This is a genomic window from Vibrio sp. CDRSL-10 TSBA (assembly GCA_039696685.1).
In the GTDB taxonomy this organism is placed as follows: domain Bacteria; phylum Pseudomonadota; class Gammaproteobacteria; order Enterobacterales; family Vibrionaceae; genus Vibrio.
Genome location: CP155566.1, coordinates 1,326,446 through 1,384,116 on the forward strand (window position 1 = coordinate 1,326,446; position 57,671 = coordinate 1,384,116).

Below are 57,671 nucleotides of genomic sequence, written 5' to 3' on the forward strand. Positions count from 1 at the left end.
ACGCGTTGCGGTTCGTTCATGAACTGCGGGTATCCGGATGTAGAACAAGGGCCCGTTTGAGGGCCCTTGTTCTTTAATCGACAGTTACGTTGATCAAACGTCGCTGCTCACTTCGACTTCGTACGACGTGAATTTTCGGATGTTAATCACGCCGGTATCCAGGATCAGGTATTGCCCTTTGATGCCTTGCAGCACACCGCTGACTAAAGGCTCTTTGTCAAAGTTGTGCGAAGTGATCTTGGTCGGGTGCGCTTCAACCGGATAAGCCAATTCTGTTGGCGTATCACTCACTTCGACAATCGCATCGTCACCAAATCGCTGTTTCAGCTCGGCAATTTTATCTGTCAGCAAAGGTTTCAGCTCGGCGGCACGCTCTTCCAGCGGCAGTGGTTCACCATCGCCTTTCAGCAGGGTACGCCAGTTGGTTTTATCGGCGATATGCTGTGCCAGTTCGACCTCTAACAGACCTGAAATCTGACGGGTTTTGACTTTATACAGCGGCAGGCCCTGAGTAGCACCCTGGTCAATCCAACGGGTTGGGATCTGGGTGTGACGGGTAATGCCGACTTTCAGACTTGAGGTGTTGGACAGATAAACATAGTGGTCAACCATGCAGTGGCTCAGTGCCCAGTCCGGCTCGCGGCAGGTGCCCTGGTCAAAGTGGCAGGTTTCAGGCTTCATGATACACATGTCGCAGCTGGCCAGTTTTTTCATACACACAAAGCAGTGACCCTGCGAGTAACTCTTTTTAGTTTTCTTCCCGCATGAGCAGCAGTAGATATTGCCGGTGTGTTGCAAAGTGATGGTGTGGCCGATCAAAGGGTTAAGATCGACTTCGGCATCACCGACTGGCAGTCGGTACGAGACAACTCCATCTAAATCGGCGCGCATTTTATCCAGTACGCCGGTTGCGATTAGTGACATGACATTACTCTTGGTTGATGTATTTATTATTGGCCAAGCGCTCGCACAGGCCGGTATCGGCCTGCGGCGCTTAGCTCTTAGGATAGTTTACCAGAAAACAGCGGCCCGGCGGCAGTGTGTCTGCTATCGCGCGCTGTCCATAGCGGATGAGGGAAACGGTATCCGTCGCTGACTGAGCTGCACCGTCAGCGGCTGAGACCGCGCTGCTCTTTGCCGCTGACACTGCACTGCTCTCTGCAGTTGAGACTGCGGCTTGCGGTTGCTGCGCAGGATCCTGTATCTCAATAGGCTCTTTCGGGCCGAGGAATTTTGGCTGGGTATCAAAGATATACAGATCAAAAAATGCTTTTGTACGGGCAAACACTTCGCGCAAACGCACCTGAAAGCCAGAGTGATTAGACGGTCCGGCAACGGCCAGACACTTGGCATGAATATCATGGTGCTCGGCAATAAACAGCGCTCGTTCGCAGTGGAAACGCTGAGTAATGATCAGAAAGTCATCGGTATCGAAAATCCGTTTGGCCCGTACAATCGAGTCCAGGGTACGAAACCCGGCGTAATCGAGATAAATCTGCTGATCCGGCACGCCGGCTTTGAGCAGGTCGCGCTTCATGGTCCACGGCTCATTATAGGAGCGATGGGCATTATCACCGCTGAGCAGAAAGCCGTTTACTTTACCTTGCTGATAAAGTTCGATCGCGGCGTTAATGCGGTGAGTATAGTAATCGTTAAGTGTGCGTCCCAGGTACTTGCTGGTGCCCAGCACCACTGCAACCTGAAATTTAGGAACCTGGGTAATATCGTTAATGATGCTATCGCTGGCTTGCCAACTGACCCAACGGTCAATGGAAAAAATCACCACAACACCAGCCAGCAGGCTGAGCAGGGCGCGGCGCAGCCATAAGCGCCACCGCATGCGACGCAGCAGGGTTGTGCAGCGAGTCAGGACGACTCTGGGGGTTAAATTTGACGGTTTCTTTGTGCCCATAGGCCAATTACAACAAAGCTGATGACAATAATGCCAAACATCATGCCTTGCTCTAAATCAGAGAGTGTCCGAGTCAGGTAAGGGCTTGCTTTAATTATGATTAATCCATAACCAAACGCGTTAATCATAATAAAAATAACGGTGCGCACAATAAAGTGCTGGTTGCGCAGTACGCGGCGCAGCAGGGCGTTAATTTCACCGCCACACATCACCAGCAAGCAGGCGATCAGTGCGGTTGAAATTTCACTGAGGTAGGGCGCAATGTAATGCCCGGCCGGGGCGAAAAAACTCATCATATCCGTATCTGTCTTCAATGATCCCTGTGACGGAACAAAGTCGCGGCACTATGTAATGCAAATGAATGCAATCCACAGTGCCGCGACTTAACCATGCTCAGTCAGCATGAGAGATTAGGTAGCTGACAGCGTTCTGATTAGAACGATGTACGCTTATAGCGACGGTAAACAGGCTGCCAGAAGTGCTGATCGATTGCTACTTCCAGTGCTTCATCTGTGATTTCCAGCGCAACACCTTGCTCAATCGCTTTCTTCGCAACCGCAAAAGCAATCTTCTTCGATACCGAATGAATAGATTCCAGCGGTGGCAGCAGCGGGCCGTGACCATTAATCGCCAGCGGAGAACACAGTGCCAGTGCACGGCTTGATTCCATCAGCATTTCGTCGGTAACACGCTTCGCGCCAACCGCCAGTACGCCCAGGCCGATACCCGGGAAGATGTAGCTGTTGTTACATTGCGCGATAGGGTAAGTCTTACCTTCGTTGATCACAGGGTCGAACGGGCTGCCGGTCGCAACCAGAGCTTCACCGTTGGTCCAGCGAATGATGTCACTTGGCGTCGCTTCAACACGGCTGGTCGGGTTAGACAGCGGGAAGATAATCGGGCGCGGGCAGTGCTGATGCATCTCTTTAATCACATCTTCACTGAACAGGCCAGGCGCGCCGGATACACCAATCAGAACCGTTGGTTTTGCTTGACGTACAACGTCCAGCAGTGAGTAGCCGCTGCCTTCTGTAGTCCAGTCGGCGATGTTGGCTTTCTTCTGAACCAGACGTTGTTGGAAGTCCAGCAGGTTAATCATGCCTTCTTCCAGCAGACCCCAGCGGTCAACCATGTAAACCTGAGAAACGTGCCTGATCGTCTGAAATACCTTCAGAGACCATCTGGGCGATAATCGCTTCAGCGATACCACAACCGGCAGAACCTGCGCCCAGGAAAGTGATACGTTGCTCAGACAGTTTGCTGCCTGCTGCGCGACAAGCGGCCAGCAGAGAACCTACGGTAACGGCCGCTGTGCCCTGAATGTCATCGTTGAAACAGCAGATACGGTTTTTGTAGCGCTCCAGCAGCGGCATCGCGTTTTTCTGTGCGAAGTCTTCGAACTGGATCAGAGCTTCCGGCCAGCGGTGTTGTACTGCCTGGATGAAATCTTCCACGAACGCATCGTATTCAGCGCCGGTAATACGCGGATGACGCCAGCCCATGTACATAGGGTCAGCCAGACGCTGCGGGTTGTTAGTACCCACATCCAGAACGATAGGCAGAGTGTAAGCCGGGCTGATACCGCCACACGCGGTGTACAGCGACAGTTTACCGATTGGAATACCCATACCGCCGATACCCTGGTCACCCAGACCAAGGATACGCTCGCCGTCGGTCACAACGATCACTTTTACGTTGTGGTTGGCTGCGTTGTTCAGCAGATCATCGATACGGTCACGGTTGGCGTAAGAGATGAAGAGGCCACGGCCACGACGGTAGATGTTAGAGAAGTTTTCACATGCAGCACCAACGGTCGGTGTGTAGATGATTGGCATCATCTCTGTGATGTGGTTTTGTACCAAACGGTAGAATAAGGTTTCGTTTGTATCCTGGATGTTGCGTAAGTAGATGTGCTTGTCCATATCGCTTTCAAAGCTGCGATATTGCTGGTAGGCACGAACGACTTGTTCCTGTATTGTTTCCGTGGCTTCAGGCAGAAGCCCTTCAAGGTTAAATGAGGCACGCTCTTCAGCGGAAAATGCGCTGCCTTTGTTTAAAAGAGGGGTACCCATAAGAGCTGGGCCAGCATAAGGGATATATAGCGGACGTTTGTCGTTATTCATTTTCGACCTTTGTAGGGATGAACGGGAAACTTAAAAATGATAACGGCTTAGCCAGCACCTTGTAAATAGACAACCGGCCTTCATCAGGCGATTATTCTGCTAAAAATACGCAATATTTTCATTACAGGCCCGAAATAGCCATTTAACACCGCTTTGATGTGGTGCAGACCATATTCAACCTGATAATTATCCTTATTCAACCACGTTTTTTGTTTAACTATGCACTCACTTCCAATAGATACGCTAAAGGCCACTTTTCTGACCCGGCTCACCGACCACGACTTGGTGGTCGAAGCGGAAACTGGTTCCGGTAAATCAACCCGTTTGCCTGTGTGGGCGGCGGAACAAGGCCGGGTACTGGTCATTGAGCCGCGTCGCATCGCCTGTACTTCTCTGGCTGAGTACCTGGCCGGGCAACGCAATGAAAAAGTCGGTGTTTCGGTCGGTTATGCCATCAAACTGGAAAATCGCTTCAGTGACGCGTCCTCCATCGTATTTGTGACCCCTGGTGTCGCACTGCGCTGGTTTGCTGAAGACGGGCTGGCCCGCTTTGAGACCATTATGGTGGATGAATTTCACGAACGGCGCTGGGACACAGATTTACTGGTCGCGCTGCTCAGGCAGGCCGCCACGCACCGGTTGGTGGTGACGTCGGCCACGCTGCAAGCGCAGCGTCTGGCCTCTTATCTTTCCGCCGAGCGTTTGCAGGCCAGCGGGCGAGTGTATGAGGTCGATATTGAATACCGCGCCGCAGAGAGTCGTCAGCTGCCGGACAGTCGTCATTTAGCCGAGCGGATTAAACAGGAAGTGTTAAATGCCCTGCAACAGACCGAGGCTGATATTCTGGTGTTTCTGCCGGGGCGTAAAGAGATTCAGCAGTGCCAGCAGATGCTCGGCAGCCAGCATGATCTGCTGGTGGTACCTCTGCATGCGTCTGTCAGTGACAGTGAGCGTACCCTGGCGCTCAACCCGCAACCGTGCCAGAAAGTGGTGCTGGCCACCAACGTGGCAGAAACCTCGCTTACCATCCCCAATATTGCCTGTGTGATTGACTCTGGTCTGGAGCGGCGCAATGAACAGCGTAATGGCCGCACCGCGCTGATCCTGAAGTCTATTTCCCAGGCCAGCGCCAAGCAGCGCGCCGGTCGGGCCGGACGGGTGATGCAGGGACGGGCGATTCGCTTATATGGCCAGCACGCGGTGCTGGATGCGGTCACGCCGCCACAGCTGCAGCGCGAAGATCTGACCGAAGCCATGCTGGCGGCTGCCAGTTGCGGCGTGCAGCTGGACCAGATTGAGTTTCTCGAAACTCTGCCGGATAAAACCGTAAGCCAGGCGCGCGCGATGCTGACCGGCATTGGGGCGCTGGATGATGAAGGTAATATTACCGAACATGGCCGCCAGTTGGCGCCGTTGCCGGTCGATGCCTTATATGCCGACCTGGTGGCGCGTATTACGCCCAAGGCACTCAAAGAGGCCATGGTGGACCTGACGGCTGCCTTAGCGGTGCCTGCCAGCTTATATACGCTGTCAGGCAGTGAAGAGCAGCAAGAACAACTGGCGCGGGATGAACCTCTGGGCTGCGATGCTCAGTTACTGATCCAACTGGTGCGTGGCGCGTCATTTCCCGGCGTCAATCCGGATGCCGAAGCGCTGCGTGAAGCGCGCGGGCTTGCGCAGCAGATGCGCGATATCTATCAGCTACCGGATTTAGACGTTGCCTCCCGCTACCAACAGCCCGATCTGGCACGAGCGATTGCTGCCTTGCATCCTGAGCTGTTGTTTGTGCGCCGCGAAACGCCGTACTGAGGCGCTGGCGAATGGTCAGATGGAAGTGATGTGCGGGCGTCATAGTCGCATGCCTGAAAGCGCGCAGGCGGCGCTGGTGCTGGATCAGCACAGCCTGCCCGGGCGAGGGGTGAAACAAACCCTGACTCTTGCCACCGTGATGATGCCGGTTTCTGTTGCGCTTATTGAAGAGCTTGAGCTGGGAGAATGGCAACAGGCGGATACCGTGCAAGAACAAGCTCAGCTCATGACGGTGCTTAATTTGGTGTATGCCGGACGTGTGGTTGCCAGCCGCACGGTCGAAGCGAGCGGCGAGCTGGCGCTCAAACCTCTGGTTGATGCGGTAATGGCCGGCGAGTGTCTGCCAGGTTTCGCCACGCTGCGTCAGCAGCAGATTGCCTGGTGGAAGCTGTATGTTGAACTTGGTTTGGATGACAATACCAATCAGCACCATGATCTGACCTTCGAGCAGTGGTTTGAACAGCAGTTGCAAACCCTGGGCGTTGAAAGCCTGGATGATTTACAACTGTTTGACGCGGAGGATCTACCGTTTGAGGGCATACCGTACTGGGAGCTGGATGAGTTCGCACAATCACACCCGTTTGAGCTCAGTCTGGGTGACCTGAATCTCACGGTGGAGTACTACATCAAACGCAAGCTTATCCATGTGGTATATAAAAGCGGGTTACGCAAAACCGTGCCGAAACGCTGGGAGCTGCCGCGCTGGCCCGGTTATAAGGTGCAGTTTAAGAAAGCGAGCCGCATTGTCGATATTCATTAGCTTGCGTTTAGTTCGTAAGTGTATCGCGCGGGTTAACACTCGGCGAGTAGGCTAATTTGTTAGCGGCCTGAAATATTAATCAAGCAGAGTGAGAGTTTATTGTCTTTGATCAAATATTGTTACCATTTTGATTTTTATATAGCACTAAGTGTTGAAGACGATGCATAAAAGAACGTTTTTATATATCGCATTGCTATATAAGAAATCCGGCATATGATGATGTTAAGCGAAACCAAAGATGTCGGAGGACAGAATGGCGAACACAAATCGAATCTCTGTCGTGTTTGATTACACCAGTTTTCTGGGCACATCTTGCACGAAAAAATGGACATTTTCCGATGCGCTGGTTTCATTCGCACCTGTATTCGGTACCGTATGGCACGACACGGTCAGAGATGGCAAGAGCCATGAAGAGCGATTATGGGAAATGGCACTGCAGCGCTTATCGAGCCGTCGCAGTGATGAATCGAACCTGGTGACTCTGGTCAAACTGGCCAAGCTGGAAGGGATTCAGGAACTGAAACTGGTCATGCCGTATTCGCTTGAACCGGAACAGATCAATGCGATCCAGGCGCGCGGCGAGGCTGAGATCAAAGCCACCGCACCGGAAGAGTTTATTATCACGCTTTAAGTTATTACGCTTTAGGTGATAACGCTTTAAGTGATAACGATCGCTTACCGTAACGACGCTTAAGTGACAGAGAAAAATTGCGCACAGAGCTAAACGCTCGTTGCACAATACGAGAGAAATGAAACGGGGCCGATTGTTCGGCCCCGTTTTTTATCTTTGGTATCTGATGCCAGGCAGCACCTGGCATATTACCGCAGCTTGGTTAGTCGATCAGACCGTACTCTTTTTTCAGCACGTCGATGATTTCCTGCTTCGGATTGCTACTCAGCTCAATCTTGTGACCGACAATCTTCTCGGCAATGCCTAAGTAAGTGCGTGAGATATCCATCAGCGCTTCCAGCGGCAGGGCGTTATCACGCGCCAGTGCTTCACGCTCAGGCATACGCTCTTTGTTAAGCAGAATGTCTGGATCAGGGAAGTAGTTAAGCAGGAACTGACGGAAACCTTCTTTCGAGTTTTCAACGATGTTACCTGCCTGGTACTCTTTCGCATCCCAGATACGTGATGAATCAGGCGTGCCCACTTCATCCATGTAGATAAGTTTTTCAACGCCGTTGGCATCGTTAACGTAACCAAATTCAAATTTGGTATCGACAAAAATCTGGTCAATCGCCTGCAGCGCGTTACTGATCACACCGAAACCTTCTTTCAGTAGTTTCTCGTACAGTGCGATGTCAGAAGCTTTGCTGAAGTTGAATGCCGCAAAGTTGTCTTCAATGTTCTTACGGGTGATGTTGACATCGTCCGCTTCCGGTACGCCCGGAATACCTTTCAGAATGCCTTTGGTCGATGGTGTCATCAGCAGTTCTGGCAGGGCTTTGTCTTTCTCCAGACCTTCCGGCAGCTCAATACCACAGAATTCACGTTCGCCTTTTGAGTAAGCGCGCCACATGGAACCTGTGATGTACTGGCGGCAAATCGCTTCAATCTTGATAGGTTTGGCTTTTTGTACGATCCAGACAAACGGATGAGGAATATCAAGAATGTGGCTGTCAGCCAGGCCGTTGTCTTTAAACAGTTTAAACCAGTGGTTAGAGATCGCGTTCAGTGCCGCGCCTTTACCCGGAACACCCTGTACGCCACCTTCGGCATGCCAGATACAGTCAAACGCAGAGATACGGTCACTGATGACCATGATCGCCAGCGGCGCATCTTCAGCCACGTTGTAGCCTTTCTCTTTAATCAGGCGACGGCTGTCTTGTTCGGTTAACCAGTAAACAGAGCGGACTTTACCACTGTGTACCGGCTGGTTGGTGCGGATCGGGAGGTCGTCATTGACGGCAAGAACTTGGTCAGCAAGGCTCATTTAGACATTCCTATCTTGTTTCAAACGTCGTTGAGAGAAGATATCCGTAGCGTAAAAACGGGATGAGATATCGAATACTGAGCGCATCATACCAGAACTATTTTCTGTCGCCAGAGAAAAAGCAAACGTTTGCCTGATTTGCTTGGGATAGTGTGCTGCATAGTGTCGTTGTGCTGCATGTTCCGCTTAAAAAGGGTGGCTGACTCTATAGGATGAGTGGCACAAGCTCAATACCAGAAACTGGCCGGTATTGAGGTTGGGCTTGTGCAAGATGGAATAATCTTAAGTAGCTGGTGTGAGCATGAAATTTACTGGGTTGCCGTTTCTGCTAACTCTTTGCTTTGGGCATTTGGGGCCAAAGCGTTTTTATAGCGCAGCATGTAGTCGATTTTGCCGCCTTTTTTGAACAGTTTATCGAAGCCTTTTTGGCTGAATTGGTCAAACTGACCCATCTCTTTTACGGTTCGGTTCGAGCCACCCACGTTGTTGCTTTGCATTGCCAGGATGTATTCGCTCACGGTTTTTACTGCTTTCGCGTAACCGTCCGTCGAGTTTAAATCGAAAGTAGCGGTATTGATTTCTTTGCGCAGTTTCTTTAGACCAGTAAAACTCCAGAAATGGCACAGGCTGTTTTGGCTTATCCCAGCTTATATCACGGGTAAAGTACATCAGCGAACGATACTGATCGTTGGCAAAATTGCTCAGGCCAAGGGCGGCAGGAAGTTGCTGATAACTGATGGCCTGACCGTTTTGGTCAAATAACCAGGTATTACCATCCTTTGCCATCGCCTTCCAGAAGTCATCCATGCTTTTTAAATCACGGTAATCTTTATCTACCGCGACATGGATATTGAAGTCTGGGCCGCCCTGGGGCATCTGGTAAAAGACGTTGAAGGTATGATGGCCGTCCGTTAAAAAGTATTCACCGTTTGGCGCTATGACGACGGTTTTCATATCTTGTTTACGAGTCCCGACATCAGACTCACATTTGAATGTAGATGGTTCATTCGGCTGGGCATTGTCTTGAATGCTTTCTACGCCTTTCTGGCCATTGGCTTCACAGATCTCATCAAACATTTTCTCCCGGTCGAACTGGTAGCGGCCCAGTTTATACATGATTTGATCGTACCCGACAGAAGGTTGCGTTGGTTGCAATTGGTGTAAAGCTACGTTGATGATATCACCCTCATTCACATCGCTGGCGTGTGCCGATAGGGTGAAAAGGCTCAGGGCACCAAGGGCCGTAATAATAACTTTATGATTCATGGGGTTCTCAGCTTTGCGGGAAAATAAACTAGCAAGGTAATGAGAGTTTATTGCAGGAAAGTTTCTGTATTGTTTCATTGAGTGCTGAGAGTGTATCAAGGTGTGAGTATGAGTTTGAGCATAGCCGGCAGCGGGCTGCTGAGTGGTTCAGCAACCCGTTAGCGCAGTAAAACGGCCGATCAGAGGCCAAATGCTGTTGCTGCCTTGTTGTAGTCATACTCTATCTGAGCTCTCAGCACCTCGTGAACCAAACCAGCCGGGATCTTTTGTGCCAGCAGGGAAGTGTCGTAGTGAATATTGGCTATTCGTTCGTTTTTCCAGTCGGTTAACAGGGTTGTAATTTGGTCTTTAGTCATGGTGTGTTTGATGGTTTCGATACTCAGACTTTCAATGACATTCGATGCCAGGGCCGGTGCTGACAGTGCCAGCAATGAAACAGCAATGAGTTTGGTCACAAATTTCATGATGTGTTCTTTATGGTTAAGCGGCGCAACGCTTTTTTCTCGATCATGCATCGCGACTGACACCTTGTTCATTCGGTCGTCGCCGATGCGATTTCATGCCCTTGCGCAGCGTAAACAGTTCCGGATAAGTTTCAGGCCAGCTGAGGTTGATCGGCGGCAGGACATGTGACGCGCTTAACAAAATAATAGTTCACCATGTTCTCTGTGTGTACTTGCTCTGAGGCATATACGTGGGCGATAACTGGCAGGTTATAAGCGCTGAAACCGGAAGGCTGTATCCGGTTTACAAAGTGGCCCGCATCCGGATTTAGCATGGTCTTTGTTCAGGATACGGGCTGATAAGGATATCTAATCCTGTGGTATCTCCTGGTATGAAATCATTTTTGCGGTATCAAAAAACTCTTTGATATAAGGATGCGGCTTTTTTGAATCGTGCAGACGAATCAGAATAATTTCGAGCGCTTCACTGTATTCTGGCCAAATGTGAACAAGATGCCCTTTGCTAATATGCTCCCTGGCAACAGAGCTCGGCACACAAGCGACGCCATTACCATGAATCGCCATCGGCAGCAACGACTCAGAAATGGTCGACTGGAACACAACAGACAGCTTTTTCGCTTGCGGCGTTCTACTGAACAACGGAAGAGAAAGTTCGTGCAACTGTGAGGAAGGCGCATAAGTGAGGTGAGGAATGAGGCTGTCCTCGAGCCGCTCGGCAGGAAATGAGGCACCGCATACCCAGATAAGCGCATCATCTGCTAACTTAACCACTTCAAATTCATCCGATTCGAAATACTTGGTATCACCTGAGCCTCGGTAGAACAGCAGACAATCCGCTCGTTGAGACTGCAAAGCAGCCTGATAACCGGTGACGGAGCGAACACCTGAATCGATACTGGTGACCATTGGGCTTTCCATCTGGCTTAACACCTGGGTAAACCATTGAGGGAAAAAGTTACAGGCGAGAGTATGCAAAGATGCAATCGTCATTGGATTGGGTTTATTGGCGACCATTTCCTCGCATCGCTCTGCCATTTGCACCATTTCAGCTGCCACCGGATAGAGCCTTTTTCCTTCTGGCGTCAGCCGGACTGGTGTTTGGCTTCGGTCGAATAGCTCTACATTAAGGTGTTGTTCTAATTGCTGAATTCTCCTGCTAAATGCCGCCTGGGACGAGGCGTTAAGCTGGGCCGCCAACGAAAATTTCTGGCAGTCTGCAAGTGTGATGAAATCCTTTAACCAGCGAATGTTCATTGCCTGTCTCCATTTGAATCTATTATCGAATTTTTGCATAACCTATGCAAAATACGAGACATTAAATCCTTTCAATTGACCCATGTAAACGCCTATGTTGTCACTATGTGAACACGGAATCTGATTCGAACTGTCAGCGTAAGCTGAGTAATAAAAGGACTTAATATGAAACTGAATACGTTAGCCATGATTGTTTCCGGGCTGCTGGCCAGCACCGTTGCGACGCACAGCTATGCCAATCTTAAAGACGACATCATTGAACGAGGCAGCCTGAAATGTGGCATTTCCAGCGACAAAATGGGCTTCTCCTACATTAATGACCAGGGCAAGTGGACTGGGATGGACGTGGATTACTGCCGTGCAGTCGCGGCTGCTGTACTGGGTTCGCCGGACAAAGTCGAGTTCATTACCACGACGTCGAAGAACCGCTTTACCTCGCTGGCATCCGGCGAAATTGACATCCTTTCCCGCTCGACGACCTGGACTGTATCGCGTGACGCAAAACTTGGTGCAGACTTCACCACAATCTGGTTCTATGACGGCCAGGGCTTTATGGTGCGTAAATCTCTGGGAGTAAAATCGGCCACGGAACTGGACGGCGCAACCTTCTGCTTATCTCCTGGCACCACTTCTGAACACAATCTGGCGGATTACTTTGGCTCAAAAGGGCTGACTTACCGCTCAGTGGTGTTTGAAAAAACCGAAGAGCTTTACGCTGCTTATCAGAAAGGGCGCTGTGATGCGTTGACCAATGATGTGACCGGCCTGGCTGCGCGCCGTACTCTGTTTAAGGATCCGGATGAACACATGATCCTTCCTGAGGTTATCTCAAAAGAGCCTCTTGGTCCGTATGTGAAACAGGGTGAAAACGAATGGCGCGACATTGTAACTATGGTGGGGAACGCACTGATTGAAGCGGAAGAGCTTAATGTGACCCAAGCCAATGCTGCCGAGCTGGCCAAAACAACCAACAAACCGGGCATTAAGCGTCTGCTGGGTACGGAAGGAAGCTTAGGTACGGACTTAGGCCTTAGTCAGGACTGGGCTTTGAAAGCGATCGAGGCGACCGGCAACTACGGCGAGATCTTTGCGCACCATGTCGGCCAGAAACTCTCCACTTAAATTTGAACGTGGTGCGAACGCTTTGTACACCGAAGGCGGCCTGATGTATGCCCCCCCTTTCCGTTAATCATATAGTCATGTCAGCCTGTGTCTAAGCAGGCTGGCCATCCACGGACAGGAGAGAAATGCAATGAAACTCACCAAAGGGACGTTAATTGACTGGGGGCAGCAAGCCCTGCTGTTAATTACCGTCACGCTACTATTTTTATATCTGGGCACCAATGCCTCGGAGAATATCGCCAAGCTTGGTATCACCACAGGATTTGATTTTCTGCATGAGCGTGCTGGCTACGATATTTCTTTCAGCCTGCTTGATTATGACCAGAATGATACCTACCTCCAGGCGTATTACGTCGGCGTGGCTAACACTCTGCTCGTTTCCTTTTTAAGCATTATTTTTGCCACCATTCTCGGCTTTATCATCGGTGTTGGCCGGGTATCGAATAACTGGGTAATCAGTAAACTTAGCCGCACTTACGTTGAGTTCATCCGCAATGTGCCGTTGGTGGTCCAGCTTGTGTGGTGGTATGCACTGTTTTTGAGTCTGCCGCCGGTGCGGAACAGTATTCAGATCTTCGATGATGTTTACCTCTCAAACCGAGGTCTGGCTATTCCTCATTTGTCGTTGCAGGGCTGGGGCGGTTATGTCTTTTGCGCGCTGCTGCTGTCATGCCTGCTGGCATTTCTGTACCGTCGCCGCGTGGTCAGCCAGGTCAGATGGACCGGCTTTCATCCGGTTTTGTGGCCACGTTTACTGGCGATCATTGTATTGCCGCCTTTGCTGGTTTTGATTGCGGCCATTGTCCTGGGGCATATGGAATTTAGTGCGCCCAAACTGACTGGTTTTAACTTTCGTGGCGGCATGATCGTCATCCCCGAGCTGGTGGCACTGTGGGTTGCGTTATCGGTCTACAGCGCCAGTTACATTGCTGAAATCGTACGCGGCTGTATTCAGTCCATCGCCAAAGGTCAGCACGAAGCGGGCAAAGCTCTGGGATTCAATGACTCGGCGATTATGTGGAAACTGATTGTTCCGCAAGCCGTGTACCCGATGATTCCGCAGATCACCAGTGTGTATCTCAACATCATCAAAAACTCCTCGTTAGGCGTGGTCATCGGCTTTATGGAGTTAGTCTCTTCAACCGGCGGCACCACTCTGAATAATACCGGGCAAGCCATTGAATGTATTTTGATTGTGATGGGCACCTACTGTGTATTCAGTCTGATCACCAGTGTGCTGATGAACTGGTATAACTCACACGTTGCGATAGGGAAGTGATCATGCAAAGTGAAAATATCATGCAATATATTGAACCACGTCCGGCCATTGTGACCAAATCAGACTGGAAAACCTGGTGCCGGAAAAATTTATTCTCATCCGCCTTCAACACGTTGCTGACGGTCGTCGGGTTGATGTTTGTGTTGTGGTTGGTTCCGACACTGCTTAACTGGTTTATTTTCAGCGCTACGTTTGTGGGTTCCTCCCAAGCAGATTGTACCTCGGCTGGCGCCTGCTGGCTGCCGGTAGTAAATCGGATTGAGCTGTTCACCTACGGTATGTATCCGGACGACCAGCAGTGGCGGGTGGATGTTGCCTTCGGACTGGCGGCTATCGCGATTCCAATGTTGTACATCAAGCGTTTTAACAAACGAGTGATGCTCTGCTACATCGCCGTGTTGCCCTTTGCGATGTGGATGTTGTTGAAAGGCGGCACGTTTGGCTTTGAAACCATTTCGACCACCAAATTTGCCGGCATCATGCTGACGCTGTTCCTGGCTATTTTTGGCATGGTGTTCGCGCTGCCGCTGGGTATTTTGCTGGCGCTGGGCCGACGTTCGCAACGCCCGGTGATTCATTGGCTCAGTGTGGCTTATATCGAATTAGTGCGCTCGGTGCCTGTGATAACGCTGCTGTTCATGGCGTCACTGATGATTCAGCTTTTCTTGCCGCCCGGCCAGGAGTTTGACGTGTTACTGCGCGTTGTCGCGGTACTGGTTTTGTTCACGGCGGCTTATATGGCGGAAACCATTCGCGGCGGCCTGCAGTCGATTCCTCAGGGGCAGTTTGAAGCGGCACAGGCACTCGGTTTCGGTTACTGGAAAATGATGGGGCAGATCATTTTGCCGCAAGTTCTGAAGAACTCAATTCCATCGTTGCTCAATCACTTTGTCGGCATTTTAAAAGAGACCACACTGGTCATGATTGTCGGTGTGCTTGATATCGTCGGTGTTGCTTCAAGCACCTTATCCAACGCGAAATGGGTTGGATTAGAAAACGAAATGTACGCATTTTTAGCGGTCTTTTTCTTTATCTGTTGTTTCTCTCTTTCCCAATACGCAGCGCATCTGGAACGCCGCTTGAAATAACGCTCATCAGGAGAATGTCATGGAAGTCATCAACATAAAAAATCTCAACAAGTGGTACGACTCCTACCACGCGTTACGCGATATCAACTTAAGCGTAAAAAAAGGTGAGCGCATCGTGATCTGCGGCCCATCCGGTTCCGGCAAGTCAACGTTGATTCGTTGTATTAACCAACTGGAGAAGCACCAGTCAGGTGCACTAAACGTATTTGGACAGGAAGTGAGTGACACGTCGAAAGATCTCATTGCGCTGCGTAAACAAGTCGGTATGTGTTTTCAGTCCTTTAATCTATTTCCGCATCTGACTGTGCTGGAAAACTGCGTATTGCCGCAGACTTCCAACCTGGGTGTGAAAGAAGAGGTAGCGATTGAAATCGCATTAGGGCTGCTGAATAAGGTCAAAATCAAAGAGCAGGCTAACAAATACCCAAGCCAGTTGTCCGGCGGACAGCAGCAGCGTGTTGCGATTGCCCGTGCGTTGTGTATGAACCCGCAAGTGATGCTGTTTGATGAGCCGACATCAGCCTTAGACCCGGAGATGATCTCCGAGGTTCTGGATGTGATGACCGATTTGGCCAGCGAAGGAATGACCATGCTGTGTGTGACCCATGAAATGGGTTTTGCGCGCAGGGTTGCTGACCGCGTCATCTTTATGGACCAGGGCCAGATTGTCGAAGAAAACAATCCCGAAGCCTTTTTCTCTGCGCCTGAGTCGCCGCGTACACGCGAATTTTTAAATCAATTGATTCACCACTAAGGAAGTTTATGTCCAACGAATATTCCATCGCCATTCATGGTGGTGCCGGAGCGATGTCGAAAGGAAAGCTGACTCCTGAGCAGGAGCTTGAAATTGAAAGCGTGCTCAAAACCATTATTGAAGAGGGATTAGCCAGCCTTGGGCAAGGCGCGGATGCGCTTGATGTCGTACAGGCGGCGGTTAACCAGCTAGAAGATTGCACCTGGTTTAACGCGGGCAAAGGCGCGGTATTTAACCATCAGGGCAAGCATGAGTTAGACGCCTCTATAATGTGCGGCAAGACGCTGGATGCCGGCGCTGTGTCCGGTATCCGCTTCAGTCCGAATCCGATCGATGTGGCGCGAGCTGTCATGGACAAATCCCCGCATGTCTATTTAGGTGGTGAGGGCGCTGAGCAGTTTGCCCGTGATTTGGGGCTGGCGCAGGTTGATAACAGCTATTTCTCGACTGAGATGCGTTATCAGCAACTGCAGTCGGCACTGCTTGTGCAGGAGGTGATTCTGGAGCCGACCGATAACGACTACAAATACGGCACGGTTGGCGCGGTCGCAAAAGATAAACACGGAAATCTGGCGGCGGCGACATCAACCGGTGGTATTACGAATAAACAGTACGGTCGTATTGGTGATTCTCCGGTCATCGGGGCCGGCACTTATGCCAATAACCAGACCTGTGCGGTTTCTGCAACCGGGCACGGCGAACATTTTCTCCGCCATGTGGTGGGCTACAACATTTCCTCACGTATGGCGTTAGCCGGTGAGGCCTTGGAACAAGCCGCTAACCACGTTGTTTTTAACGATCTACCTAGTACCGGTGGCAGTGGCGGGATCATTGCGGTCGACAGCCAAGGCCAGCTGACGCTGCCATTTAATACCGAGGGCATGTACCGCGGCTGGGGCAGCGCCAATCAGCCTGCACAATCGAAGATATACGAATAAACCACTCTCATCCCCACTGAGCTCAGACTGAACGATGCCACTCAACGTTATACCGAAAGTGGCATCTTCGGACTTCCAGCTTATGGGGAACCATCCGCCTGGTCTGCACGCAGTAGCTCCGCCGCGCGCAACTCCGGCCTACGTCCGCTATCACAAAAATCATTTTCTTGATGAGAACGAAGAGTTTGCCCTAGATTTTCACCTGCCTGTAGGTTTCTTTTGACGTTCATAACGTTGATTTCACGTCGCTGAGTGTGAATGGCGATCACAGTTTGAGGTAAAAAATAAAGGATATGTATTGTTTGAAAGCGCTCAGTTTTCTTGGTTGAGCCCCTGATAATCGATGATTTTTGTTTGTTAATTAGTCAGCGTTAATATAATAAACTGTCAAAATTGTGATCTATTTATCTTGTTAAATAGAATTGCCCAAGAATACGTGACTCTTCACCCAGTTTGCCTCGTCTTTATACTTTTCCTCTAGCCTCAATCATTAGCATTGATTCAATGCTTGCGTGTTTGTCCTTTGTCCCGTCTTATGGACACCATTTAGTATTGTGGTGTTAGAACATTCTCATTAGATTGAACATCATAGGATGTATAAACACTCTGATAAAAATAAATACTAAAAATAGTCATACTTACTAATTTGATCTGTAACTCAAGGTAAAAAATGAAAATGATTACCTCTCGACAACATCGATTATTACGATTCCTGCTACAACATCGGGAATACGTCACTTTATTCCATCTGGCAGAACAACTTGGTGTGTCGACAAAAACTATCCAGCGTGACCTGAATATTATTACTGCATACCTGGCTGATTTGAACGTGCAAATTGATAAAAAAGTAGGTGCTGGTGTTTTGCTGGTGGCTGAAAGCACCGCCGACCTGTTGCAACTGGAATTGCAACTGAGTGATGACAATGAAGATTCCGACGGCGTTTCTGGGCCATGCGCGACGGATAAAAATTGCCTCATGGCTATTGAGTGAAACCCCTAAAGAGACCTCAATTAACAAGCTTTCCGAGCGCCACCACATCAGCAATGCGTCAATCGTCAATGATTTAAAGGTGATCGAAGACTGGATCACACCGCTTGGGCTTGAACTGATTCGCAGCCAAAGCGGAACCCGAATTCAAGGTGATGAGAACAGTGTACGTCAGGCCATGGCGGCGTTGATTAACGGGTTAATCAACCATCAGGATCCCGGTTTGGTGAATCACTCCAGACTGGACCCGGGCAGCTATAAAGCCTTGGTGCACTATTTTGGCGAAGACGAGGTGGGGTTTGTTCAGGTTCTGCTGCAGGACATGGAAGAAGAGCTTGCGTATCCGTTAGGTGAACCTTACTACATCAATATTTTCACCCATATATTGATCATGATGCACCGGCGTATCAAGGGGAATTTGCTGGGAAATCCATGCTATGACGCGCGCCAGCATCCCAAGGATTCAGCATTCAGGGTAGCGGGCAAAATGGTGGATAAAATCGAGCAGCATATCGGTTTATCTTTACCGGAAAATGAGGTGTGGTTTATTTACCAGTACATTATTTCATCAGGAGTATTGGTATCTGAAAATCAAAGCAACAGTGTATTGCATACTGAATTATGCAGTTATCAGGCACGGGATATTTCACTGCAACTGGTCATACGATTTTCACAGCTGATTAATATTGATTTGGCTGCAGATAAACAGTTATTGGATGGTATGGAAGTACATATACGTCCGCTGATAAACCGTCTTCATTATCAAATTATCATTCGTAATCCACTGCTGGATGAAATTAAAAATGAGCTGGCGGATGTCTATCATTTGACGCGTATTGCCGTGAATGATCTGTTTACCACTGATATGTCAGCGGCCGTTTCTGATGATGAAGTCGGTTATCTGGCGGTCCATTTTCAGGCAGCCATTGAACGCCAGATCACGCACAAGCGTGTGTTACTGGTGTGTTCTACCGGGGTAGGGACGTCACACCTGCTCAAAAGCCGCATTTTAAGAGCATTTCCCGATTGGGAAATCGTGGCGACGGTGCCATCGAGTCACTTACAAAGCGTGAATCAGGAACTCGCACCTGATCTGATTATCTCGACGGTTCATGTGGCAGAAATTGACACTCCGGTGGTGTATGTCACCGCGTTTCTAAACGATGCGGATCTGCAGCGCATTACAGAAAAACTCATAACAGAAAAGCTACATCTCGCAAGCGATGCATATAACGTTACTCAATCTTAATCCCAGGATATCGAAGGTGATTTATGGACATTTCAAAAGTACTCAGTGTAAAGCACATTAAATTAAACATGGTCGCTACAACTAAAAAAGAAGCGATTGAAGAAACTGACCGATTTATTGGTTGAAGATGGTGCTGTGATTGATAAAGAGCATTTTGTCCGCGATGTATGGCTGCGCGAGGAACAAGGCTCAACCGGTTTTGAAAATCACATTGCTATTCCACACGGTAAATCTGAGGCAGTACGCCAAACCACATTAGCGATTGGCCGTACCCAAAACGAGATCCCTTGGGAAACCATGGATGGCAGTGACATTCGCTGCATTATTCTGTTTGCCGTTCGCATGGTTGACCAGAACACCACGCATATTCGTCTGTTATCACAAGTTTCAAGCGCATTGGCAGATGAAGAGATCATTGAGCAGTTGCTGCAAGAACAAGATCCACAAAAAATCGTTGAGCTGTTTAATCCGGAAACGGTAACGGAATAACGGTTTAATTTATTTTAACTATCAGCTAGTGGTTTAAACCAAAAATAAACTTGTCGAGGTTAATGATGAATATTGTAGGAATTACTGCATGTACTGTAGGTATTGCTCACACGTATATTGCGCAAAAGAAAATTGAAATAGCCGCTAAAAAGGCGGGCAATAACGTAAAGATTGAAACTCAGGGTACGATTGGCATCGAAAATAAACTGACCGATGAAGATATTGCCCAAGCGGATATTGTGCTGTTAGCCGCCGATGTTAATGTCACCGGTGAAGAACGATTTGCCGGAAAAAAAGTAGTTAAAGTGTCCACAGAAATCGCTATTAAATCGCCTAACAAGCTTATCGAAAAACTCCAGCAGTTAGTGACGGAGTAATTTCAGCCAGACCAATTACAATAACAAACAGAGGGTTTTATCTATGAGTATAAAGGACATCTGGAGAGCAGCTAACCCTAAAGGCCATCTGCTGACCGCTATCTCGTTTTTGATTCCGATTGTCTGTGGTGCCGGCTTTATTATTGCCATCGGCATGGCGATGGGAGGCAAGCCTCAGGACGCTTTGGTGCTGGGTGAGTTTGATTTGTGGACGTCAATGGCGACCATGGGAGCAAAGGCGCTCGGACTGTTACCGGTTGTGATTGCCTGTGGTATTGCCGGCTCGATTGCGGGTAAACCCGGCATCGCACCAGGTTTTGTTGTCGGCCTTGCGGCAAACACTATTTCTGCTGGTTTTATTGGCGGGATTCTGGGTGGTTACATTGCCGGGTATATCGCGCTGGGTATCATCAAAAATGTCAAGGTTTCCGAGCTGGGCCAGAGGCTTAATGCCGACCCTGATTGTGCCGTTTTTTGCCTCTGTGATCAGTGGATTAATCATGGTCTACATCATCGGCACACCGATCGGCATCTTCACCGATACCCTGACCGGTTTTCTGAGAAGCATGGGAACTTCATCGAATCTGGTGTTGGGTGCTGTGATTGGCGCTCTGTGTATCCTGGATTTCGGCGGACCGATCAATAAAACCTGTTTTGCCTTCGTACTGACGCTTCAGGCGCAGGGTATCAACGAACCGATTACTGCACTGCAGTTAGTCAACACGGCAACACCTATCGGCTTCGGACTGGCGTACTTCATTAGCAAACTTCTGCGCAAGAACATTTATAACAATGAAGAAATCGAAACCTTAAAATCGGCTGTTCCTATGGGTGTGGTGAACATTGTTGAAGGGTCTATACCGATCGTGATGAATGATATTGTGCGTGGTATCTCTGCGGCGGCCATCGGCGGCGCTTGTGGTGGTGCGGTGACCATGGTTTACGGTGCGGACGCAACAGTACCTTTCGGCGGCATATTTATGATTCCGACCATGTCCAATCCAATGGCCGGTATTATGGCTCTGGTCGTTAATATACTTGTCACTGCCACCGTTTATGCAGTAATCAAAAAAGATGTTCCTCGTGATGTTGTTATAAATAACGATGATGAAGAGGAAGATATCGACCTAGACGATATAAAAATCAGCTAAATATATTTTAAATTTTCAATCCAGTTAATTTAACGGCCTTAATTAAAGTTTCGGTCGATGGGTCTCTGCACCCTTAAAAACAGATTATCTTTTCTCTAACGAACGGATTATATAACCATGAGTGAACATATTAATATTTCGCCATCGTTAATGACGATGGACCTGGATCAGTTCAAAGAGCAGATTACTTTTTTAAACGACCATGTCGATTCATTCCATATTGATATTATGGATGGCCATTTTGTGCCTAACCTGAGCTTATCGCCATGGTTTATCGAACAAACCCGCAAGCTGACCAACAAAGAAATGTCGGCCCATTTAATGGTGACGGATCCTTCATTCTGGGTACAGCAGCTGATTGATATTCGATGTGAGGTCATTTGCATGCCGGCAGAAACGTGTTAACGGCATCGCTTTCCGGCTGATTGACCAAATCCATGATGCGGGGCTGAAAGCGGGTATCGTATTGAACCCGGAAACGCCGGTCAGCGAGATCCTGCCTTACATCGATCTGTTGGACAAAGTCACGGTGATGACGGTCGATCCTGGCTTTGCCGGTCAGCGTTTCCTGGTCAATATGCTGGATAAAATTACCGAACTGCGCCAACTGCGTGAAGAAAATGGTTACCAGTATCAGATTGAGATGGACGGTTCGACCAATAAGAAGCACTGGAAAGTGATTCACGATGCCAAGCCTGACATTTATGTGATAGGCCGCAGCGGGCTGTTCAACCTGGCTGATAATATCCACAGTTCGTGGGAGATGATGGTGACGGAGTTTGAACAGGCAACCGGCGAAAAATTTGCCTGATAGTCTGGCGAATGGTTAATGTTTACCGATAAAAAGAGAGCATAGATACATGCTCTCTTTTCTTTGCTGCCCTCTACTCGATGGGGGTTCCTGCAACGGCAACCGCGCAAGACCTTCTCTCTGTCGTGCTTGTGGTAGGTGCTGTGAGCGCTACGATTTTCACCAGCTATGCGTTTATCTTCTCCCATGCTGGGGTACGAAACCTTTATCGAAAATCCAAAGCTATATTTGAGGGTGTGTTTGCGGTGTTCTTCGGTACCGCGAGTGTTAAGCTTCTGCTGAGTGATATAAAAGGGTAGGTGAACTAAAGCTTCTCTGGGCTGGGGCGTGCCATGATTTCGCGGCATTGTAAGCCACGCTTTTGCTTTCTCGGTTTCTTTGAGCTTACTGTCAGCGTGCCAGTCACTTTTTGCTTGCCAAAGAATGGCCAGCTATGCGCTTGGGTTCTTTGGCGTTGCTCTGACTGGGTTTTAGGCGTTTCCGACGCCAAAAGCCTCAAAACTCGTCCTGATTTTTTGCCCTGATTTGGTGGTTTCAGAAAGTTACCTAGCTCGGTTTTGCCCCATTATTTGCTAAAAAAAATTTTCGATCGATAAATCCCGTCAGAATTTGCCCTATATTTCCTAATGTCGAACCAGAGCCGGGGTGTGCACATTCTGGACAAAAGCGAGAAAAACACGAACTCTTAAGAGTTTTGTCCAGAATGTATAGTCATTCAAAAGAGAACATTGATTAAAAAGGCTCTAATGACAAAGCAATCGTCAATAGCACTGGCAAAGTTACGATGCTTAAAAAGTTACCAAACAGAACCATTGAAGCGACCTTGGCAGGCTCAAGGCCAAACCTTTCAGCAAGCAGGTAATTCATGACTGCTGGAGGCAACATCGAAAAGAGTAACATCATCTGCAAATGCATGGTCGGCAGTGGAATAAGCATATAAATAATCCCAAAAGTAACCGCCCCTGTTGCCAACGACTGCAGAGTGCAAAGCAGACCGACTTTAAGACCGCTCAGGCGCATATTACACATCTGAGTCCCGAGGGATAAAAGCATAATTGGGACGGCTGTCTGCCCCAGAAGTGCTGTTGCATCATAAAGAGGCTCCCAGATACCAATGTCGGTCAAGTTTAGTATCAGAGCCACAATAGCCGCGATAAACATAGGCATACGTACAACCTGCTTAAGAGGATTCCCTTTGCTGACGAATGTCAGACCAAGACTGACATGCGTACAAACCGAAACGACGAGCAACAGTACTGCTGGTGCTATAGCATCCTCGCCAAACGTGTAAGTAAAGAGAGGTATTGCTAAGTTACCACTATTGCGAAACATATGTGGCGGAGCCCAGACTTTGTAAGGAAGTTTAAACAACCGACATATTGGAACCATTAACAAGCCAGGGATAAATATCGCAACAAGCGAAGCACTAAGCAGCGGCACTTGGGTCATATCAAGTGGCATCGTTTCCTACTGAAGAAAACACCAGAGCAGGCAAGAGCATATCCATGTTAATACGGTTAATGGGCCGAAAATCCATTTTAATCCAACGACCAATGCCGTACCCCATAGCCACGAGGGAAAATAGCGGAAACAGTATTCCAATGACTAATTCAAACATCTTACTACCTGTTTTCCAGTGCTGTCTGTAAACGCTCTAAAGCGATGGCAAGACTAGTGTGATTGGTACCGTAACAGACACGCAGGTGACCACACCCCGCCTCTCCAAATGCTTCCCCGGGTGCGACGCCTACTTTAGACTTCTCAATCATATCCAGAATAAATGGCTGGCTATTGTTAGCTAACCCATCAACCTTCAGGAAGGCATAAAAGGTTGCCGGCATTTCATACAAGGTTACGCCAGAGATATTACCTAATGCTTCACGCACCATATCTCTCGAATGACGAAAACGCTTCAGTGTCTGTTGTAAAAAGACTTCGCCCTGCTCAATTGCAGCAACGCCTGCGGCCTGAACAAAGGCAGGAGCACAGGAAACATTAAACTCAATCAGCTTGGTAATCGTTGGCCGGAGAGGCTTAGGCAGAGTAAGCCAGCCCAAACGCCATCCCGTCATACACCAGGTTTTGGAGAAACTATTACAAACAATAATACGATCATGGTCATCGATGAACTGACAAAAGGAAGGGGCAGATGTTCCCTCATAAACATGGCGGTTATACACTTCATCCGAGATTACCCATACCCCGGTCTGTCGAGAAAACTCGGTTATCGCTTTAAGCTGTTGTTCGCTCGCCATCCATCCAGTCGGATTGGCTGGTGAATTGATAACTAATGCCCGGGCATCTTTCGTCACCGCAAAAAGCGCCTCCATATCCAGTTCGAATCGTCCTTCGACCTGAGTAAGCGGGAACTCTACGACTTCCGCACCAAGTAGACTTGGAATAGCGGTCAGTATCGGATAAGCAGGACTGATAACAACCACCTTATCCCCTGGCTTTAATACGGCCTGAGCGGCAAGCATCACCGCATTGGTACCTGACAAGGTCACTACGATATTCTCATCGGTAAACGGACGCTCAAACAGACGTGACTGGTAGTCAGCCAGCGCCTGGCGCAACTGCGGTATACCATTGTTTGGTGTATACAATGTCTGCCCCTGCTCCAGGCTTTCGAAAGCCGCCTGCTTAATAAAATCAGGTGTAACAATATCTGACTCTCCAAACCACAGGGGAATGACATCTTTTTGCGACATACCAAAGTTGGCAATAGCGCGGATAGAAGACTCTTTCAATTGTGACGCAACCGGACTGATGTCGCTAAGTATGGAAGACTGCATTGTTGTACCTCGGCTAAAAACTCGACTAATAAGCTCTAATCTTATCGGTCATAGCAGGAATTGCCTTGCTTTTCAGGTGTGACATAAGCCCACTTTTGCATTAGTCTTCCAATTATTGCCTCATTAATGGCGGAGTCTTTCTATGAAGAAGCTTGATAAAGTCGATATTGCCGTATTGCAGCGTTTGCAGCAGGATGGACGCTTAACAAATGCAAAGCTTGCCCAAGAGCTGGCAATCAGTGAAACCCCCTGTTGGAGGAGGCTAAAGCGCTTGGAAGAAGAGCAATATATAGAGGGGTATCAGGCTAACCTGAATCGCCGCAAGCTAGGGTTTGGCGTTCTGGCATTTGTTCAGCTTACCTGTACAAAGCATGATACTGAAACAACCAGGATTTTCGAGTCTATTATCCAAAGCTCTGAGAACGTGCTTTCTTGCCACAATACAACCGGCGATTCGGATTTTATGCTCCAGGTTGTCGCTAAAGATCTTGATGATTACAGCGATTTTGTTGAAAGAGAGCTAAGGCAGCTACCCGGCGTGTCTGTGATTAGCTCAAATATTTCTCTACGAGAGCTGAAGTCATCCACAAGGCTACCGGTTTCTCTCTGACACAACCAACCTATGTCACAATTTCTTTACATCTGAATTAGTCTTTCATAATTACGTTATTTTATGAAAGACTATGTACTTTTTGATTGATATCCAGGCAACCTTTGCAAGGTAATTTCTTCGCAAAAAGATAGACTGTTAACAACTGATACCACTAAACAGCACTGCGGAGAAGCCTATGAAAGCCGTCGTTATAGAAAAATTTTCATCTATTCCAGAAATCAAAAATGTACCGGATCCAACACCCGCTTCCCATGGTGTGGTAATTAAAGTTGAAGCGACTGGTGTATGTCGCAGTGACTGGCACTGCTGGCAAGGTCATGATGAGGACGTTGTACTCCCGCACGTACCCGGTCATGAATTTGCCGGTGTTATCGAAGAAGTTGGTTCAGAGGTGAATAGGTTCAAGGTTGGCCAGCGAGTGACAGTGCCGTTTGTAAACGCATGTGGCTCCTGTCCTGAGTGTAATACCGGTAATCATCAGGTGTGTGGTAATCAGACCCAGCCCGGCTTTACGCATTGGGGATCATTTGCTGAATACACCACTGTTGATCACGCTGACGTAAATTTGGTCACCCTACCAGAGCATCTGGACTTTGTTACAGCAGCCAGCCTTGGCTGCCGGTTTGTAACTTCATTCAGAGCGGTAGTCGATCAAGGCAAAGTTTCTGCCGGACAATGGGTAGCAGTACATGGCTGTGGTGGTGTCGGCCTGTCAGCGATTATGATTGCGACTGCAATTGGTGCCAATGTAATCGCCATCGATATTGATGATACCAAGCTGGAAATGGCACGCTCGCTTGGGGCTGTAGCCACGGTAAATGGCAATAAAGTCGCTGATGTTGCAGAAGCTGTAATTGAGATCAGTAAAGGAGGTGCACATGTTTCTCTTGATGCTCTGGGGCACCCTATCACCTGTGTAAACTCAGTGAAGAGCTTGCGCAAATTAGGCAAGCATATACAAGTCGGGTTATTACTTGCTGAACAGGCTAATCCTGCTATGCCTATGGCTAAAGTTATCGCTGACGAACTGGAAATTATAGGTAGCCACGGCATGCAAGCACATCGTTACGATGCCATGTTAGCCATGATGATGTCCGGAAAATTAACACCAGAGAAATTGCTGGGCCGTACTATCAGCCTGGAACAATCGATTGAGGCTCTAACCACTATGGATTCGGCAACCACACCTGGCGTTACGGTTGTTACAGGTTTCTAAGGAGGGCGAAATGACACAAGATAAACAATCTCCGATTATCGGGTTTATTGGGGGTGGTAATATGGCCGCCGCCATGATTAGTGGGCTGATTTCGAAAGGTTTTCTGGCGCAAGATATACAGGTGTCAGAACCATCCGCAGAAAGAGTGGCATGGTTATCAGACAAATATGGTGTATCTACGGTAAGTAAAACGCAGGATGTCGTTGATAAGTCCGATGTTGTTGTGCTGGCGGTCAAGCCTCAGGTTATAGAAGCTGTTGCAAAACAAATTGATATCAGAGCAGATAGAAGTCAGGTTTTTGTTTCCATCGCTGCAGGCACATCTATCAAAACACTCGAGAATATATTGGGCCATGAGTGTGCAATAGTGCGCTTGATGCCCAATATGCCAGCGCTGGTCGGCGCTGGGATGTCTGGTTTATATGCAAATGCCAACACCGATGAGCAACAAAAGAAGCTTGCAACCACGGTCGCTGAATCTTTTGGTGAGTGCTTAGAAGTACAGAATGAAAATGACATTAACCTAGTCACAGCGCTTTCTGGTAGCGGTCCGGCGTATTTCCTGCTTATGATGCAATGCATGATCTCGGCTGGTGAAGAGCTGGGGATGAGATCTGATGATGTAAAGCGCCTGGTTGGTCATACGGCCCTGGGGGCTGCAAAATTAGCATTACTATCTGATGATGAACCAGATACACTTTGCCAACGTATTGCGTCACCCGGCGGAAACCACTGAAGCGGCGCTTACTACTCTGCATGAGAGAGAAGTTGAAAGTGCTGTAAAACAAGCGGTTAAAGCGGCATACCAGCGTGCTTTGGAATTAAGTGTTTAAGTAGGCAGAGGCAATATATGAGCTACTTAAATGCATAGTTATGCGAACTACTAATATGCTCCAGCTTTTAAAAATGCTCACTGATGTCCAATTCCTGTTACGGCGACCACCGTTATAAATGGTGGTCATTGTCGTTTTGGGATACTAAAACTTATCGATAGAGTAGAAATCGTCCTATCGTCCTAAATTGAAAATGTCCATAGGTGTGACAGCACGATCATAGCTAGCAAGTTTATGCCCCAAAGCTTGTTAGTACAAATGCTCAGCTTGCTCTGAGGATGTTAATTTTGGATTGATTTTCCTAATGTGATCGGAACACTTAGTTGCGCATTAGATCTATCCCAATAAACTCATATGTTTAAGACGACCAGTTGTCTTGTCTTGACAACACTTCTTGATTTTGAGTCCAGCGCCACAAAAAACGCTTCTAATTAGGCTTCAACTCAACATCGGCATCATTATAGAAAGTACGTCTTTGAATCCGAGACGCTTTGGCTTGCCTTGAGGAAACGTACTGTCTAGGGACTCTCAATACGAGCATATTTGAATCTCGGTGGTTTAGATTAGTTTGCGTCCATTCAAGGTGAGTCGACGTCATTTGGAATGGGGGGTTTCTTAGTAGAACGCTCGGAAAGTGATGATGCTTCAAACATAGGTAAACACAGTGGAAATCACGTCCAATGTTTGCCAAGAGGTCCTATATGGTATAACTTCGAAAGGTTGAATTCGGGACTAACTGGTTTTTATAAATGTATAAAAAAATTAACTTAAGAAAACTAATACTTCTAATATGTTTTTTTAGTGTCATAGTTAGTTTGGCGAGCGCTTTCTATTCTATTTATCATACTCAAAGAGCATTGATTATTGATAACACGATGGAGTCAAATCGAGTTTATGCCGAGAAGATGGCTGAAATGACCAATGCATTTATTGGCTCATCCATGTCACAGCTTAGATATAGCGCCAAAATATTAAGTACTAAATTTCATGACCAGAGTACCCTTAGGAATGAAGTTGATAGATTAAAATATCAAACAAATTCATTTAATTCAGTGGTAATCGTAAACTCAGAAGGTGTTATTGCATCAATTTCTCCTGAAACGATTCAAGTTCAAGGTGTAAAATTAAAAAGTTATCAAGCAAAGCAATCGTTACGAGCAAAAAAACCACTAGTCACTGACCCTTTTATTTCACCCGCCGGAAATTTTTTAACTAGTATTTCTTATCCTATATTTTCTGAAAGTGGGGAATATTTAGGATATATAAGTGGCACTATATATCTAGACAAAGAAAATATTCTAAGCACACTATTATCCAAACACAGTTATGTTGATGGTTCATATTTATACGTTGTAGATAGAAATCACACCATTTTGTATCACCCGAATCAAGAGATGGTTGGTAAAACCATTGATGATAATGCTGCAATTAATTCAGTGACAGAAGGTAAGACAGGTGGAAAAGACATATTTAACAGTCAAGGCGTTGAAATGCTGGCTGGCTACTCACCTGTTACTTCATCGGGTTGGGGAATTGTTGCACAAAAATCAAAGTCACTTACACTAAAAGTTCTACAAGATAGACTGAAACAAGTAGTTTTAACAACGCTACCATTAGCAATCATAATACTCATTTTTATATGGTTTGCTTCAGCATACATATCACGGCCATTGTGGCAGTTGGCAAGCATAGCTAAAAATTTCGAAAACCATTTAACTGTAGTTGATGAGCTACGAAAAATCGCTCCATGGTACTATGAAGTCAGTAATCTAAAACGAAGCTTTATGACTGCTTTTAATGTCGTATCTAGTACTATTGATGAATTAAACACTAATAGTATGACCGACTCTCTTACAGGATTGTTAAATAGAAGAGGGTTTGAAACTGTATTGGAAGGTCTTGAAACCGAAAAAAAACCTTTCTCCGTGTTGGCTATTGACATTGATTACTTCAAGAAAGTTAATGATACATACGGTCATGACGCAGGCGATAAGTTGCTAATTTGTTTTGCAGAAACGTTAAAAAAACAAGCACGTGAAAAGGACTTTATCATCCGTGCAGGAGGAGAGGAATTTTTTATACTTTTACCAAGCAGTGATGGAGATAAAGCTGAAATAATCGCAGAAAGAATCAGAAAAAGCATTGAATCAACAAACTACCCTCTAGTGGGAAATATAACCGCATCCATTGGGATATCTCATTACTCAAATTATGACGAGCCAATAGATGAAACTTTAAAATTAGCCGATCAAGCTCTTTACAAAGCCAAGTCCAACGGTCGAAATAGAATAGAGACTAATTATTAGGCCTTACTTGGTTCGGTTTTGTGAATTGCCGCTGATTTCCTAGACGCCGTTTAGTTAGAATAGGCGAAATTTGTCTAGGAGATCGGTGGCGGTCCATACAACACCGCTATCGGAATCAGAAGTAAAGGCTTTATTCTCAGATTTTGAATTAGTCAGGTTTCTTTGAACGTGATGAAAAGCGAAAACTTCATCGGGTAGAATGAAGCATTGGCATACTTTTTCTAATCCGATAGAAACCTTCTGATTACTAGTCCTAGCACGTTTCTGTCCAAATGTATGGTACGCCCCGTTTTGCAAGTAAAAATTCAAAATAACGGAGTTGGTTTGCGCTAATGTATTCAGAGTCTGATTGAGACCTTTTTCTTTAGCCCCAGCTCTACGATGAGATCCGCGCCAGATTGTCCTCAAAAGTGTGAAAGCATAGTAGTTGCTGTTTTGGACATCAGGTCTTCAATCTGGTGGTCTAACCGTTTTGTCATCTTTCATTTTCATATGCAAACTTGATTTATGTTCTGATCTCAAAAATTTTATGAGTTGCCATAACAGACCAAGCAATTCTGGCGAGTTTGTTTGCCAGTGCTACTAAAGCCACATTGAATGGTTTACGACGCTTTAAGTCTATTATCCATGTACCAAAATACTTCTCTGCGGTAGCATCGCGCCACAGTACAGATCTAGCCGCGTGAACAAAAAGCTCGCGAAGCTCTTTGTTTCCACGTTTAGATATTCCAAGAAGCTTCGGCTTGCCTCCTGTTGAATATTGAAATGGAACCAGTCCTATCCAAGCAGCAAAATTACGACCATTGGAAAAGTCTTTGGGGTTTGATACAACAGATAGACAACAAGCAGCAGTCATTGGCCCGATACCAGGGATCGATTGCAGCATAGTAAATAGCTCATTGCCGTTGTTAATAGTCTCAATTTTCTTATCTTGTTCTTTAATCTTCTCATTAAGATGATTGTAATGATCAAGTTGTTCTCGTAACTCAAGAACAAGTAATGGGGCAACTGGTTGCCCGGTGTCAGCAAGCCACTGAAAAAGCCGCTTCATATTTGCATGGCCACGAGGAAAGCTGAAACCAAACTCAACAAGAATTGAAGTAATACGGTTCATAACAGCCGTTTCGCTCCCTGATATAGCCAGTTCGAATTCGACGAATCACACTTCCTATTTGTGCTTGTTCAGATTTCGGTGTGACAAACCTCATTTTCGGTCTTGTCGCTGCTTCAGCTATGGCGTCAGCGTCAATAAAGTCATTTTTGTGGCTTTTAACATAGGGTTTAACATACTGAGGTGGAATGAGCTTAACTTGATGTCCAAACTCTTGGCAACGTCTAGCTAGCCAATGAGCACCACAACAAGCCTCCATTGCTATGGTTACAGGCTCATGTGCAGAGATATATTGAATGAGTTTAACTCTAGAGAATTTATGTCGATAGAGTTCACGCCCAGAATGGTCGTGACCAACCAAATGAAAGGTAGATTTACCAAGATCGATACCGATTGTTTTGATAGCTGACATGATGGCACCTCCTGAAGTTCAGCGACTATGCTGAGTGTAGTTTAGGTGTGGGGCGTACCATCTAATTATGTATGGTACGCCCCCCTCCTAACACCTACCGACTCAGTGCCTCACCCAGAGGGCGGAAATAATCCAGCAGGGCGTCTTTGATAATCCGCCGGTGACTCATATCCGGATAGAGAGGGAATTGCTCAGGCTTGGTGGTGCCCGAGACTAAATAAGCGTTTTCGATTCCGGAGCAGGATTCCACCACTGCTTCAAAGGCGCGAGCCATCATCTCTGTCGGTTGGGAGAAATAATTGCTGCCCATCGCTTTGTCGGCTTTGACGCTGCGTAGTACATAGTCGTGGGTATCCTGGCCATCATCACTGAGCAGAGCTGCGTCAAAAATCTTCAGCAGCCGTTCGTTGAGCGGGTGGGGGAAATGGTCGACATTTCTTAACCAGCAATCGCTGGCAAACAGGATTTGTCGTTGCGGGCCGGAGCGATCGCCGATAGCAAAGGCTTTCTCAGCGATGTAGTGATCAAAGGCATGCCAGAATTCATGCGCCAGTGCGCCAGCACCGGCATTTTTGGCTAACGCCAATTCGCGCTGGTTTGGCGCGTAGTGAGCCTGAACGCCCTGACGGCCGCCGGTACCAAACGCCAGATTGAGGTTACCGCGCAAACCAATTGCCGCTGGTGGCAGAGCTAGGATATAGGCTAAGTCGGCCAGTGAATCGAAGATCAGGTTTGCGGCGAGATCTTTCTCCTCAGTGTTGACCCACTTCCCGATACGGATACCCCCAATTCCGAAGGTCTGTTTGATATCCATAAATGACACCTGATCGCCGTGGCGATAATCGGGCCCTTTGCGAGTTTTGTATTTAAAGCTGGTTAACTGCAAGCTATGCCTCAGCGTTGGGTATCATTGAATCAAAAAGGGGGCACCATCGGCAAGCCGACCGATCGCTGAGCTGCCGTTTAGCGCTGCGACTAGACCGGATGTCCGGTAATCACCGTGCAGTCTAACTGGCTGAAATGCGCTGTGGCGACCTGATTATGCGCCGAGCAGATGAGGTAATCCACGGCTTCGGAACGCATAAACGGATACGGACCCAAGGCTTCGATTTTATCATCGGTACACATGGCAACAATAGCGCCTGCTTTGGAGACTGCATGGCGTTTAAACTCACCATCCTGATAATGGATAGCGGTGAATCCGGCCGCGGAGGACCAACCACAAATCCCCACAAAGCAGAGATCAAAGCGAAATTTATTGAGTGATTCTACCGCGGTAATGTCAATGGCACCACCCACGGCATAATTAAGCTCACCACCAAGCAGAATGGTGCGGATGTGTTGTCGTTCGAGTAATCGGGTGGCAATGGCCGGGCTATTGGTCACCACGGTCAGATTGATGTCGTTAGGCAGCAGGCTGGCGAGCAACATATGCGTGCTGCTGGCATCTAAGAAAATAACCTGATCGGGTTTGATAATGGAGAGAGCCGCCAGTGCTAACGCCTGCTTTTCACTGTTTCTGTTTTCCAGGCGCTGCTCCTGAGTGCCCGTGGGCGGCACCAGGGACAGAACTCCACCGTGAATGCGCTTGCACAATCCCTCATTCGCCAGAAAACGCAGATCGCGGCGGATGGTCGCTTCTGTTGTCCCAAGTTGCAAGGCGAGATCAGCTGCCATCACTTTATTGTTCGATTTCAATAAGTTCAGGATTAACTGATGGCGTTCTTCCGGTGAAAATTTTTCCATTATCATTGTCTGTTAAAAGGTTCGGGGCTTCATTATAAACGAACATAAGTGGTGTTCATATCTGTCCGTTTATAAAGAAGCCCCGAGTTTTGAGGCAGTTACGCCTTTCGTCACGCCCACCTAAAAATTTGCTTTATCTCTTTCTTTATTGCTTATTACTTATTGCATATTACTTATTGCTTTATTCGTTTACTGCTTTGGCTGCAGTTCCAGTAACTGCAGTATGGTGTGCATGACTCCGTCTTCATCATTGGAACGGGCAATGTAATTCGCGGCGGCTTTGGTTTCTGCAAATCCATTGCGCATCGCAAAACTAAACCGGGCACGGTCCATCAGTTCAATATCATTCAATCCGTCGCCGAATGCCATGGTTTCGGCTTCCGTCACTCCCAGCATTGCTTGCAGCTTCTCAACCGTAGTGCCTTTGTGAACGCCCTCGTTGGCAATGTCTATCCAGGCTGGTTCAGAAACCACGATATAAGCCTGTTGTTCAAAAGCGTTAAGCTGAGGACGAAGGGCAGGACACTGTTTATTTTCATCATAAACCGTGATTTTAACGAAGTCAGAAGTGATGTCCGTGTAGGACTCGACCACTTTGACTTCAGCATAAGAGCTGCGCACTAATGCGCGTAAGTGTTCCGGAGTCTCGCGTTTTATCGCGGCATATTCGTTGGTGCATGCAATCACGATATGTGAGCCTTCGATGCTTTCCAGGTGGCGGATAATATCAAGCCCCAATGCATTATTGAGCAGAGACTGATAGACAAACTCGCCCTGGTGTTTAATGCGTGTCGCGCTGTCGCCAAGAATCCAGAAATCCTTGCTCTGCTCACCGAGCAGTTTCTTCAACCCGTTCAACTTGCTTGCCGGTGCAGGGCGCAAATGCTACCCCATGCGCCTGCATGCAGGACACGACTTGCTTGAACAGTTCGCGGTTGTAATCTCCCTGACTGTTGAGAAAGGTGCCATCCATATCGGTGACGATTAATTTGATCATGTTCGGTTTCCTATTCACGTAATCAGCGTTAGCTGACGTTAATAAAACACAGATGAACATTTTCGTCAATATATGAACATTTAAATATTTATTTGTGTTCATTTTGGTTTGGTTGTGTGTATACTTTGGCTAACAGGAATAAAGGTTTGACCAGTCATTGTTGAGTTGTTGAGTTGTGGAGGGTGAAGGAGTGGTGTCATGGTGACAATGCAGGACGTTGCACGTTATGCGGGAGTCTCGAAGTCGACCGTTTCACGGGTGATTAATGGTCACTCGGTATCGGCGGATGTCACTCAAAAAGTGTCCACCGCGTTGCAAAGGCTAGGTTATCATCCTAATCGGCTGGCACGGGCGCTGACAACCAATCGCAATTCGGTGGTCGGTGTCATTATCGCCGAATCATCACAAATCAGCCCGGCAGTCATCGCTTTCCTCTCTCATTTGTTGGCACATATGAGCCGTCTGCACAGGCCATTAATGGTGTTACAACTTCAGGATCAATATTTATCACATACTGAGAGTGTTCAAGCGTTGGCGGAACAGCGCTGCGAGTGCATTGTCTGTGTATCTGCTGGTGACGATTTGGATAAGATGATGAGTGAGTCATTCCAGAGCGTTGGCATTCCTTTGGCTTTGGTTGAAATGACGCTATGTGGTCATGCCATCCTGAGCTTGAAAGCCGTGAAGACCTGTCCGGAGAAAAGTTCGATTCAGGATGAGTTTTTGTCTGTGAATCAATGTATTGAACAAATCATTGCCAATTTTATCGAGCAATAAGGAATGTAATGGCGCAGTAAGTCACTTTATCGCGCACTAAGAGAGGAATACGTGAACGAGTTAAACAAGATGCTTAGCGGAGAGTGGTATGACCCAAGTGATGAGCAATTGAGTTCGATGCGGAGCAGAGCCAGAGAGTTGTTGTATCAATACAATCATGTTGCTGGTGAAAATGAGGTCACCAAACGCGAGTTGCTCGGCAGCTTACTTGGTACCATGGGCAACAATACCTCTATTCATGCTAATTTTTATTGTGACTATGGCTGCCATATCCATGTTGGTGCCAACTTCTTTGCCAATTATAACTGTGTGATCCTTGATTGCGCTGAAGTGCGCTTTGGGGATGACTGCATGCTCGGGCCTCAGGTGGGGATCTATACCGCGACTCATCCGCTTGACCCGACTGAACGTGTCAGTGGTATTGAAGCGGCTAAGCCAATTATCATCGGCAACAAGTGCTGGATTGGTGGTCACGCAACAATTAATCCCGGCGTCACTCTGGGAGATAACGTGGTAGTTGCTTCGGGCAGTGTCGTGACCAAGAGTTTTGGCGATAATGTCGTTATCGGCGGCAATCCGGCGCGGGTGTTACGTGAACTCGAGTGCGGCTAAAGCTCGATACTGATCAAAGATGAAGCCCGGTTTGTCGCTGCACCGCCAAATCATCTGCTGACGAATACGTGTTCAAACCGGGCAACAGCGGCTTCATTTACACAAAGCCGCTTGGGATTAATCGGTCCCGATTAATCCCATTGCGTCGCTTTAATATCAATCACGAAACGGTACTTCACTTGTCCGTTTGCCATGCGTTCAAAGGCTTGCTCAATTTGGTCGCCCTGAATCATTTCTACATCGGCGGTAATATTGTGCTCTCCACAAAAGTCGAGCATTTCCTGGGTCTCTTTGATGCTGCCGATCGAGGTGCCGCTGACACTCAGACGACGGAATACCATCGGCGTGACGTTGGGTGCTTTGTGCGGCGCATCAGGAATGCCGACCAACACCAGGCGGCCGTTGGTTTTCAATGTCGCCAGGTACGGATCCAAATCATGCGGCGCGGCCACACAATCGAGGATCATATCCAGTGACTGCGCTGCGGACTCCATTTGTGCCGGATCTTTAGAAAGCACGATGGTCTCTGCACCCAGGGCGATGCCATCGGCCGCTTTATCCGGCGAGGTCGTAAATAAGGTCACTTTGGCGCCGAGTGCAGTGGCGAGTTTCACCGCCATGTGACCCAGTCCGCCCAAACCAATCACACCAATGTGATCGCCTGCCTTAACGCCCCAGTATTTAAGTGGCGACCAGACGGTTACGCCCGCACACAATAGCGGTGCAACGGCATGAGTCGGCAGGCTTTCCGGTACGGACAGCACAAATTCTTGCTTGGTCACAATCGACTGAGCATAACCGCCGAACGTGGTCGCACCGGAATGGCGGTCCGTGCCGTTATAGGTCGCAACAAAACCCTGATCGCAATATTGCTCTTCTTGCTGCTGGCAGTGCGAGCACTGGCCGCACGAGTCAACCATGACGCCAACGCCAACCAGCTGACCTGGTTGAAAGCGCGTTACTTCATTGCCTACGGCAGCAACTCGTCCGACGATTTCGTGACCCGGAACCATAGGGTACTGGCTCATTCCCCATTCGTTTCTGGCCATGTGTAAGTCTGAATGGCAAACACCACAATAAAGAATGTCGACTTGGACGTCATCCGGGCGCAATTCACGTTGAGAAACGGTGCCGATTTGTAGTTCTTTATCGGCGGCGATTGCGGTAATAGCTTGGATATTCATAAATCATCCTGTGTTGGGGCGTTGAAAATGAGGGCGCACTATAGACACAATTTTCTCTTTTTGGTAGTAGTTACCATTTAGTGTAATAGTAACCAAGAGGTAACCATGCCGATTATTGTTGATGGCAAATTAATCTTCAAAGAGGACTCAGAACCAAGACGCTTAATGGAGATTTTATCCGTCAAGTGGACCAGCATGGTGATTCATGCGTTGTACCACTGGCCAGGTGGTAAATGCCGTACCGGCGAACTGGAGCGCAGTATTCAGGGCATTTCGAAAAAGATGCTGGTTCAGACGCTGCGGGAAGTGGAAAAAAGAGGCTTAGTGAAAAGGACTGTGTTTAATATCGTGCCGCCAAAAGTGGAATATGAACTGACCGAGTTAGGCAAAACGTTCGCGGAGCCTATTGAGCATCTCTACCAGTGGGGCATTGAGCATAAAGAGGCTCTGGATGAGATGGAAGCGCACTACCAAAGTGACCAGGTGTAATCTCGGTCTGGTGTCAGTGAGCTTTCCATACAAGATCTCATTGAAAATGACCGGCCGCTGCGTAGCCAGTCATTTTTAATCGCGGCGTGACTGTGATTGAGAAGCGAAACGCTCTCGTTTCTCAATCAAAAAATCCATCAGAACACGAATTTTCTTTGGCATCTGCTCTCGTGACGGGATGTAAAGATAAAACCCCGGGAACGTTCTGCACCAAGGTTCCAGAACGCGCACCAATGTTCCTTCTTCGATGTACTTCTGCACCCATAAATCAAGGTGTTTGACCAGGCCAACTCCTTGAATGGCCGCCTGTAGCATACTGAAATCATCATTAAATACCGCACTGCCTTTCGGCTCATAGATGACGGTGTGATGGTCTGAATCAGGTGAGGTCAGTGACCAATGATCGATGACTCCGCTCGACGTAAAGCGATACGCCAGACAGTTATGAGCTTCCAGATCATTTGGATCTTGCGGGATGCCATGTTGCCGAAAATAGTGCGGAGATCCGACAATCGCGTTGCTCAGTGGCGGAGTGATAGGAACAGCGACCATATGTTCATCCAGACTGACACCCAAACGAATCCCCGCATCCACCCCTTCGGCGACGATATTGGTTAATCCGTCTTCCATAATCAGCTCTAAACGTATCTTGGGATAGCGGGTCAAAAACTCACTGAGATGGGGTTCGACCAGCAGCCGGGCTGCCGTTCTGGAAGCACTGATTCGGATAAGCCCGGAAGGCTCATTATGGGATTCGTTTAACTCGCCGACGACTTTTTCGATGCCAGTCAGCGAGGGCTGTAAGACATCCAGTAAACGTTGGCCTTCGTCGGTCAGTGACATATTACGGGTTGTACGATTTAACAACCGTACCTGCAACTGCTTTTCCAGCGCTTTGATATGTTGTGATAAGGCAGCCCGAGTCACCCCCATTTCAGAGGCGGCTTTGGTAAAACTGCAGTGGCGAGCAACATGTGCAAACCATGTCAGTGACGACATCAGAGAAGGTTCAATTGGCATTTGTTAAGTATAGCTAAACAGTCATGTGTGTAAAACGATATTTATCCAATACAGTTCGTTAACTAAGATTATCTCGAAGCTTAGGTCATGCCGAGGCGAACACTTAACCGCTACAGGAGAATTTCGTTATGTCTAAAGTCACTTTCAAAAACCTAAATGGTCAGGGTATCGAGATGTCAGCTGTTATCAATTTCCCTAAGGGTTTTGATGAAAGCAAACAGTATGCAGCCGTGGTGGTGTCACACCCTGGCGGTGGCGTAAAAGAGCAGACGGCAGGATTGTATGCTCGCAAGCTGGCCGAAAGCGGCTTGATTACTATCGCGTTTGATCGTTCATACCAGGGAGAAAGCTCGGGCGAGCCGCGTCAGATGGAAAACCCATACATCAGTACAGAAGATGTCAGTGCCGTGGTTGATTATCTGACCATTCTGCCTTACGTCGATAATGACAAAATCGGTGCGATGGGGATTTGCGCTGGCGCCGGATACAGTGCCAATGCAGCGATTAATGATCGCCGCATCAAAGCACTGGGTATGGTCAGCGCTGTCAACATCGGCCAGATGTTCCGTAACGGCTGGGACAATTCGGTAAAAGATAGCGATGCAGTCGGATACCTGGAATTTGGCTCGAATGCACGTACTGAAGATGTCCGTAGCGGTGAGCTGGCGATGATTCCTCTTGCGCCGATGCGTGAAGAAGACGCGCCCAATGAAGAGCTACGTGAAGCATGGGAATACTACCACACCCCGCGTTGCGCTCATCCTAATGCGCCAGGTTATGCATTGACACGCAACCTGAACCAAATCATTACCTACGATGCGTACCACAAAGCCGAAGCCTTCCTGACTCAGCCAATTTTGGCGATTGCGGGCAGCAATGCCGGCAGTAAATGGATGAGTGATGATTTGCTGGCTCGCGCAGCCAGTCAGAACAAGCAACTGCACATCATCGAGGGTGCGAATCACATGTCTTTGTACGACGTACCTGACTATGTCGATGAGGCCGTATCTGAATTGGCTTCGTTCTTTAAAGATACGCTGCAATAAGCCAGAACGGTGAGCGGACACTGGTGATTGTAAGAAGGCACTGGTGATTGGCAAGAAAGCATTGGTGATAGCACGAAAGCGTCAGTGCCTGTTTCTTGCCAGCCTCATCTCAAGTCTCGCACCGGACAAATGACCGTGTGCGCAGCAGCAAACACATGGTCAATCTAAACCTAAACTTATTGGAATGAATAATGAGTAACGTACTTGTACTTGGCGCCAGCGGACAGATTGCACAATGGGTCGTGAAATCTCTGGCTGGCGAGCCTCAAATCAATCAGACCCTGTTATTACGTAATCCCAAAAAGTTAGCTGAATTCGATTCGGCACAAGCAAAACTCGTCATTGGTGATGTACTCGATAGCCGGTTACTGAAATCGGCGATGATCGGGCAGGATATTGTGTACGCGAACCTTATTGGCGACGACCTGGATAAGCAGGCAGAAGCGGTTATCGCTGCGATGCAGAAAACCGGAGTCAAACGCTTGATATTCGTGCTGTCTCTCGGCATCTACGATGAAATTCCCGGTAAGTTTGGCGAGTGGAACGATGCCATTATTGGTGAGCCCTTGCAGTATTACCGCCGTGCCGCTGATGCCATTGAAGCATCTGGTCTGGATTACACGATTTTGCGTCCGGCTTGGTTAATGGATGACGATGAAGTGGATTATGAGATCACCACCAAAACGCAAGCTTTTAAGGGCACTGTAGTCTCTCGTAAAAGCGTGGGGGATTTGATTGCGAAAGTCATTGTTGATCCCAACCTGCATCGTGGTGCCAATTTAGGGCTGAACAAGCCAAATACCGACGGCGATAAGCCTTATTTCATGTAAACCGAGATAATAGTTACAAATGATTGATCCAATATTTCAACCTTTTACTTTTGCAAATGGTATCACTTTAAAAAACCGAGTGGTGATGGCTCCCATGACCACCTGGTCGGCAAACCCGGATGAGACGATCTCTGATGAAGAGCTGGACTATTATCGGGCTCGTGCTAACGGGGCAGGTTTAATACTGACAGGATGCACTCATGTCCAACCCAGCGGTATCGGCTTTACAGATGAATTCGCCGCGTATGACGACCGCTTTATTCCGAGTTTACGCAAACTTGCCAGCGCCGCCAAAAATGGCGGAGCAACCGCCGTGTTGCAATTGTTCCATGCCGGCAATAAAGCCGTTCCGGAACTGGTTCCTGGTGGTGAGCTTGTCAGTGCCAGTGCGGTCGTCGCGCCGAAAGGGCCGTTTAATGAAGGGAAGCTGGCCGGACGGGAGTTAACGGAGCAAGAAATTAATGACGTTATTCGCGATTTTGGTGAGGCAACCCGACGCGCGATAGAAGCAGGTTTTGACGGCATCGAATTGCACGGTGCACATGGCTTCCTGCTGCAGAACTTCTTGTCACCTTGGTCTAATCTGCGCACAGATCAATGGGGAGGTTCACTGCAGAACCGAATGCGTTTTCCTCTGCAGGTGGTGCGTGAAGTTCGTCGAGTCATCTCTGAACACGCCGATCGTCCGTTCTTACTGGGCTATCGTATTTCCCCTGAGGAGTCGCTTGAGGGCGGATTACGGATTGATGAGACGCTTGCCTTTGCAGAACAGCTGGCTGAAGAAGGTTATGTCGATTACCTGCATACCTCTTTGTACGACATTTTGTCTGGCAGAGCACAGCAGGATACGACGGGCAAAACCATTGCTGAGCGTTTTATCGAACGCATGGCCGGCCGTATCCCTTTAATGGCGGCCGGGCGAATCCGAACTCCGGAGCAAGCCCGGAAGGTGGTCGAAATGGGTCTGGCGTTGGTTGTGGTCGGCCGAAGCCTGGTGATGAATCCGCAATGGGTGGAGATGGCCCAAACGGGCAGAGAAGCCGAAATCAGTCTGACCCTGGACCTATTCAGTGACCCGGAAACATTAAAGATACCTGCTAAATTATGGCATGCGATTAAGTTTACTCCCGGATGGTTTCCGGTGAATGCCTGAGTGAACAACCCGAACGGCGTGATGACACGTTCAGAGTTGTAAACACAAAGCGGGTTCTATGAGCATCCGGACAGCATATCGTTGTGCCCGTCAGATTGTTGCCGGGCACAGTGTGATTAACTTAATGGGGTGAAGTAATGGATATGTTGAAATGGCTCGGTATTGGTTTTTCGATCGCTGTCATGGCGATTTTTGTGGTTTTCTTGGTGGTAACCCGTATCGAAAATGCACAATATGCAGCGAATCAACACCGACAAGAGCAACAGGCAACAGCTGACGATAAAGCGGCGAAAACCGCGGTTGTGGTGTTTTCCCGGTCTGGCAACACTGGAATCCTTGCCAACCATATTGCCAATAAAACCAACGCTGATATTTATGAAATCACGGCGCACGCCTATCAGCTTGGCGTCCCTGGATTGATCAATGCATTAAAGGACGCGCGGGGCAACGTGGCTGAGATCATACCGGGACGGGTCGACCTCTCATCGTATGATACGGTCTATTTAGGTTCACCTATCTGGTTATACAGTCCGGCACCACCTATTTGGCAATTTGCACAAGATAACGATTTCAGCGGTAAACATGTTGTGCTGTTTAATAGCTTCAACAGTAAATTCGAGCAGCACTTTATCAATGATTTTGAGGCCTTGGTGCGCAGCAATGGCGCTGTGAGTTTCCGCCATCAATATGTGAAACGCGGGCGCATGGGCAGCCAGCGCTCAACCGAGGAAATGATCACCGCATTTGAGCAGCAGCGTCCACAACGGACAGATTAAAAGGTGAGTGCTGATGTTGTGCAGTAGTGAGCATATTCGGTAGAGATGTGTAGTGGTTTAATGATCCCGGACACCAAATTAGGTGGCAAAGTATCCACTATAAAAGTGTGGTCTTGCCAACTTAGCCAACTAGTTCGAATAGGCCGTCTTATTTCTATTTTTTAACCTACCGAAGAAACGTGTTCTCTGTTAGAGTCACCGTCAACTACGCTATTGAATAAAGACACCCACAGATCGCATGTCATTGATGGATTTTTATTCACCCTTAGAACTCATTTTAGGAATCCCTAGTGACTAACAACGAAATTTTACGTCGTATCCAACACGCGTTAAATCTTAAAAACGCGCAGATAATGAAAGCTTTCGGGCAGGCCGAAGTCACTGTGGCTCACGATAAAGTGGCAAACTGGTTAAAAGATGAAAGCGACAAATCTTGCGTTAAGATGAAGGATCAAGAGTTAGCGGTATTCTTAAATGGCTTTATTAACCTCAAGCGAGGAAAAAAAGACGGCGAGCAACCTAAGCCAGAAGTCACGTTGACCAACAACATGATTCTCATGAAGCTGCGTATTGCGCTAGACATGAAAGCAGAAGATGTGTTGGACGTATTAGAAGTGGTTGGTATTAGTTTAAGTAAATACGAAATTGGTGCGTATTTCCGCAAGCCAAACAACAAAAACTACAAACAGTGTGAAGACCAAATGCTGTGCGACTTCTTAAATGGTGTGCAGTTTACCAATCGTCCCGATTCTGAAGAGTTTACTGGGTAATTTTTATCTCGAATCGAACGTGGTAATTGATTAAAAAAGCGAGAACCATTTTATTTGGCTACTCGCTTTTATCATACTAAAGACCGATATTAGAGCTTCACAATCACGTCTACTCTTTGTCTTTCTTCAGTATTTAGCAAATTCACGGACTAAGAAGTGTCTAAAAGCGCTCTAGACCATTATCTTTGAACTCATACATAGGGCAAAAATTCGTCCTGAGTTTTTAAGTTTTGGCGTCGAAAACGCCAAAACCGGCCCGGACAGCGCATCACAACTAAAGGTACTTTTGGAACCCTCTTTGTGTCAGTAAAGAGGGATATTCGATATCATTACAAACAAGTGGCCAACATTTACTCGTTTGTCGCCCACACGAAAATGTGTAGGGGATTAACGCGTTTTACGGTTAGATTGATTTTGAAATAAGATCAGCTTTCAACAACCCACCTTTTGTCAATAATTTGGGGGAGAAATTGGGGGTTCTTCGTTGTTTGTATGCTGCGAGTATTTTTTGTAATCCATTCGCTTCTAGTAAAGAAATATTGATCTCTGTATCCATATCTGCGGCATCAATGAAATCAGCCGAGAATGCAGGAGCAACGATAAGCACCTGAGCAACACGATGACCGCTTGCTTCGCAGCGTTTTACGTATGATTTTACCTGTCTGGAAGTTGTCGCGTATTTGGCAAATTCACCATTCTTAAATGATTTTGCTTCACCGATAATGACGTCATCGTTTTCTAGTGAAACAATAATATCGGTCTTATCTTTCGCTGTATTAATATCTTTCCGCAGATCCTCATCTACATTCATTCCTAATTGTTCCAGTATTGAACGAGTGATTTCTTCGAATTTAATTCCGATATCGGCTTCTTTGATATCGATGCCTGCATCATGCAGCCCTTGTAAGTCTCGACTAGCAAGCAGGTGGTAGTTTCTCGATGAAACGGTCACTGGCACTTGCGAAAGAATCGATGATTTGGCTTCTCGGATTACCTCTTCGACTCAAGCCCATATCATTTCGTATAGTCTTGATTTCATCATTAGTGTACAAATAAAGGATATCGAGAGGTGTGATACTCAGCGATCTTAGATATTCAGGATCCAAAGACTCTTTGTTTTCAATTTCGAAGTCAGAGCGTATACGGTTTTCTACATTCGGTTCGGTACGAGACAGTGATTCCATAAGCTCTTTGTAACCGCTGACGCTCAGCAAGTTAAATTCATCTTCTTCAGAACTCTTAAGGTGATCGATTAAAACTTCTATTCGCTCTTGCAAACGAGTACCTATCTTGGTGATATCAAGATCCATATCTTCAAAGAGTTGTTTTATTCTTTCTTTTCTTTGATTTTGTGTTGCATCTTCAGAATGTATGTCGTTTGCCAGAATATTTCGAATAGACAGGCCCGAGCGGGATATGGTGGCTATTTTTTCCTTTCTATCCACACCTCTTACTTTGCAGCCATGATTTTTCAAGGTGCTAGAAAGCTCTGCATCTGATAGTGACCGCAAAATCCGCAATACATATTTATCGTGTAACTCTTTGCCTAATACATCGTGCAGAATGTCAACAATTTCGTCCGGAACCATTACCTCTGAACGTCTTCGGTTGATCATAATGATGCCACATTCTCTTAGGTATTCTAGGGCATTATCAATACCAAGCTCGGGGATCGGGTCTATCGAATGCTCAATAGCATTGACTTCTTCTCTTGACAGTTCTAAGCGTTGAGCCAGTACGTTAAGAATACTGCGTTCATCCTCAGATATCTTTGCTGTTCTATTAACCTTCAAGTCGTTACAAAAAGCGGTTTCGCACGCAATCTCTATAGATATCGATCCGATTTAATCGCTCAAAATTGCTGGATTCGTCAGCTTCAATCTCTTCTAAAAGAGACCTGCTGAGCGTGTTTATTGCCTGATACTCTTCTGTATAAAGCTGTTCAATCCAAGGAATCGTCGCTATACAGTTCCCATCTCGCGACAGGATATTGATAAGTAAGAAAGCTTGCGGACCGCCGATAGATACTTGCTCAATGATATGTTTTTTGAAGTGTTTTTTTACCAAGTTAAAAAGTTGGTTTATTTCGTTACCAGATGCAGATTTGAGCTGGCCATCAATCTTGTTGAGCTGTTTAGCTAATTCAGGGTCGCTTTTGTTATCTTGGCAAAGTTTATCGATACAGTTTACAAATTTGGAACGCTCTACTTGATTGGTATGATTTAAGACTTGATTTAGCTTCATAGTATGTCAAACCTAAGAATAAATACGTAACAGTTCTAATGATATTAGAACCACATATTTAATGATGTAGGTTTCTTGATATAAAACTGTTAGATATGTCACTTGTTTTGTATGCGTGACCTTGTTACTGCAAAGATGCCGAAGGAATTGATTTAGAAAAAGTATGGCGTAGGTTTGGTCTGCTTAAATCCAGTGAAAAAGCAAACTCCAAATCTAAAGCGGGGCATACAGCCGCCCGCTTCAAATTTGCTGTATATTGAGCAAAAACACCGTGAGAACGAGCGATTTCGCCAGCACGCACATAAAATTAATGAAAATGGTGCTGCGCACTGTGCAAGAAAAACACTTCACACTGGTGATCACGGGCCAGCTGTTGCAGCAGTTTTTGGTTAACGAAATCAATCTCACCGGAGGCGACGATGGCGCTGGCATTGCCTGACTGGATGGCTTTCATCACGATCTCCAGTTCAGACTGGGATTGTGAAGGCTTCATGTGAATGATTTTACCGCACTGTACGTGATGGGCCGCGAGGGCATCGTACTGAGGGCGCGGACACTGCGCTGTGTACAAAATCCATTGTTGTTGCTGAGATAGCTGCGCTAAACGAGACATCATATCTTGATTAGCGCTTACCTGGCGGTAGCTATCGGTCGTGTAAGTTTGGGTGCCAAAACGTGTGGTATCAAAATCTACATGAAGCATAACACTGTCCTTTCATACATGCTGTATGTCTATACAGTATTCCTAAATATCATACTGATCAAGTTTAAATTTGATGAAGAATTGACCTTAACTTGTCTTTGTTTTTACGAAATTAATATTAAGTATTTGATTATATTTAATAAATTTTAAGTTTTGATACGGAGATAAAGTCGCTGATTGGTGTGATTTTCTGTGATCTAATTAACTTTTCAGCGTATGAACAGTGGTTTTATACAGTAGTTTTATCCAGTGCTTGCGGTTAGTGGTACCTGCAGAAACGGCTGTGTCTTAGTGACGGGGCAGCGGTGGATAGGCGGGGCAGAAGTGGATACCAGAGTTATACAGTGGTCTGTTTTGGCGGTGGGATAATGTTGGATGGTATCGATCGCAGGGATCAAAAAAGCGCCGTCCTGGCGCTTTTTATCGGGTTTATAGTCGGTTTGCGTTCTGGCTGGCCAGACGTTCACGCTGTGCTTGCTCGGCAATATTAAATTGTCTTACGTCCATGCGAGCAAAGTCATTGCAGTTTTCACAAGCGTGATTGGTTTTGCCGTCGAGATACTCGAGTTTGGTCAACTGGTTTGGTTTTTTACACCAATCGCAAATACCGTAGATAGTGAACATGTTGTCTCCTCACCTGAAGCAGGTGCCAAATTCGCGCGGAATTATCGCATGTCACAGGCTGGTCTGTTAACTATTTGTTGTAAATATTGAGAGAGTAATCGATTGCGTAACCAAGCGTAATTGGGCTGTTGACGATTTTATATCAGCTGGATGAAACTTTATTTAACGATTTATTAACTTCGCTAATAAGCACCTTCATCGCTCCGTTGAGGCGCTTCATTTCATCTTCACTGCCTTTCATATCCGGGTGGTAAATTTTCGACAATTGCTTATAACGAATTTTGATTTGCCGCTCTTCCGGTAGCTGCCCTGGTGCAAATCCAAACATGGCGCAGGCCAGGTGAAGTTTTTGATCCTGAGTCTGACGGCTCTGATGGGTCTGCATTTTTTTCAGCTGATGATACAGCGTGTCCAGCTGGCGCTTTTGTTGTTTTAGCAGGTTGTCTTTCTGGGACAGGCTTTCATTGAGTGAATTCTGGTGCTGGGTCTGCTGTCTGCTGGATTTTTTCACGTAGCGGTAGACGGACAGACCCGCGATCAACACCACAATGCACAGCACGACAAACAGATAATCGCTCATCAGGCTAGGTGTTTGTGGGGCTACGTGAGTTGAGTCTTGGCTTTGTGCGGCTTCGGTGGTCTGGTTGATGGCACTCTCGAGTTGCTCAATCGACGCGACCTGGCGCGCACGTTGCTGATCAAACTGCTGCTGCAAAATGGCGCTGTAGCGCTGTTTCTGCCTGTGGATTCTGGTCAGCCAGGCTGTGATACCACAGCTCAGCCATCGCTGAGGGGGCAGGGGAGCTGTCGAGGCTTTCATAAAGCTGTCCGATGGCCATGGCTGCGTTGCTGTCACCGCTGAGCAATTGGCGCGTCAGCCAGTACAAAGCCTGCGTCGTATTGGCTTCGGTTCCCAATCCGTGCTGGTAAGCGTTGGCGAGTTGCTGCATGGCTTGTGGATGGCCCTGCTGCGCGGCTTGCTGAAACCAGTAAAATGCATCGTTCAGATTGATGGTTAAGTTGTGGCCGGTCTGATAATCGACCCCTAATTGGTACTGTGCTGCGCGATCCCCTTGATTAGCCAGTTGGATCAGCTCGGAAGGATCAGCCACAGCCTGGCTTGAGAGCAGTAACCCCAATGCAATTATCCATGCGTGAAGCGCTTTCTTCATTGTGGTTGGTTTCCCTTTATCATGATGTGTATTGCGTGTGAGCGACGATATGCACTGGGCTGGGATATCTGAAGTTGTCATCATACGTACCCAATGTGTCAATACATTGCGGACGGCACACCACAAAACAAAAAAGCCCGGCATTTAGGCCGGGCTACATCCATACGGGTATCGACTAAACGATTCAGGCGGAATGGTGCAACTCGTTGCTCACCCGCCTATTAAATCATTTCAGCGGTAAGATTTGAATCTCTACGCGACGGTTACATGCACGGCCATCTGCTGTGCTGTTGCTGCATAGCGGGTAACGTTCACCGTTACCACGCGCTACTGCACGGCCTGCCGCTACGCCCTGAGACAACAGGAATGAACGTACGGACTCTGCACGACGCTCAGACAGTACCTGGTTAGTGGTGTCGCTGCCTGTGCTGTCGGTATGACCATCAATCACCAGGCTGGTATCCGGGTATTCAACCAAAATGCGTGCCACACCACGAAGTGTGTTGTGGATAGAAGAGTCAAGCTGGTAAGAGTTGGTCTGGAATCCGATGCCGTTTTCCATGCGCAGCAGTAGCTGGTTTTCGCCTACACGCTGTACCTGCACACCTGAGTTCAGCAGTTCCTGGCGCAGTGCTTCTTCTTGTTGGTCAAAGTAGTAACCAACGCCACCGCCGACAGCAGCACCACCTGCCGCACCGATCAGCGCTCTCTGACGTCGCTCTTTAGCGTCATCGCCGGATGCCAAACCAACCGCAGCACCTGCCAGCGCACCTAAAAGCGCACCTTTGGTGGTTGAGTTAGTTTCGTTTTCACCCGTGGTCGCATTTTGGCGTTGTGTGGCGGCACAACCAGAAAGTGCGATTAACACTGCAAGAGCCAATGTAATTTTTTTCACAACTTCATCTCCGTGAGTTATTCAGTTTTCCGGCTTGCAATAAACGAGAAAAGCGTTCGCGCGTCAATGCAAGCATAGACGATTTTACTGACTCTTGACTTAAGATTTACTTAAATTACTTATTTAGTTGAGCAACTTATCGATTGGCGGCGGATTAATACAAGCTGCTTGTCGATTGCTACTGGTGTCTTATTTGAGAAGTTTAGGGGCTTGTGCGCCATCAATCGGACGACTCACAGAGACACGGCGTCCTTTTTTGAGTCCGACTTCGTAATCTTCGGTCAGATTCTTCATTGCTTCACGCAGCTGTTGCTTGAAGGTTTCGCGGTCGATGTTCTGAAACTCTTTATCAATATAGTTATTGATCTTGTTGGCCGAATCATCGTCTGGCGCGATCTCTGGCAGTTTCTCCAGCGCACCTTCTACCCAGCCGGACAAAAAGGAATTTACCCGACGCTGTACTTCGGTGTTTGGGGTACCGCTACCGGCAAAACTGTTGCGGAAACTGGCCGGTTTGCTCGTTCATTTCACGATAAACAATATCAAAGGCAAACGCGGCAAAAATCGCCCGGTCCGCTTCACCGATAAATTCAACCCGTTTCAAACCTTTGTGGTTGAGCAGCACAGCTTCAACACCAAATTTGGTATTGATACCACGGATCACGCGCAAGATAGCGGAAGAGATCGAGGCTGGCAGCAGATGGGTTGACTGGGTTTTGCCCATCTTGATGAACTCGATATCATCTTTATCCAGACCATATTTGAGCATCAGCCGATGCGCCATTTTAATGGCGTTGGCGGCTTCGTTCACATTGGCGGAGTTACCCAGTTCAAGGCACTTTGCGATTTTTTTGAGGGCTTTTTGCTTATCCATCGACATGAAAAAAACGTTACTACGGCATTGGGAAAAGTCCGCCATTTTACCGTTTTTATGCCGGAATTTAAAGTCGGGTGCAGAAAGGAATGTGAATGAGAGCCCGTCTTTCAGACGCGGTTTTACGAGTAATCGCGTTTTACAGGCAGCGGGGGCGTTTCATCACCCGCTGCCGGGAATGGCTTGTGCTATCAGAGACCGAGTTCATCGAGAAGATCGGAGGTCGCATCATCGTCAGCAGCGTTGTTCTGCTGTGTCTTGCTGTCCATTTTTTGTTGTGCCGCGGCAAGAATCGAATCCGGACTTTCGTCTTCCTGAATTTCAAACTCTTCCAGCTGGATAAATTCGGTTTTATCCATCGCCAGCTCCAGGTAGAAAATGTTGTTTTTCTCAGTTGAGAAGGTGACGCGACGAGCCTGCGGGCGATCCAAATTGGTATCCACCGACAGAATGACCTGTTTGTTGAGTGACAGCATTTTAGGCTGGTTTTGGGTGATATTAGTCTGCAGTTCTTTACGGATCTTATTGGTAAAGTCCCCCACCAATTGGTTCATCAGCTCACCCAGCACATCACCCACTTCGTCAGAAGTATGCAGCACCGCCAGTTCTTCTTCCGGCATGCCCATGTTGCGCATGTAATTGGCGTACACTTCCAGCGCTGCTTTGGCGGTAAAGTTGATCACCACCAGGCCACTAAAGCCACCGTCAAACAGGACAAAACAGCCAAAATCCGGTTTTAAAGAGGTTTTGTTGATCTTCTGCACCATGGCCGAGTAAGAAATATTCGAGGCGGTGGCGGAAGTCAGAACGCTGGAAACTGACTGACACAGTTTCAGCAAAATATCTTCAGTGGTAACGATCTTACTTTTTTTCATGTAATTGTCCGTAAAAGCTGATTAGACGCAAAGCGTGATGGGGGAAACTGAGCCACATTAATCCTATGCTGTGTAAAAACATGCACTGCTAAAATCCTATGCGGCGTAAAATGCACCATTAGCAATATAACGTCATGATGTTGCGAAATAATCCAAACCGTATCATAGCAGGCTTAGTGATAAATCATAAGCTGAGTATCACTAGTGAAAAATTCCGTTTCATTTCATTCTGGCATTGAGATTCTGATTTGATCACCTTTTTAAATGTTGTAAAGTGACATGACTCAAATATTAATACCAAAAATAACTTATAACCCAGAGCTGATAGGATCAGCGCAGTACGGGCAGGAAGCAAATGTTACCAAGACTTCACCTCCAATCCGATGTTGACCCTGTTGTTTTAACGTTTTTACATGAACTTGAAGCAGCGGGATTTAGCGGCGATATTGAAACTCAGTATTCAAGTCGTCTTGCTGTTTCCACTGATAACAGTGTGTATCAACAACTGCCACAAGCCGTTGTCCATCCGAAATCGACTCAGGATGTGTCGATCATCGGTAGAATAAGCACTAAACCCGAATTTGAACGCGTCACGTTTTCTGCCCGTGGCGGCGGTACCGGCACCAATGGTCAGTCTTTGACTAAAGGGGTGGTGGTTGACCTTTCCCGTCATATGAACCAAATCCTGGAAGTGAATGCCGAAGAAGGCTGGGTGCGGGTTCAGGCTGGTGTCATTAAAGACCAGCTGAACGATGCGGTGCGTCCTTACGGATTCTTCTTCTCGCCGGATCTGTCCACCAGTAACCGCGCGACGTTGGGCGGCATGGTCAATACCGATGCATCCGGTCAGGGCTCGCTTAAATACGGTAAAACGTCAGACCATGTGCTGTCGCTGCAGGCAGTATTTGCCGATGGTTCGGTACTGGAAACCGATTTGTCGCAAGGCGGGCCTGAGGCGGGCAGTTATGCCGCTGAAGCGATGCGGGTTACCGAAGCGGTATGCCGTGACAAGCGTGAGCAGATTGTCGCTAAATTCCCGCCGCTGAACCGTTTCCTGACTGGCTATGACCTGAAAAACGCCCTCGATACCGATCATGATCGCTTTGATATTACCCGCGTACTGTGTGGCGCTGAAGGTTCACTCGCGTTTATCACGGAAGCCAAGCTGAATCTGACCCCAATTCCGAAAGCGCGTACTCTGGTCAACATCAAGTACGACAGCTTTGATTCGGCGCTGCGTAACGCACCGGTGATGGTGGAAGCGAATGCCTTGTCGGTGGAAACCGTTGACTCGAAAGTACTTAACCTGGCGCGTGAAGACATTGTCTGGCACAGCGTCAGCGACCTGATCACCAGCGTTCCGGGCAAAGAGATGCTCGGCCTCAATATTGTTGAATTCGCTGATCAGGATGAAGCCTTAGTGCGTTCTCTGGTGGAACAGCTGACCGCCCGTCTGGAAGTCATGGTCGAGAATCAGGAAGCGGGTATTATCGGCTTCCAGGTGTGTGATGATTTGGCGAGCATCAACCGTATTTACAACATGCGTAAGAAAGCGGTTGGTCTGCTGGGTGCGGCGAAAGGCTGTGCCAAACCGGTTCCGTTTACTGAAGATACCTGTGTGCCGCCGGAGAATCTGGCTGACTTTATCGCCGAGTTTCCGTGAACTGCTGGATTCAAAAGGTCTGGCTTACGGCATGTTTGGCCACGTTGATGCCGGTGTTCTGCACGTGCGTCCGGCGCTGGATATGTGCGATCCCAAGCAAGAGCTGATGATGCACGAAGTTTCGGACGAAGTGGTTAAGCTGGTGGCAAAATACGGCGGCCTGATGTGGGGTGAGCACGGTAAAGGTTATCGTTCAGAATACGGTCCGGAATTCTTCGGTGAAGAACTGTTTACCGAGCTGCGCCGTGTGAAGGCGGCCTTTGACCCGCACAACAAGATGAACCCGGGTAAGATTTGTACGCCGCTCGATACCAATTTTGAACTGGTTAAAGTCTCTGACACCAAGCGCGGCTATTTTGACCGCCAGATTGACGTCGAGGTACGCGACAGCTTCAAGCGTGCGATGGAATGTAACGGTAACGGTCTGTGCTTTAACTATGATACCAGCTCGCCAATGTGTCCTTCGATGAAAGTCACCGCCGATCGCCGTCATTCACCAAAAGGCCGTGCCGGCCTGGTGCGTGAATGGCTGCGTCAGCTCACTGAGCAGGGCATTGATATCCTGGATCTGGAGAAAAAGGCGCTGGAAACCACGCCAACCATCAAAACCATGATTGACCGGGTGCGTAACCGCATCAACAAACGCCATGAGTATGATTTTTCCCATGAAGTGTACGAAGCGATGAATGGCTGTCTGGCCTGTAAAGCGTGTGCCAGCCAGTGTCCGATTAAGGTCGATGTACCCGGATTCCGTTCCCGTTTCCTGAATATCTATCACTCGCGCTACCAGCGTCCGGCCAAAGATTATCTGGTTGCTAATATTGAAACCATGCTGCCGGTGATGGCTAAGGCGCCAAAACTGGTCAACGGTGTGATGGCACAGAAATGGGTACAGAAGGTCACGGCGTCTACGGTGGGTTATGTTGATGCGCCGATGCTGTCAGTGCCGACACTGGCACAGCGCACTCGCCGTCATCCGCTGACCCAGTTTGATATGCAGCGTCTGGCGTCGTTGTCGCAGGCTGAGCGCGACCAGCATGTGATCATCGTGCAGGATCCGTTTACCAGCTACTACGATGCGGATGTGGTGGAAGATTTTGTTGCTCTGGCAGTCAAACTGGGCAAAAAGCCGATTCTGCTGCCGTTCAAACCAAACGGTAAAGCGCAGCACATCAAAGGCTTCCTCAAGCAGTTTAAGTCGACAGCAACCAGTACAGCCGGATTCCTGTCTCAGGTTGCGGATCTGAATATTCCAATGGTGGGCGTCGATCCGGCACTGGTGCTGTGTTACCGCGATGAATACGCAGAGGTCCTGGGCAGCGAACGGGGTGATTTTAATGTTATTACCGTGCACGAATGGCTGCAGCCTCGTCTGACCGAGTTCCACGCTAAGGAGTCTGCTCAGGCTGAACCTTGGTATCTGCTGGCGCACTGCACCGAGAAAACCCGGATGCCGAACGCAGAGAAAGAGTGGGGCGCCATTTTTGCCCACTTCGGTGCGACGCTGAAGACGGTGCCGGTCGGCTGTTGTGGTATGGCGGGTACGTTCGGTCACGAAGTGGATAAATTCCAGATGTCGAAGGACATTTACGGCCTGAGCTGGAAACCAAGTATCGAGAAGCTGCCGGTCGAACGTTGCCTGATCACCGGTTACTCATGCCGCAGCCAGATCAAACGCTTCGAAGAGACCAAACCTAAGCATCCGCTGCAGGCCTTGTTAGCACTGTTGTAACCTACGTGGTTATCTCTGCTGTAACCTGCATGGTTATCACTGCTGTAACCGACTCGGTCAGCAGTCGTTAACTCTGATTGGATTGATAAAGCCCGGTTTTTACCGGGCTTTGTTTTTATATCGTCACAGAAAAGGGCTTATACTGATAACAATACTGATCTGGGAGTTACTATGCGTTTTTTGGAGTTGAAAATACCGCCGGTGGCGCTGTTTTTGGTTGCTCTGGTTCTGATCAACCGTTTAGCTGTTCTGATCCCGTTTACCGACGTCAGTCTGCCGTATAAATATGCGGTATTTGCGGTCTGTTTTGTCGCTGCCGGAGTGATTGGTATTGCCGGTGTGGTGCAATTCCGCCGCGCTAAAACCACCGTTAATCCGGTTCAGCCTTATAAAGCGACCACAGTGGTTGACTCCGGGGTGTTCCATTACAGCCGTAATCCAATGTATCTTGGTCTGTTACTGCTGCTGTTCGGTTTTGCCTACTGGCATGAAAACCTGATCAGTTTCTTTGTCGTGGCGGGCTTTGTGATGTATATGAACCGCTTCCAGATTATTCCGGAAGAGAAGGCGTTGGAGAGCTTGTTCGGAGAAGATTATGTTGATTACAAAACCCGGGTGCGGCGCTGGCTGTAAGCCGGAAATCACTGCATTGATGCCGGATAATGACGCAACAAAAAAGCTTCACCGTGTGGTGAAGCTTTTTTCATGTTTGTTTTTGCCTGCGACCGCTTAAGCCGCTTTAGCGAACTTTGCCAGGAAGGCATCCTTACGCTCGTTGAACCGGCTGACCAGGTCATCAATGTCGGCCTGGTTGTAAGGCTTCAGACCGCTGGCTACCATGCGTTTGACGCCGCTACCGACCTGTTCGCCTTCTTCTTTAAAGGCAAAGTTCAGCGTCACGATGCCGCGTTTGCCTTCGACATCGAAAGTTGCACCGGTAAATTCTACTTCAGGGTGAGTCAGATCAAGGCGTGAGAATTCCACTTCCATGCTTTCGTAGATTACGAGCGGACGCTGACAGTTGATCATCATCTGCTGCTCTTCCATCAGCGGCACCATGATGTGCGGGAAGTTCATGCCAGAGAACTGGACGTAGTTGGTCACGACATGTTCGATGAAAGCCGCGTCATGGCTGACTTCGCCTTCACGATTCATGTGCAGATACTCTTTACCTGACTCGTCGACCACAGCGCTCTCTTTGCTGCACTTATTCTCAATATGCAGAGCCGTTCCGTCACCCACCATACCAGAGAAATCAAAACGCATTTTCTGGCTGATGCCTTCACGCTTCAGTAATACTGCAAACAGTAGGTCACCAGGTACACAGAAGCGCTTGCTGTCTTCATCGTGGATTGGGTTAAAGTCGCCCGCGACACGTTTGGCAAAGTGACTTGCCTGTTCGCGAGTGAACTGGAATTGATGGTCTTGAGTTGAGAAGTAAGGAGCTAGAAACATAATTTACGCTATTCCGACAAAACTGTGACGGATTATAGCTCTCAAGCCATAGCTTAATGGTCCAATCAGTTGGAAATCTTCAAACAATATTCATAATTACAACAAAATAAGTGCTCAAAAGCGTGATCTTTTTTCGGGCAAAGGCGTAGAGAAGCCAGTCAGGACATAGGGAGAAGCATCGTGGCTCATAAAAAACCACATTTGCCAGAAAAACAGTGCGTGGCGTGCGGCAGACCGTTCACCTGGCGTAAAAAATGGGCGGATTGCTGGGAAGAAGTGAAGTATTGCTCGCAAAGATGCAGGGCAGGGAAGGTTCTAGGACCTAGGACCTAGACCCTAGACCCTAGACCCTAAAACTAGAACCCAGGACCTAGAACCTAGAACCCAGAAACCCAAGACCTTAGAACCTAGAAACCTTTACCCCACACTCGGCAGTAACTGCTCCGGCATCAGATGATTGTGCACGGCCTGCAGCAGTAACTCGTTTGCCGCGGCGATATCCGGCGCAAAATAACGGTCTTTATCGTAGAACGGGACTTCACGGCGCAGGATCTGCCTCGCTTCTTCTACGCGAGCTGACGAGACGTTGGGCGCACGAAAATCCAGGCCCTGAGCGGCCGCGAGGTATTCAACGGCCAGAATACCGCGGGTGTTCTCGCTCATGTCTTTCAGGCGGCGACCGGCGAAGGTGGCCATCGACACGTGATCTTCCTGATTGGCCGAGGTTGGCAGGCTGTCCACCGAGGCCGGGTGAGCCAGCGTTTTGTTTTCACTGGCCAGCGCTGCAGAGGTGACCTGAGCAATCATAAAGCCGGAGTTGACCCCGCCATTATCGACCAGGAAAGGTGGCAGTTTACTCAGTGCGCTGTCGATCAGCAGTGCCATGCGGCGCTCAGACAAGCTACCGATTTCGGCAATCGCCAGTGCCAGACCATCCGCAGCCATGGCCACCGGCTCGGCATGGAAGTTACCGCCGGAGATGATGTCGCCGTCGTCGGCGAACACCAGCGGGTTATCAGAGACGGAGTTGGCTTCAACCTGCAGGATATCCGCCGCATTACGGATTTGCTGCAGACAGGCGCCCATGACCTGTGGCTGGCAGCGCAGTGAATACGGATCCTGCACTTTTTCACAGCTCTGATGAGAGTCACCGATGGTGCTGCGTTCATCCAGCACATGACGGTAAGCGGCGGCGGCGTCCATCTGGCTGCGATGACCGCGCACCTGATGAATACGCGCATCGAACGGACGACGGCTGCCCAGTGCTGCATCGACGGACATTGCGCCGCAAACAGTCGCAGAGGCAAACAGGTCTTCGGCCATAAACAGACCTTCCAGCGCGAATGCGGTCGAGGCTTGCGTACCATTAAGCAGTGCCAGGCCTTCTTTCGGTGCCAGGGTAATGGGCTCCAGTCCGGCAATGTTAAGTGCCTGCAGGCCGGAAATGACTTCGCCCTGATAACGGGCCTGACCTTCGCCAAGCAGAATGGTGCTCATATGGGCCAGCGGTGCTAAATCACCGGAGGCGCCGACGGAGCCTTTTTGTGGTACGCATGGGTAGACTTCATGGTTGACCAGGGTCATAAGTGCTTCGAGTACCTGCAGACGGATACCGGAGAACCCGCGGGCCAGGCTGTTGATCTTCAGCACCATCATCAGACGCACGGTTTCATCGGCCATAAACTGACCGATGCCGGCCGCATGGGAAAGCACAATACTGCGTTGCAGCGTTTCTAAATCCTGCGGTGCAATCTTGGTATTGGCCAGCAAACCAAAGCCGGTGTTAATGCCGTAGACGGTACGATTTTCTGCAATCACCTGCTCAACGACACGGGTGCTTGCTTCTATCGCCGGGATCGCTTCCGGATCGAGTGACAGTGTCACAGGTTGGCGGCTCACGGCACGCAGTTGGCTCAGGGTTAAAGCGCCGGGTTTAATCACAAGGTTCAACATGGTTACAGTCCTTACTTCAGTTGAGCGAGTTCGTCGTTCAGCATAGGGAGATCGAGGTTTTGTTGTTTCGCGCAGCGTTTGGCGATGTCATAGCCGGCGTCGGCATGGCGCATCACGCCGGTGGCCGGGTCATTGTGCAGTACGCGTCCGATACGTTGCGCGGCATCGTCGCTGCCATCACAGCAAATGACCATGCCTGAGTGTTGCGAGAAGCCCATACCAACGCCGCCACCATGGTGCAGGGATACCCAGGTCGCGCCGCCCGCTGTGTTAAGCAGGGCATTAAGCAGCGGCCAGTCGGAAACGGCATCTGAGCCATCCAGCATGCCTTCGGTTTCGCGGTTCGGGCTGGCAACTGAGCCTGAATCGAGGTGATCGCGGCCAATCACGACGGGGGCTTTCAGTTCACCGTTGCGAACCATTTCGTTAAAGGCCTGACCAAGGCGTTCACGGTCTTTCAGGCCGACCCAGCAGATACGAGCAGGCAGGCCCTGAAACTGAATACGCTCACGGGCCATGTCCAGCCAGTTGTGCAGGTGCGGATCATCGGGGATCAGCTCTTTGACTTTCTGATCGGTTTTGTAGATATCTTCCGGATCGCCGGACAGTGCAGCCCAGCGGAAACGGGCCGATTCCTTCACAAAAAAGCGGACGGATGTATGCAGGTACAAAGCCCGGGAAATCAAAGGCGTTGTCGACGCCTTCTTCCAGCGCCATCTGACGGATGTTATTGCCGTAATCGAGCGTGGCCGCACCGCGCTCTTGCAGTTCCAGCATGGCTTTGACCTGAATTGCCATCGACTGTTTAGCCGCTTTCACCACTTTGGCTTCATCGGTTTTACGCATTTCGGCTGCGTGCTGCATGCTCCAGCCCAGCGGCAGGTAACCGTTGAGCGGATCATGCGCTGACGTCTGGTCAGTCACGACATCCGGTGTGATGTTGCGCTCCAGCAGCTGCGGGAAAATATCGGCCGCGTTACCCAGTAAGCCGACCGAAACCGGTTCATCAGATTCGTAAATTATC

The 57,671-nt window shown here is 48.2% G+C and carries 54 protein-coding genes and 8 pseudogenes (2 of these 62 running past the window's edge); 31 read left to right on the forward strand and 31 right to left on the reverse strand.

The window, feature by feature from the left end; genetic code table 11:
- Window positions 1-22: the final stretch of a 2OG-Fe dioxygenase family protein gene (locus tag ABDK09_13550; protein XAW90741.1), read on the forward strand. The gene continues 632 nt to the left of window position 1, outside the view; the window shows 22 of its 654 coding nt (coding positions 633-654); its start codon lies beyond the left edge, outside the window; it ends in the stop codon at window positions 20-22.
- Window positions 23-93: 71 nt separating this feature from the next.
- Here ABDK09_13550 and ABDK09_13555 read toward each other — a convergent pair whose 3' ends face one another.
- From ABDK09_13555 to ABDK09_13570, 4 genes and pseudogenes are all read right to left on the reverse strand, one after another.
- Window positions 94-924 carry a DUF2797 domain-containing protein gene (locus tag ABDK09_13555; GenBank protein XAW90428.1) on the reverse strand — a complete coding sequence of 277 codons (831 nt, stop codon included), beginning with the start codon at window positions 922-924 and terminating at the stop codon, window positions 94-96.
- Between the two features lie 70 nt (window positions 925-994).
- The gene (locus tag ABDK09_13560; GenBank protein XAW90429.1) at window positions 995-1,912 is read right to left on the reverse strand and encodes an ElyC/SanA/YdcF family protein; all 918 of its coding nucleotides are present in this window, start codon (window positions 1,910-1,912) and stop codon (window positions 995-997) included.
- Complete coding sequence (locus ABDK09_13565; GenBank protein XAW90430.1) at window positions 1,885-2,208, reverse strand: DUF3392 domain-containing protein; 324 nt, start codon at window positions 2,206-2,208, stop codon at window positions 1,885-1,887. Before ABDK09_13565 ends, ABDK09_13560 begins: the two co-directional genes overlap by 28 nt.
- Window positions 2,209-2,345: 137 nt before the next feature.
- Window positions 2,346-4,035, reverse strand: a pseudogene (locus tag ABDK09_13570) (NAD-dependent malic enzyme).
- A 219-nt stretch (window positions 4,036-4,254) separates the two neighbouring features.
- Here ABDK09_13570 and ABDK09_13575 point away from each other — a divergent pair.
- Window positions 4,255-6,604 (forward strand): annotated as a pseudogene (locus tag ABDK09_13575) (helicase-related protein).
- A gap of 238 nt (window positions 6,605-6,842) precedes the next feature.
- Window positions 6,843-7,235, forward strand: coding sequence for a transporter (locus ABDK09_13580; protein ID XAW90431.1), 393 nt, complete (start codon window positions 6,843-6,845; stop codon window positions 7,233-7,235).
- Between the two features lie 202 nt (window positions 7,236-7,437).
- On the opposite strand, the gene ABDK09_13585 is transcribed toward ABDK09_13580, so the two are convergent.
- The 5 genes from ABDK09_13585 to ABDK09_13605 all read right to left on the reverse strand — a co-directional run bounded on the left by ABDK09_13585 (window position 7,438) and on the right by ABDK09_13605 (window position 11,525).
- Window positions 7,438-8,541, reverse strand: coding sequence for a phosphoribosylaminoimidazolesuccinocarboxamide synthase (locus ABDK09_13585; GenBank protein XAW90432.1), 1,104 nt, complete (start codon window positions 8,539-8,541; stop codon window positions 7,438-7,440).
- A gap of 308 nt (window positions 8,542-8,849) precedes the next feature.
- Window positions 8,850-8,993: a hypothetical protein gene (locus tag ABDK09_13590; GenBank protein ID XAW90433.1), complete on the reverse strand. Its 144-nt coding sequence runs from the start codon at window positions 8,991-8,993 to the stop codon at window positions 8,850-8,852.
- A complete protein-coding gene (locus tag ABDK09_13595) occupies window positions 8,980-9,807 on the reverse strand; it encodes a ParB/Srx family N-terminal domain-containing protein (protein XAW90434.1) in 828 nt (275 codons plus the stop codon). Before ABDK09_13595 ends, ABDK09_13590 begins: the two co-directional genes overlap by 14 nt.
- Window positions 9,808-9,986: 179 nt before the next feature.
- Window positions 9,987-10,343: a hypothetical protein gene (locus ABDK09_13600; GenBank protein XAW90435.1), complete on the reverse strand. Its 357-nt coding sequence runs from the start codon at window positions 10,341-10,343 to the stop codon at window positions 9,987-9,989.
- A 276-nt stretch (window positions 10,344-10,619) separates the two neighbouring features.
- Window positions 10,620-11,525, reverse strand: coding sequence for a LysR family transcriptional regulator (locus ABDK09_13605; protein ID XAW90436.1), 906 nt, complete (start codon window positions 11,523-11,525; stop codon window positions 10,620-10,622).
- Between the two features lie 165 nt (window positions 11,526-11,690).
- Here ABDK09_13605 and ABDK09_13610 point away from each other — a divergent pair, with 165 nt between their 5' ends.
- The 13 genes and pseudogenes from ABDK09_13610 (at window position 11,691) to ABDK09_13670 (ending at window position 21,771) form a co-directional block, all read left to right on the forward strand.
- Window positions 11,691-12,647: an amino acid ABC transporter substrate-binding protein gene (locus ABDK09_13610; GenBank protein XAW90437.1), complete on the forward strand. Its 957-nt coding sequence runs from the start codon at window positions 11,691-11,693 to the stop codon at window positions 12,645-12,647.
- A 130-nt stretch (window positions 12,648-12,777) separates the two neighbouring features.
- Window positions 12,778-13,926 carry an ABC transporter permease subunit gene (locus ABDK09_13615; protein XAW90438.1) on the forward strand — a complete coding sequence of 383 codons (1,149 nt, stop codon included), beginning with the start codon at window positions 12,778-12,780 and terminating at the stop codon, window positions 13,924-13,926.
- Between the two features lie 2 nt (window positions 13,927-13,928).
- Complete coding sequence (locus ABDK09_13620) at window positions 13,929-15,014, forward strand: amino acid ABC transporter permease (GenBank protein XAW90439.1); 1,086 nt, start codon at window positions 13,929-13,931, stop codon at window positions 15,012-15,014.
- A gap of 19 nt (window positions 15,015-15,033) precedes the next feature.
- Window positions 15,034-15,768, forward strand: coding sequence for an amino acid ABC transporter ATP-binding protein (locus ABDK09_13625; GenBank protein ID XAW90440.1), 735 nt, complete (start codon window positions 15,034-15,036; stop codon window positions 15,766-15,768).
- Between the two features lie 8 nt (window positions 15,769-15,776).
- A complete protein-coding gene (locus ABDK09_13630) occupies window positions 15,777-16,706 on the forward strand; it encodes an isoaspartyl peptidase/L-asparaginase (GenBank protein ID XAW90441.1) in 930 nt (309 codons plus the stop codon).
- Between the two features lie 124 nt (window positions 16,707-16,830).
- A pseudogene (locus ABDK09_13635) lies at window positions 16,831-16,929 on the forward strand (AraC family transcriptional regulator).
- Between the two features lie 447 nt (window positions 16,930-17,376).
- A complete protein-coding gene (locus tag ABDK09_13640; GenBank protein ID XAW90442.1) occupies window positions 17,377-17,697 on the forward strand; it encodes an HTH domain-containing protein in 321 nt (106 codons plus the stop codon).
- Window positions 17,630-18,943 (forward strand): PRD domain-containing protein, encoded by a 1,314-nt coding sequence (locus ABDK09_13645; protein ID XAW90443.1) that lies wholly within the window; start codon window positions 17,630-17,632, stop codon window positions 18,941-18,943. The genes ABDK09_13640 and ABDK09_13645 overlap by 68 nt, the downstream gene beginning before the upstream one ends.
- 96 nt (window positions 18,944-19,039) lie before the next feature.
- The gene (locus ABDK09_13650; protein XAW90444.1) at window positions 19,040-19,432 is read left to right on the forward strand and encodes a fructose PTS transporter subunit IIA; all 393 of its coding nucleotides are present in this window, start codon (window positions 19,040-19,042) and stop codon (window positions 19,430-19,432) included.
- Between the two features lie 62 nt (window positions 19,433-19,494).
- Window positions 19,495-19,809, forward strand: coding sequence for a PTS fructose transporter subunit IIB (locus ABDK09_13655; GenBank protein XAW90445.1), 315 nt, complete (start codon window positions 19,495-19,497; stop codon window positions 19,807-19,809).
- Window positions 19,810-20,309: 500 nt separating this feature from the next.
- Complete coding sequence (locus ABDK09_13660) at window positions 20,310-20,960, forward strand: hypothetical protein (protein XAW90446.1); 651 nt, start codon at window positions 20,310-20,312, stop codon at window positions 20,958-20,960.
- 117 nt (window positions 20,961-21,077) lie between these two features.
- Window positions 21,078-21,365, forward strand: coding sequence for a hypothetical protein (locus ABDK09_13665; protein ID XAW90447.1), 288 nt, complete (start codon window positions 21,078-21,080; stop codon window positions 21,363-21,365).
- Window positions 21,331-21,771 carry a hypothetical protein gene (locus ABDK09_13670; protein ID XAW90448.1) on the forward strand — a complete coding sequence of 147 codons (441 nt, stop codon included), beginning with the start codon at window positions 21,331-21,333 and terminating at the stop codon, window positions 21,769-21,771. The genes ABDK09_13665 and ABDK09_13670 overlap by 35 nt, the downstream gene beginning before the upstream one ends.
- 732 nt (window positions 21,772-22,503) lie before the next feature.
- Here the strand turns inward: ABDK09_13670 and ABDK09_13675 are convergent.
- Together ABDK09_13675 and ABDK09_13680 are read right to left on the reverse strand one after the other, a co-directional pair.
- A pseudogene (locus ABDK09_13675) lies at window positions 22,504-23,389 on the reverse strand (AEC family transporter).
- 4 nt (window positions 23,390-23,393) lie between these two features.
- Window positions 23,394-24,566, reverse strand: a complete 1,173-nt coding sequence (locus tag ABDK09_13680; GenBank protein XAW90449.1) for a pyridoxal phosphate-dependent aminotransferase — start codon at window positions 24,564-24,566, stop codon at window positions 23,394-23,396.
- Window positions 24,567-24,708: 142 nt separating this feature from the next.
- Here ABDK09_13680 and ABDK09_13685 point away from each other — a divergent pair, with 142 nt between their 5' ends.
- From ABDK09_13685 to ABDK09_13700, 4 genes are all read left to right on the forward strand, one after another.
- Window positions 24,709-25,176, forward strand: coding sequence for an Lrp/AsnC family transcriptional regulator (locus ABDK09_13685; protein XAW90450.1), 468 nt, complete (start codon window positions 24,709-24,711; stop codon window positions 25,174-25,176).
- Window positions 25,177-25,354: 178 nt separating this feature from the next.
- On the forward strand, window positions 25,355-26,395 hold the full coding sequence (locus tag ABDK09_13690) for a zinc-dependent alcohol dehydrogenase family protein (protein ID XAW90451.1): 1,041 nt from the start codon (window positions 25,355-25,357) through the stop codon (window positions 26,393-26,395).
- 10 nt (window positions 26,396-26,405) lie between these two features.
- On the forward strand, window positions 26,406-27,131 hold the full coding sequence (proC, locus tag ABDK09_13695; protein ID XAW90452.1) for a pyrroline-5-carboxylate reductase: 726 nt from the start codon (window positions 26,406-26,408) through the stop codon (window positions 27,129-27,131).
- Between the two features lie 846 nt (window positions 27,132-27,977).
- A complete protein-coding gene (locus ABDK09_13700) occupies window positions 27,978-29,534 on the forward strand; it encodes a sensor domain-containing diguanylate cyclase (protein XAW90453.1) in 1,557 nt (518 codons plus the stop codon).
- A gap of 505 nt (window positions 29,535-30,039) precedes the next feature.
- On the opposite strand, the pseudogene ABDK09_13705 reads toward ABDK09_13700, so the two are convergent.
- From ABDK09_13705 to ABDK09_13725, 5 genes and pseudogenes are all read right to left on the reverse strand, one after another.
- A pseudogene (locus ABDK09_13705) lies at window positions 30,040-31,057 on the reverse strand (IS110 family transposase).
- 94 nt (window positions 31,058-31,151) lie between these two features.
- A complete protein-coding gene (locus tag ABDK09_13710; GenBank protein XAW90454.1) occupies window positions 31,152-31,943 on the reverse strand; it encodes a CLCA_X family protein in 792 nt (263 codons plus the stop codon).
- Window positions 31,944-32,032: 89 nt separating this feature from the next.
- Window positions 32,033-32,803 carry a DeoR/GlpR family DNA-binding transcription regulator gene (locus ABDK09_13715; protein ID XAW90455.1) on the reverse strand — a complete coding sequence of 257 codons (771 nt, stop codon included), beginning with the start codon at window positions 32,801-32,803 and terminating at the stop codon, window positions 32,033-32,035.
- A 189-nt stretch (window positions 32,804-32,992) separates the two neighbouring features.
- Window positions 32,993-33,652 carry an HAD family hydrolase gene (locus ABDK09_13720; GenBank protein ID XAW90456.1) on the reverse strand — a complete coding sequence of 220 codons (660 nt, stop codon included), beginning with the start codon at window positions 33,650-33,652 and terminating at the stop codon, window positions 32,993-32,995.
- The gene (locus ABDK09_13725) at window positions 33,633-33,800 is read right to left on the reverse strand and encodes an HAD hydrolase family protein (protein ID XAW90457.1); all 168 of its coding nucleotides are present in this window, start codon (window positions 33,798-33,800) and stop codon (window positions 33,633-33,635) included. The genes ABDK09_13720 and ABDK09_13725 overlap by 20 nt, the downstream gene beginning before the upstream one ends.
- A gap of 198 nt (window positions 33,801-33,998) precedes the next feature.
- Here ABDK09_13725 and ABDK09_13730 point away from each other — a divergent pair, with 198 nt between their 5' ends.
- Both ABDK09_13730 and ABDK09_13735 read left to right on the forward strand, forming a co-directional pair.
- Complete coding sequence (locus tag ABDK09_13730; protein XAW90458.1) at window positions 33,999-34,577, forward strand: LacI family DNA-binding transcriptional regulator; 579 nt, start codon at window positions 33,999-34,001, stop codon at window positions 34,575-34,577.
- A gap of 51 nt (window positions 34,578-34,628) precedes the next feature.
- A complete protein-coding gene (locus ABDK09_13735) occupies window positions 34,629-35,189 on the forward strand; it encodes a sugar O-acetyltransferase (GenBank protein XAW90459.1) in 561 nt (186 codons plus the stop codon).
- A 131-nt stretch (window positions 35,190-35,320) separates the two neighbouring features.
- Here the strand turns inward: ABDK09_13735 and ABDK09_13740 are convergent, their stop codons facing one another.
- Window positions 35,321-36,373 (reverse strand): NAD(P)-dependent alcohol dehydrogenase, encoded by a 1,053-nt coding sequence (locus ABDK09_13740; GenBank protein XAW90460.1) that lies wholly within the window; start codon window positions 36,371-36,373, stop codon window positions 35,321-35,323.
- Between the two features lie 105 nt (window positions 36,374-36,478).
- On the opposite strand from ABDK09_13740, the gene ABDK09_13745 reads away from it, so the two are divergent.
- Entirely contained in the window at window positions 36,479-36,862 is a 384-nt protein-coding gene (locus ABDK09_13745) for a helix-turn-helix domain-containing protein (GenBank protein ID XAW90461.1), read from the forward strand.
- A 75-nt stretch (window positions 36,863-36,937) separates the two neighbouring features.
- On the opposite strand, the gene ABDK09_13750 is transcribed toward ABDK09_13745, so the two are convergent.
- The gene (locus tag ABDK09_13750; protein ID XAW90462.1) at window positions 36,938-37,882 is read right to left on the reverse strand and encodes a LysR family transcriptional regulator; all 945 of its coding nucleotides are present in this window, start codon (window positions 37,880-37,882) and stop codon (window positions 36,938-36,940) included.
- A gap of 128 nt (window positions 37,883-38,010) precedes the next feature.
- Here ABDK09_13750 and ABDK09_13755 point away from each other — a divergent pair, with 128 nt between their 5' ends.
- The 5 genes from ABDK09_13755 to ABDK09_13775 all read left to right on the forward strand — a co-directional run bounded on the left by ABDK09_13755 (window position 38,011) and on the right by ABDK09_13775 (window position 42,457).
- Window positions 38,011-38,928: an alpha/beta hydrolase gene (locus ABDK09_13755; protein XAW90463.1), complete on the forward strand. Its 918-nt coding sequence runs from the start codon at window positions 38,011-38,013 to the stop codon at window positions 38,926-38,928.
- Between the two features lie 191 nt (window positions 38,929-39,119).
- Complete coding sequence (locus ABDK09_13760) at window positions 39,120-39,758, forward strand: SDR family oxidoreductase (protein ID XAW90464.1); 639 nt, start codon at window positions 39,120-39,122, stop codon at window positions 39,756-39,758.
- A 19-nt stretch (window positions 39,759-39,777) separates the two neighbouring features.
- Window positions 39,778-40,911, forward strand: coding sequence for an NADH-dependent flavin oxidoreductase (locus tag ABDK09_13765; GenBank protein XAW90465.1), 1,134 nt, complete (start codon window positions 39,778-39,780; stop codon window positions 40,909-40,911).
- 143 nt (window positions 40,912-41,054) lie between these two features.
- Entirely contained in the window at window positions 41,055-41,687 is a 633-nt protein-coding gene (locus tag ABDK09_13770; GenBank protein ID XAW90742.1) for a hypothetical protein, read from the forward strand.
- A 290-nt stretch (window positions 41,688-41,977) separates the two neighbouring features.
- Window positions 41,978-42,457: a DUF1456 family protein gene (locus tag ABDK09_13775; GenBank protein XAW90466.1), complete on the forward strand. Its 480-nt coding sequence runs from the start codon at window positions 41,978-41,980 to the stop codon at window positions 42,455-42,457.
- A 403-nt stretch (window positions 42,458-42,860) separates the two neighbouring features.
- On the opposite strand, the gene ABDK09_13780 is transcribed toward ABDK09_13775, so the two are convergent.
- The 10 genes and pseudogenes from ABDK09_13780 to ABDK09_13825 form a co-directional block, all read right to left on the reverse strand.
- Window positions 42,861-43,409: a hypothetical protein gene (locus ABDK09_13780; protein XAW90467.1), complete on the reverse strand. Its 549-nt coding sequence runs from the start codon at window positions 43,407-43,409 to the stop codon at window positions 42,861-42,863.
- On the reverse strand, window positions 43,372-44,250 hold the full coding sequence (locus tag ABDK09_13785; GenBank protein XAW90468.1) for a hypothetical protein: 879 nt from the start codon (window positions 44,248-44,250) through the stop codon (window positions 43,372-43,374). Before ABDK09_13785 ends, ABDK09_13780 begins: the two co-directional genes overlap by 38 nt.
- A 4-nt stretch (window positions 44,251-44,254) precedes the next feature.
- Window positions 44,255-44,701: a hypothetical protein gene (locus tag ABDK09_13790; GenBank protein ID XAW90469.1), complete on the reverse strand. Its 447-nt coding sequence runs from the start codon at window positions 44,699-44,701 to the stop codon at window positions 44,255-44,257.
- 307 nt (window positions 44,702-45,008) lie between these two features.
- The gene (locus ABDK09_13795) at window positions 45,009-45,404 is read right to left on the reverse strand and encodes a hypothetical protein (GenBank protein XAW90470.1); all 396 of its coding nucleotides are present in this window, start codon (window positions 45,402-45,404) and stop codon (window positions 45,009-45,011) included.
- A gap of 429 nt (window positions 45,405-45,833) precedes the next feature.
- Window positions 45,834-46,028, reverse strand: coding sequence for a hypothetical protein (locus ABDK09_13800; GenBank protein ID XAW90471.1), 195 nt, complete (start codon window positions 46,026-46,028; stop codon window positions 45,834-45,836).
- 142 nt (window positions 46,029-46,170) lie between these two features.
- Window positions 46,171-46,743 (reverse strand): hypothetical protein, encoded by a 573-nt coding sequence (locus tag ABDK09_13805; protein XAW90472.1) that lies wholly within the window; start codon window positions 46,741-46,743, stop codon window positions 46,171-46,173.
- Window positions 46,727-47,200, reverse strand: a complete 474-nt coding sequence (locus ABDK09_13810) for a hypothetical protein (GenBank protein ID XAW90473.1) — start codon at window positions 47,198-47,200, stop codon at window positions 46,727-46,729. Before ABDK09_13810 ends, ABDK09_13805 begins: the two co-directional genes overlap by 17 nt.
- 226 nt (window positions 47,201-47,426) lie before the next feature.
- The gene (locus tag ABDK09_13815; protein XAW90474.1) at window positions 47,427-48,095 is read right to left on the reverse strand and encodes an OmpA family protein; all 669 of its coding nucleotides are present in this window, start codon (window positions 48,093-48,095) and stop codon (window positions 47,427-47,429) included.
- Window positions 48,096-48,284: 189 nt separating this feature from the next.
- Window positions 48,285-48,969 (reverse strand): annotated as a pseudogene (locus ABDK09_13820) (DUF2786 domain-containing protein).
- Window positions 48,970-49,160: 191 nt separating this feature from the next.
- On the reverse strand, window positions 49,161-49,844 hold the full coding sequence (locus ABDK09_13825; protein ID XAW90475.1) for a DUF3334 family protein: 684 nt from the start codon (window positions 49,842-49,844) through the stop codon (window positions 49,161-49,163).
- 355 nt (window positions 49,845-50,199) lie between these two features.
- Here ABDK09_13825 and ABDK09_13830 point away from each other — a divergent pair.
- Together ABDK09_13830 and ABDK09_13835 are read left to right on the forward strand one after the other, a co-directional pair.
- A pseudogene (locus tag ABDK09_13830) lies at window positions 50,200-53,239 on the forward strand (FAD-binding and (Fe-S)-binding domain-containing protein).
- Between the two features lie 171 nt (window positions 53,240-53,410).
- Window positions 53,411-53,872 (forward strand): isoprenylcysteine carboxylmethyltransferase family protein, encoded by a 462-nt coding sequence (locus ABDK09_13835; GenBank protein XAW90476.1) that lies wholly within the window; start codon window positions 53,411-53,413, stop codon window positions 53,870-53,872.
- A 96-nt stretch (window positions 53,873-53,968) separates the two neighbouring features.
- Here the strand turns inward: ABDK09_13835 and ABDK09_13840 are convergent, their stop codons facing one another.
- Window positions 53,969-54,694: a DUF3581 domain-containing protein gene (locus tag ABDK09_13840; GenBank protein XAW90477.1), complete on the reverse strand. Its 726-nt coding sequence runs from the start codon at window positions 54,692-54,694 to the stop codon at window positions 53,969-53,971.
- A gap of 180 nt (window positions 54,695-54,874) precedes the next feature.
- Between ABDK09_13840 and ABDK09_13845 the strand changes: the two genes are divergently transcribed.
- Window positions 54,875-55,027 (forward strand): DUF2256 domain-containing protein, encoded by a 153-nt coding sequence (locus ABDK09_13845; GenBank protein XAW90478.1) that lies wholly within the window; start codon window positions 54,875-54,877, stop codon window positions 55,025-55,027.
- An 84-nt stretch (window positions 55,028-55,111) separates the two neighbouring features.
- Here the strand turns inward: ABDK09_13845 and hutH are convergent, their stop codons facing one another.
- Complete coding sequence (gene hutH / locus ABDK09_13850; GenBank protein XAW90479.1) at window positions 55,112-56,647, reverse strand: histidine ammonia-lyase; 1,536 nt, start codon at window positions 56,645-56,647, stop codon at window positions 55,112-55,114.
- Between the two features lie 11 nt (window positions 56,648-56,658).
- Window positions 56,659-57,671, reverse strand: a pseudogene (gene hutU / locus ABDK09_13855) (urocanate hydratase) (it continues 686 nt past the right edge of the window).

Excerpts from the sequence above, each read along its gene's own strand:
- ABDK09_13610 (XAW90437.1), top strand. The coding sequence starts at position 11,691 with ATGAAACTGAATACGTTAGCCATGATTGTTTCCGGGCTGCTGGCCAGC.
- ABDK09_13770 (XAW90742.1), top strand. The coding sequence starts at position 41,055 with ATGTTGAAATGGCTCGGTATTGGTTTTTCGATCGCTGTCATGGCGATT.
- ABDK09_13615 (XAW90438.1), top strand. The coding sequence starts at position 12,778 with ATGAAACTCACCAAAGGGACGTTAATTGACTGGGGGCAGCAAGCCCTG.
- ABDK09_13595 (XAW90434.1), bottom strand. The coding sequence starts at position 9,807 with ATGAATCATAAAGTTATTATTACGGCCCTTGGTGCCCTGAGCCTTTTC.
- ABDK09_13740 (XAW90460.1), bottom strand. The coding sequence starts at position 36,373 with ATGAATATCCAAGCTATTACCGCAATCGCCGCCGATAAAGAACTACAA.
- ABDK09_13840 (XAW90477.1), bottom strand. The coding sequence starts at position 54,694 with ATGTTTCTAGCTCCTTACTTCTCAACTCAAGACCATCAATTCCAGTTC.
- ABDK09_13560 (XAW90429.1), bottom strand. The coding sequence starts at position 1,912 with ATGGGCACAAAGAAACCGTCAAATTTAACCCCCAGAGTCGTCCTGACT.
- ABDK09_13680 (XAW90449.1), bottom strand. The coding sequence starts at position 24,566 with ATGCAGTCTTCCATACTTAGCGACATCAGTCCGGTTGCGTCACAATTG.
- ABDK09_13810 (XAW90473.1), bottom strand. The coding sequence starts at position 47,200 with ATGAAGAAAGCGCTTCACGCATGGATAATTGCATTGGGGTTACTGCTC.
- ABDK09_13640 (XAW90442.1), top strand. The coding sequence starts at position 17,377 with ATGAAAATGATTACCTCTCGACAACATCGATTATTACGATTCCTGCTA.
- ABDK09_13825 (XAW90475.1), bottom strand. The coding sequence starts at position 49,844 with ATGAAAAAAAGTAAGATCGTTACCACTGAAGATATTTTGCTGAAACTG.
- ABDK09_13605 (XAW90436.1), bottom strand. The coding sequence starts at position 11,525 with ATGAACATTCGCTGGTTAAAGGATTTCATCACACTTGCAGACTGCCAG.
- ABDK09_13725 (XAW90457.1), bottom strand. The coding sequence starts at position 33,800 with ATGATCAAATTAATCGTCACCGATATGGATGGCACCTTTCTCAACAGT.
- ABDK09_13745 (XAW90461.1), top strand. The coding sequence starts at position 36,479 with ATGCCGATTATTGTTGATGGCAAATTAATCTTCAAAGAGGACTCAGAA.
- ABDK09_13765 (XAW90465.1), top strand. The coding sequence starts at position 39,778 with ATGATTGATCCAATATTTCAACCTTTTACTTTTGCAAATGGTATCACT.
- ABDK09_13795 (XAW90470.1), bottom strand. The coding sequence starts at position 45,404 with ATGCTTCATGTAGATTTTGATACCACACGTTTTGGCACCCAAACTTAC.
- ABDK09_13580 (XAW90431.1), top strand. The coding sequence starts at position 6,843 with ATGTCGGAGGACAGAATGGCGAACACAAATCGAATCTCTGTCGTGTTT.
- ABDK09_13655 (XAW90445.1), top strand. The coding sequence starts at position 19,495 with ATGATGAATATTGTAGGAATTACTGCATGTACTGTAGGTATTGCTCAC.
- ABDK09_13760 (XAW90464.1), top strand. The coding sequence starts at position 39,120 with ATGAGTAACGTACTTGTACTTGGCGCCAGCGGACAGATTGCACAATGG.
- ABDK09_13625 (XAW90440.1), top strand. The coding sequence starts at position 15,034 with ATGGAAGTCATCAACATAAAAAATCTCAACAAGTGGTACGACTCCTAC.
- ABDK09_13590 (XAW90433.1), bottom strand. The coding sequence starts at position 8,993 with ATGGGTCAGTTTGACCAATTCAGCCAAAAAGGCTTCGATAAACTGTTC.
- ABDK09_13620 (XAW90439.1), top strand. The coding sequence starts at position 13,929 with ATGCAAAGTGAAAATATCATGCAATATATTGAACCACGTCCGGCCATT.
- ABDK09_13715 (XAW90455.1), bottom strand. The coding sequence starts at position 32,803 with ATGGAAAAATTTTCACCGGAAGAACGCCATCAGTTAATCCTGAACTTA.
- ABDK09_13665 (XAW90447.1), top strand. The coding sequence starts at position 21,078 with ATGAGTGAACATATTAATATTTCGCCATCGTTAATGACGATGGACCTG.
- ABDK09_13555 (XAW90428.1), bottom strand. The coding sequence starts at position 924 with ATGTCACTAATCGCAACCGGCGTACTGGATAAAATGCGCGCCGATTTA.
- ABDK09_13790 (XAW90469.1), bottom strand. The coding sequence starts at position 44,701 with ATGAAGCTAAATCAAGTCTTAAATCATACCAATCAAGTAGAGCGTTCC.
- ABDK09_13800 (XAW90471.1), bottom strand. The coding sequence starts at position 46,028 with ATGTTCACTATCTACGGTATTTGCGATTGGTGTAAAAAACCAAACCAG.
- proC (XAW90452.1), top strand. The coding sequence starts at position 26,406 with ATGACACAAGATAAACAATCTCCGATTATCGGGTTTATTGGGGGTGGT.
- hutH (XAW90479.1), bottom strand. The coding sequence starts at position 56,647 with ATGTTGAACCTTGTGATTAAACCCGGCGCTTTAACCCTGAGCCAACTG.
- ABDK09_13755 (XAW90463.1), top strand. The coding sequence starts at position 38,011 with ATGTCTAAAGTCACTTTCAAAAACCTAAATGGTCAGGGTATCGAGATG.
- ABDK09_13585 (XAW90432.1), bottom strand. The coding sequence starts at position 8,541 with ATGAGCCTTGCTGACCAAGTTCTTGCCGTCAATGACGACCTCCCGATC.
- ABDK09_13730 (XAW90458.1), top strand. The coding sequence starts at position 33,999 with ATGGTGACAATGCAGGACGTTGCACGTTATGCGGGAGTCTCGAAGTCG.
- ABDK09_13685 (XAW90450.1), top strand. The coding sequence starts at position 24,709 with ATGAAGAAGCTTGATAAAGTCGATATTGCCGTATTGCAGCGTTTGCAG.
- ABDK09_13835 (XAW90476.1), top strand. The coding sequence starts at position 53,411 with ATGCGTTTTTTGGAGTTGAAAATACCGCCGGTGGCGCTGTTTTTGGTT.
- ABDK09_13600 (XAW90435.1), bottom strand. The coding sequence starts at position 10,343 with ATGAACAAGGTGTCAGTCGCGATGCATGATCGAGAAAAAAGCGTTGCG.
- ABDK09_13645 (XAW90443.1), top strand. The coding sequence starts at position 17,630 with ATGAAGATTCCGACGGCGTTTCTGGGCCATGCGCGACGGATAAAAATT.
- ABDK09_13630 (XAW90441.1), top strand. The coding sequence starts at position 15,777 with ATGTCCAACGAATATTCCATCGCCATTCATGGTGGTGCCGGAGCGATG.
- ABDK09_13690 (XAW90451.1), top strand. The coding sequence starts at position 25,355 with ATGAAAGCCGTCGTTATAGAAAAATTTTCATCTATTCCAGAAATCAAA.
- ABDK09_13750 (XAW90462.1), bottom strand. The coding sequence starts at position 37,882 with ATGCCAATTGAACCTTCTCTGATGTCGTCACTGACATGGTTTGCACAT.
- ABDK09_13660 (XAW90446.1), top strand. The coding sequence starts at position 20,310 with ATGGTCTACATCATCGGCACACCGATCGGCATCTTCACCGATACCCTG.
- ABDK09_13700 (XAW90453.1), top strand. The coding sequence starts at position 27,978 with ATGTATAAAAAAATTAACTTAAGAAAACTAATACTTCTAATATGTTTT.
- ABDK09_13565 (XAW90430.1), bottom strand. The coding sequence starts at position 2,208 with ATGATGAGTTTTTTCGCCCCGGCCGGGCATTACATTGCGCCCTACCTC.